The following is a 55,599-nucleotide window of genomic DNA, read 5'->3' as shown; positions in this document are numbered from 1 at the left end:
CCGTCCGCGCGGCGGCAAGCCGGGCGGCAAACCCGGCGGACGTCCCGGCGGCCCGCGCCCGTCTGGCCCGCGCTCTGGCGGCGACCGTCCGTCCGGCGGCGGCAAGCCCCGCGGCCCCGGCGGCCCGCGCGGACGCTCGTAAGTCTCCATGCGGATCGTCGCCGGACAGTTCAGGGGCCGGGCCATCGTGGCGCCGGAAGGGCAGGGCACCCGCCCCACCTCCGACCGCGCGCGACAGGCCGTGTTCAATGTGATCGAGCATGCCGCGTGGGGCCGTAATCTGGACGGTGGACGGGTCATCGACCTGTTCGCCGGCTCGGGCGCCCTGGGGTTCGAGGCCCTGTCGCGGGGCGCGGCCTTCGCCCTGTTCGTGGAGACCGACGACGGGGCGCGCGGCGCCATCCGCGACAACATGGAGGCGTTCGGCCTGTTCGGCGTCTGCCGGGTGCATCGGCGCAGCGCGACGGATCTGGGCGTGCGGCCGGGCTCGGCGGGCGAGGCGTTCGATGTGGCCTTCCTCGATCCGCCCTATGGCCAGGGTCTGGGCGAACAGGCGCTGGCCCGTCTGATCGAGGGAAGCTGGCTGGCCCCCGGCGCCCTGGTGATCCTCGAGCGCGGATCGGACGAGCCGGAGATCGACACGCCCGGCTATGAGCGCCTGGACGCCCGCGACTACGGCGCGGCGCGGGTGCTGTTTCTGAGAGTCGCGGGCGGCGCATAACCGGGCTAGGCTCGCCCCATGATCAACCGCCGCACCCTCATGACCGCCGCCGGGGCCGCAGCCCTCGCGCCCACCGCCGCTCACGCCCAGCGCGGGCCGTTCTGGGATGAACGTGCGCCCATGCCCTGGGCCATTCAGGAAATCTACGCCGCCGCCTGGGGCGAGCGGATAATCACGGCCGGCGGGCTGGCCATGACGCCCGAGGGTTTTCACGTCAGCGACCGCACCGCCATCTATGACACCCGCCAGGATGCGTGGGAGGAAGGCCCGCGCCTGCCCGAGGCCCGCCACCACCCGATGATCGTGGTGGCCGACGGCAAGCCGTATGCGCTGGGCGGCTATCGCCGCAGCGCGCAGGGCGACTGGACCTCCACCACCGACATCTGGGTGCTGGACGGGGACTGGGCGCCCGCCGGGGCCATGCCCGCGCCGCAGGCGGAGACGGTGGGCGTCGAGTACGCGGGCCGTATCCACCTGATCGGCGGCCGGGCGCCGCACGGCGCCGCCGACGGCGGCTGGAATGATCAGGGCGACATCGCCGCGCACCGAATTTTCGACCCGCGCGGCGGTCAGTGGGACGAGGCCGCGCCCCTGCCCATGGCGCGCAACAGCGCCGCCGCCTGCGTCATGGACGGCGCCATCTGGGTGGCGGGCGGGCGCACCGTGTCGGGCGGCGGCACGGGACGGCTGGACCGTTACGACGCCGTGCGGGATCGCTGGGACACGCTGGCGCCCATCCCGCCGTCGCCCGCCACGGGCCGTCAGGTGGGCGGCGGCCTGGCCGTGGGAACGCTGGGCGGGCGGTTGATCGCCTTCGGCGGCGAGTGGTTCGGGTCGGACAACACCGCGCGGCAGGGCGGGGTGTTCGCAGAGACCTGGATCTACGATCCCATTCGCGACGCCTGGAGCGAGGGGCCGCCCATGCCCACGCCCCGGCACGGTCTGGCGGCGGCGGTCGTGGGCTCGGCGCTCTACGCCATCGCCGGCGGGGCGGTGGTGGGCGGGGGGCGGGCCAGCCCGGCGCTGGAGGCGTTCACCCTCGCCTGAGCCAAACCTTTCCGAACTTTAATGTTCGGCGAATTGCACGCGCCCGACGCCCTGATAGGGTCTCTGCTTCCACAGGTTTGGGGGTAACGCGCATGCGTCGTGTTCTGGCTCTTCTATCCGCCGTGCTTCTGGTCGCGCCAGGCGCGGCCCTGGCGCAAACATCCACGGAGGCGGCGCCGGTCTCGGAACTGGTCGAACGGGTCGATATCCCGTACGAGCGCTTCACACTCGACAACGGCCTGACCGTCGTGGTCCACGAGGACCGCAAGGCGCCGGTGGTGGCGGTGTCCATCTGGTACAATGTGGGCTCCAAGGACGAGCCTCAGGGCCAGACCGGCTTCGCGCACCTGTTCGAGCACCTGATGTTCGCCGGATCCGAAAACGCGCCGGGCAGCTATTTCAACTATGTGCGCGGCATGGGCGCCACCGATCTGAACGGCACCACCTGGTTCGACCGCACCAACTATTTCCAGACGGTGCCGACCCCGGCGCTGGAGCAGGCCCTGTATCTGGAAAGCGACCGCATGGGGCACCTGCTGGGCGCCGTGAGCCAGGAGCGCCTGGATAACCAGCGCGGCGTGGTCCAGAACGAGAAGCGTCAGGGCGACAACCAGCCGTACGGCCTGGTCTATTACCAGATGCTGGAGGACCTGTTCCCCGAGGGTCACCCCTACCGCCACTCCACCATCGGCTCCATGGCCGATCTGGACGCCGCGTCCATGGACGACGTGCGCCAGTGGTTCACCGACAACTACGGCCCCAACAACGCGGTGCTGGTGCTGGCCGGCGACATCGACGTCGCCACCGCCCGCACGCTGGTCGAACGCTATTTCGGCGGCATCCCGGCCGGCCCCGTCAACACGCCGGCCGAGGCCGACGTCCCGACCCTGGACGCGCCCATCAGCCGTGTGATGCAGGATCGCGTCGCCAATGTGCGCCTGTACCGCACCTGGATCGTGCCCGGCATGCTGGACGAGGACGCCATCCCCCTGAGCGTCGCCGGTTCGGTCCTGGGCGGACTGGCCAGCTCGCGTCTGGACAATGAACTGGTGCGCGGCGACCAGACCGCCACCTCGGTCTCGGCCTCCATGCAGGCCTTCCAGCGGGTGGGCATGTTCAGCGTCGTCGTGAACGTCAAGCCGGGCGAGGACGCCGATGCGGTGTCCCAGCGTCTGGACGCCATCATGGCTGACTTCATCGCCAACGGCCCCTCGGCCGAAGAGGTGCAGCGCGTGGCCACCAATCAGGTTGCGAACCGCATCTACGGACTGGAGCAGGTCGGCGGCTTCGGCGGCAAGGCCGTCGCCCTGGCCGAGGGCCAGCTGTACGCAGGCGATCCCTCCTTCTACCGCCGACAGCTGGAATCCTATGCGGCGGTGACGCCCCAGGCGGTGACCGCGGCCATGCAGCGCTGGCTGACCCGTCCGGTCTGGTCCATGCGCGTGGAGCCCGGCGAGCGCGAGCCCTATGTGGAGGCCGCACGCGATCCGTCCGGCGCCGCGCCTTCGGCCGCGCCGCAGGACTATACGCCGACGCCGCGTGATCCGATGCCGCAGATCGCGGAGGTCCAGAATCTGGACTTCCCCGAGATCGAACGGGCCACCCTGTCGAACGGCGTCGAGGTGGTCTATTCCCGCGCCGAAACCGTCCCGGCCGTCCGGGTGGCGGTGGAATTCGACGCCGGTCTGGCCGCTGATCCGGCGGACGCCCTGGGCACCCAGCGCCTGATGCTGGACCTGCTGACCGAGGGCACCGAGAGCCTGAACTCCACCGAGCTGGCCGAGGCGCGCGAGCGTCTGGGCGCCTCGATCAACGCCGGCTCTTCGCTGGACCGCACCTTCGTCAGCCTGGGCGCGGTCACGCCGAACCTGGAGCCGTCGCTGGACCTGCTGGCCGATGTGGTCATGAACCCCGCCTTCGATCCGGCCGAGGTGGAGCGCCTGCGCGCCACCCAGCTGGCCGCCATCGCCAGCGAACTGACCCAGCCGGGCGGCCTCGGCGGCCGCGTCACGCCGGTGGTGCTGTTCGGCGAGGATCACCCCTATGGCCGTCCCTACAGCGGTCTGGGCGATCCCGACACGGTGCGCGCCATCACCCGCGATGATCTGGTCGATTTCCACCAGACCTGGATCCGTCCGGACAACGCGCGAATCTATGTGACCGGAGATGTGCCGCTGGCGACCCTGGTTCCGATGCTGGAGGCCCGCTTCGGGTCGTGGGCGACGCCGTCCACACCGCGCGGCGTCAAGAATTTCGACGTCGCCACCCCCGCTCCGCAGCCCCGCGTGGTGCTGGTCAACCGGCCCCAGTCGCCCCAGTCCATCATCTTCGGCGGCACGATCCTGCCGGTGACGGGCCAGGACGACACCCTGGTGCTGGAAACCGCCAACGAGGTGCTGGGCGCCAGCTTCCTGTCGCGCATCAACACCGAGCTGCGTGAAGTGAGGGGCTGGTCCTACGGAGCGTCCGCCTCGATCAGCAACCGGGAGCATCAGGTCCCCTACCTGTTCCAGGCGCCGGTTCAGGCGGACCGCACGGGCGATTCCATCGCCGCCATGATCGAGCAGTTCAACATCTTCCTGACCGAGAACGGCGTCACCGAAGAGGAGCTGACCCGCACGATCAACGGACGCACCCGCCAGCTGGCCGGTCAGTTCGAGACGTCCAGCGCCGTGCTGTCGGCCATGCGCTCCAACGCCCTGTACGGCCGTCCCGACAACTACTGGGAGACGGTGGCCGGTCGTTACAACGCCCTGACCGCCGAGGAACTGGACGCCGCCGCCCGCGCCGTCATCGACCCCTCGCGCTTCGTGTGGGTTGTGGTCGGCGACGCCGAGGTGGTGCGGCCCCAGCTGGAGCAGCTGGGCCTGCCCGTCGAGGAAGTGACCGTCGGCGAATAATCGTCGTCGTCACCTGAGAGAATGGCCCGGTCGCCTCGGCGGCCGGGCCTTTTTCTTGTCTGCGGCCACGCTTGGCGCCCGTCGACCATGACGCTTCAATGGCGGCTTCAGTGAAAGGCTCTCCCATGCGCACCCTCCTCGCCCTGCTTTTGACCGCCGCCGCCGCGCCTGTGATGGCCCAATGTCCCGCAGACGCCGATGTCCTGACCGTGAACCGACCGCTGGACGCGGCACGGGCCGCAGTCGCTGATGGACGCCTGACCGTTCTGGCCATGGGGTCGTCCAGCATCGAGGGCGTGGGCGCCTCCGCGCCCGAGCTGAGCTTCGTTCCCCTGCTGGAGCGCGGACTGGAGGCGCGCCTGCCCGGTGTCGAGGTCACCGTGGTCAATCGCGGCATCGGCGGCGAGAACGCGGGCCAGACCGCCGGACGCTTCCCCGCCGAGATCGAGGCGGCCGATCCCGACCTGATCCTGTGGCAACTGGGCGCCAACGACGTGCTGCAGAACCGGACCGAGGACGCCTTCCTGACCGACTTCCGGGCCGGCCAGGACCTGCTGGCGGAGCACGACGCGGACGTGATCGTGATCGATTCCCAGCGGGTGCCGGAGGACCGGGATCTGGACTTCATCCGGGGCCGCAATCCGGCGCTGGGCGCCTTCGCCGCCCTGACGGCGCTGGAGGCCGGGCGGGTGGGCTACGGGGTGTTTCACCGGTTCGAGACCATGGCCGGCTGGAGCGAGCTGGACGACGGCGGGGTGGGGCCGGACGGGCTGCATCTGAACGACGCGGGCTACGCCTGCTGGGCGGAGCTGACGGCCGAAAGCCTGGCCGGCGCCCTGCGTTGACCCCTCGATGTAAACGTTTACTTTGAGGCCCGGAAACGCACACGGACAAGAAAAACAATGGCGAACGTCACGCTCGAAGGGGTCAGGAAGAACTTCGGAACCACCGAGGTCATCCGGGGTGTGGACCTGACCATCGAGGACGGCGAGTTCGTGGTCTTCGTGGGGCCTTCGGGCTGCGGCAAGTCCACCCTGCTGCGCCTGATCGCGGGGCTGGAGGATCTGACCGGCGGCGACATCCTGATCGGCGACCGCAACGTCAGCGGCGCGGCCCCGGCGGACCGGGGCATCGCCATGGTGTTCCAGTCCTACGCCCTTTATCCGCACATGACCGTGCGCCAGAACATGGGTTTCGGCCTCAAACTGGCTAAGACCGACAAGGGCGAGATCGAGCGCCGTGTGAACGCGGCGGCCCAGGTGCTGAACATCACCGATTATCTGGACCGCAAGCCCAAGCAGCTTTCGGGCGGCCAGCGCCAGCGCGTCGCCATCGGCCGGGCCATTGTGCGCGAGCCCCAGGTCTTCCTGTTCGACGAGCCGCTGTCGAATCTGGACGCCGCCCTGCGCGTGCGCATGCGCTATGAGTTCGCGCGCCTGCACGGCGAGCTGAAGACCACCATGATCTACGTCACCCACGATCAGGTGGAGGCCATGACCCTGGCCGACCGCATCGTGGTGCTGTCGGCGGGGCGCATCGAGCAGGTGGGCGCGCCCATGGACCTGTACGAACACCCGGACAATCTGTTCGTGGCCGGCTTCATCGGCAGCCCGCGCATGAACTTCCTCAAGGCCGAGGTGGTGGAGGCGTCAGCCGGCGGGGCGGTTGTCCGCACGGCGGCGGGCGAGACCCTGACCGTGGCGGTGGACGCCGCGCGCGCGAAGCCGGGCGACTCCGTCACCCTGGGCGTGCGTCCCGAGCATCTGACCCTGACGGGCGAGGAGAACGCCCTGTCCGCCCAGGCGGATTTCGTGGAGACCCTGGGCCACGCCACCTATGCCTATCTGGCCCATGGCGCGGCCGAGGAAGGCCTGACCTGCCAGCTGCCGGGGGACGTGCGGCCCAGGGCGGGCGAGGCCCTGACGGTCCACGCGCCCCGCGGCCTGAGCCACCTGTTCGACGCGGACGGCAAGGCTTTCAGACGGCTAGCGTGAGATCCGCACGCGTTCGGCGCCTGAGGGCACGGACAGATTCAACCCGTCCCAAGCGGCGGCTTCGCCGTCGATGGTTGTAGGGCCCGGCGCGGGCGCATCCGGCGGCCACGACAGGATGAACCCGGCGGGCGGCGCCGCGTCGCCGTCCAGCGTCAGGGTCCAGCCGCCCTGCGACGGCGCCAGGGCCCAGGTCACGGACCCGTAGGGCGTGCGGACATCGGTGACGCCCACGCCCGCCGGGTCGTCCAGCCAGCGGCCCGGGACGCCCGCCGCCAGCACCAGCGCGCCCTCGCGGTCATGGACGAACAGATCCAGCGCCGAGCGGATGTAGTCCGAACTGATCCACGCATGGGGCATGTCGCCGATGAAGCGCGGCTCGCGCTTGTCGCGCACCACCACCTCGGCCCAGCCGTTCCAGGCGCGCGGGCGAACATCGGCGAAGAAGAAGTCCAGCGCCGCCAGCGCCCGCTCCCGCTGCCCCAGCCGCACGAAGGCGCCGACGTTGCGAAGCTCATAGGGGGTGTAGTCGTCCCAGTCGCGGCGGTTCTCGATCCGCTGTTCGAACTCGGTCCAGTAGCGCTCGAAGGTGTTGGCCAGAAGCACGGGATCCAGTCGGTCCTGCTCCCCGCCCGGCGACAGGCCGATGGTGGTGGAGGTGGGATCGAAGTCCCCCCGGTCCGCGGCCCCGGCGATGACGTCGATGCCGTGGTGCTCGGCCGTGGCGCGGATGGAGGCGTGGATGTCCGCCGCGAATTCATCCCGCGCCGCCGCGATGCGGGCCGCCGCCTCCGTCTCGCCCAGCGCCTCTGCGATGAACACGGCGTCCTTATAGCCCAGCAGACCCCAGAAATCGTCCCAGTAGGAATAGGCCGGCTGGTCCGAATAGCCCTCGTGGCTGATGGTGGGGGGCAGCAGGCCGTACAGATGCCGCCGCTCCGGCGTCTGGTTCTCGGCCGTGCGCTCCGAGGCGCGCAGTTGGTCCATATAGCCGATGGCGCCGCGCACCTGCGGCCACACCGAGCGCAGCAGCTCCAGGTCGCCGCCATATCGATACGTCTCTGCGGCCAGGAAGATGAACTCCCCGTGGCTGTCGTTCTCGGGCACCGGGTCGGCCCCGCGCGCGTCCACGCAGCACGGCACCTTGCCGTCGCTGAAGATGTAGGGCGTGAACCAGCGCAGATAGTCTTCGGATACATCGACCCAGCCCAGCCGGTTCAGCCCTTCGGCGATCATGGCGCCGTCGCGGATCCACGAGCGATTATAGGACCGGGTGCCCGGCTTCAGGTTCGGTCCGTCCCGCGACATCAGGATGTGCGCCAGCGACGACCGCATGACGTCGACGATGCGCTGACCCTCGTCTGGCACGGTGATGTGGAACCGGTCCAGCTTCTCGCGCCAGACGGCGGCGGTGCGCTGCTCCACGCCGCCCAGCACCGCCTCGGGCGCGCCGGTCAGGGCGGGCAGCTCACCCTCCAGCGGCGCGGCCCAGCCGACCACGCGGCTTTCGCCGGGCGCCAGGGTCACGCGCCAGGTCATGGCCGCGGCGGCCAGCCCCGTGTCGTCCTGAACCGAATGGGACGCCTGGCGACCCGAGGCGATCAGGCTCTGGGGATCGGCGCCCGCGTCGAAGATGGCGGCCGTCACTGCGTCCGGCGCCGACAGGGGCGTCACGGCGAAGGCCTCGCCCAGGCTCAGCCGCCGTCCATCCCAGTCGATGCGCTCGACCGGGCTGACCCCGCCCGGCGTGGACAGGAACTGCACCGGGCCGTTCACCTGCAATGGCCGGGCCGACAGCGCCAGGGTCAGGTCCAGCATCCGGTTGGAGGTGTTGGTCAGCACATAGCGGCCGTACAGGGCGGCCTGCTCCGGCGCGCCCTCGGCCATGGCGGTGACGTCCAGCGTCCAGTCCTCGGCCGTCCAGCGCACCGACGGGATGGGCAGATAATCGTCCATCAGGCTCTGGGTCACGCCCACGTCGGCCCAGGTGATCAGCCGGCCGTTCTCAACCACGAAGGGCTCCACCGACGGCCCGCCGCGACCCAGCTCGATGGCGCCGTCCTCGCCCATCAGGCCGCTGTCGCCGCCGCCGTCCACGCCCACCAGCGTCCAGTAGGGCTGCTCGCCGTGGAAGCCGCGCGGATAAAGGCCCCGCCGCGCCTCATGGGCCACCGCCGTGACGAAGCTGGTGGCGTCCTCGCCGAAGCTGAGGGGTTCGATCTGGATCTCGTTCAGGGCGTAGGCCTCGCCCGGCCCCTCCATCAGCTCCAGCCGCAGCCAGCGCGCGGCGGTCTCCGTCAGCAGGATGGGGTCGGCGCCGCCGTTCCCTTCGGTCACGTCACGGAGGCGGGTCCAGCGTTCGCCATCCGACGAGGTGGAAAGGGCGTACCGGCTCGCGTACTCGTCCCCGGCCCAGCGCAGGGTCACGCCGCCGAACTCGCGTTCGTAACCAAGGTCCAGCGTCAGGCTCTGGGCGCCGCCCGTCGACGTGCGCCACGGCGTCTCTGCATCGCCGTCCACCGCCTGACCGGCCGCGAACACCCCGTCCTCGGACGACGCCGAGGCGATGGGGCGGGGCGGCGACGACGGCTCGGGCGGCAGTTCGCGCAGGGTCAGCTGATCCACTTCGATGAAGCCCACGCCGCCCTCGCCCGCCGCGATGACGAACTCGATGCGCTCCGATCCGCGATAGACGGGATCCGGGTTCGGCCCCCACGCCTTGACGATGTGACGGCGACGGATGGTGACCAGGGTCCAGTCGTCCGGGGCCTCCCAGCGGGTGACCTGGCGCCAGTGCACATTGTCCACCGAGGCGTCGGTGAACTTCACCTCGAAGGTGTTGGCCGGCCCCGCGCCGCGCACCCAGAAGCTGATCTCGTAGTTGGCGGGCGGATCGATGACGAGCGGGCGCGCCGCGAAGGCGTAGCCCGATACGCCATTGAAGTCATAGTCCAGCCGCAGGGCCTGTCCCTCGACGCCCTCCACCTGGCTGACCCGGGCGCTGATGTCGGTGGAGGCGTCGGCGCTCCAGGCCGAGATGTCCTCGAAGTCGTCCAGCACGGTGGTCTGCGCCAGGGCGGCGCCGGGCAGGATCAGGGCGAACAGGGCGATCAGCAGGCGGGTCAGCATGGGTACGCACTCACAAGGGGATCAGCCCTTCACGCTGCCCGCGAGCATGCCGCGGATGTAGTAGCGTTGCAGGGCGAGGAAGAGGATCAGCACCGGCAGGACGGTGATGACCGACCCGGCCATCATCATCTCGATGTCCTGCACGTGCTCGCGCGACAGGGTCGCGAGGGCCACAGGCAGGGTGTAGTTCGACTGGTCGGTCAGGATGATCAGGGGCCACAGGAAGTCGTTCCACGACCCGACGAACACAAACAGGGCCAGGGTCACCAGAATGGGCTGCAGCGTCGGCAGCACCACGCGGGTGAAGATCTGGCGCTCCGAGGCGCCGTCCACCCGCGCGGCCTCCAGCATCTCGTCCGGAATCGACAAGGCGTACTGGCGCACCAGAAACAGGCCGAAGATGGAGGTCAGCCACGGCACCAGCGCCCCGGCGTAGGTGTTCACCAGACCCACCTGCTTCAGCATCAGGAACAGCGGCAGGGTGCCGATCTGGGCCGGGATCACCAAGGCCCCCACCAGCATCTGGAACAGCCGGTCGCGGCCGGTGAACCTCAGCTTGGCGAAGGCGTAGCCCGCGGGAACCGTGACCAGCAGGCACAGGCCCGTCGCCATGCCCGCCAGGGCGAAGCTGTTCCACAGATACCGGCCCATGCCCTGATTGGCGAACAGGTCGCGGTAGTGCTCCAGCGTCGGTTGCGACGGCAACAGCGGCGGCGGGAAGGTCGCCGCCTCGCCCGCGCTCATGAACGACACCGACACCATCCACGCCAGCGGGAACAGGACGATCAGCCCGATCAGGACCACGGCGATGTTCAGCAGAACCGTCGGCGGGGCGCGCTTCATGTCTCGCCCCCCAGACGGCGTGACACCCACAGCTGCACCAGGGTGATGGCGAAGATGCACAGGAACAGGATGAAGGCCACGGCGCTGGCGGAGCCCAGGTTCCACCATTTGAAGCCTTCCTCGTACATGAAATACAGCACCGTCACCGTGCTCTGGGCCGGTCCGCCCTGGGTCATCACATAGGGCTCGGCGAACAGCTGGAAGAAGGTGGCCACCGAGATGATGCTGACCAGCAGGACGGTCGGCGCGATGGCCGGCAGGGTCACATGGCGGAACTGCTTGACCGGTCCGGCGCCGTCGATGCGGGCGGCCTCGTACAGTTCCTCGGGCACGGTCTGCAGCACGGCCAGGAAGATCAGCATGGAATAGCCGAACAGCTTCCACACCGCGAAGATCAGGATGGCGGGGATGGCGGTCTCGGGCTGGCCCAGCCAGTCCACCGGCGGGATGCCGAATCCGTCCAGCACCCAGTTGATGACGCCGTAGCGGGTGTGCAGCAAATAGCGCCACACCACCGCCGTGGCCACCAGGGTGGTCACATAGGGGGCGAAGAACGCCACCCGCCAGATGGGCCGCCACTTCACCATCTTCGAATTCAGCAGCACCGCCGCCAGCAGCGAGGCGACGATGGTGGCCGGCACGCCCAGAACGGCGAACCAGGCGGTGTTGCGCATGGCCGTCCAGAACAGCGGATTGCCCAGCAGATTGACGTAGTTGTCCAGACCCACGAACCGCATGTTGCGGATGTCGGCCAGGGCGTAGATGTCGAAATCGGTCAGGCTCAGCAGCAGGGCGCCGAACACCGGAATGACCAGAAACAGGCCCACGGCGGCCAAGGCGGGCGACACGAAGCCCCAGGCCGCCCGTTCCGTCCGCGCCGCGCTCATACCGCCCGCCCCTGATCCAGCATCCAGCGGCGCTTTTCCAGCAGCCGGTCGGCGCGGCGGTCGATCTCGGCGCCGGCCGTCTCGGGGGTGTACTCGCCGCGCACCATGCGCTCGGCCACCACCTGCATCTCGGTGACGACGCGCTCCCATTCCGGAGCCTTGGGCACGGGCACGGCCCGCTCCAGCTGGGCCTCGAACGGCGCCAGCTTGGCGTCGCCGCGGATGCCCGCAGCGGCCCACGCCTCCACCTTGGCGGGCAGGTTGCCGGTCAGATCATTGAAGCGCGCCTGGGTGTCCACCTGCGACAGGTAGCGCACCAGCCGCCAGGCGGCGTCCTTGCGCGGCGAAGAGTCGAAAACCACCAGGCTGGACCCGCCCGGCGCCGAGGCGCCCGGCCCGTCCGGCCCCGGCACGCCGACTGTGGCCCAGTTCGCCTGCATTTCGTCGGACAGGCGGGCGCGGAAGTCGCCCACGCTCCACGGCCCGGAGAAATAGAAGCTGAAGAAGCCGCGGCTGAACTCGTCCCAGACGTTGGAGATCTGGGTCCCGGACACGGTGGGCGCCAGGTCCTCGTCGAACAGGCTCTTGTAGAAGGCCAGGGCCGAGACGAACGCCGGGCTGGAAAAATTGCCTCGGCTGTCGTTGTCGCGCAGCAGCGGCTCGCCGGTCTGCAGGCCGAAGGTCAGCAGCTGCTCGAACTCGTTCACCGGCATCAGGATGGCGTAGTTCCCGTCGCCCGCCACGCCCTTGACCGCATGCATGCAGGTTTTCCACTCGGCCCAGGTCTGGGGCACGGCGTCATAGCCGGCGCGGGCCAGCAGGTCGGTGCGGTGAAACACCAGCCGGGTGTCCACATACCAGGGCGCGCCCATCAGCCGCCCGCCGATGCGGTTGGTTTCCATGACGCTGTCGAAACCCCCGGCCACGATGTCGTCGGCGCCGGGGGGCACCGGCGTGGCCGCGCCGATGGCGGTCATCTCGGCGATCCAGGTGTTGCCCACCTGGCTGACGTCCGGCAGCGAGTCGCCCGCATAGGCGGTCAGCAGCTTCTCGTGGGCGGCGGTCCAGGGCAGGGCCTGCACCGAGACGCGCACGTCGGGGTTCAGGCGGTGGAATTCGTCCAGCAGGGCGGGGGTCGCCGCCCCCTCGTTGCCCATGGCCCACAGGGTCAGGCGCGTGACCCCGTCATCCGGGCGCGCGCAGGCCCCCACCGACGCGGCCAGACCCCCGGCCATCAGGCCGAGCGCCGCGCGTCGATGAAGGCCGGGTCCGCTCATGCGCTCAGCCAGCCTCCGGTGAAGCCGGCGCGCTCCAGCCCCCGGCGGATATGCGGATCAGTGCGCATCAGCCGCCAGACCAGGTCGGACCTGTGGTTCTCGATCATGATGACGATGGGGCCCTGATCGATGCCCAGATAATCGTCGGCCACCCAGCCCACATCCGGATGAATGTCGCCGTGCAGCAGGTCGTTGCCGCCGGTCTCGGTCAGGGTCGGATTGAACGAATCCAGGAAGCCGTAGCGGGTGTAGATGGCCGGATAGCGCGCCTTCACGGCCTTGACGCAGGGGATGACGATCTCCGGCGCGAAGGCGATGGAGGCCGCCGCCGCCGTGGGCGCGATGGTGCCGTCGTCCCGCTCCCCCGGCCCGCGCGCGGAATAGCTGAAGAACTCACGCTCGCGTCCGGCGATGTCCAGGGTGAAGTCGCCCGGTCCGTCACAGGCGGTCAGGCCCCAGACCTGATCCGAATAGCCGGTCCAGTTCCCCGCATTGGCCCGGGCATAGGCCTGTTGCGCATAGGCGGCGCGGCGGCTGTTCTCGAAATAGTCGAAGCCTTTCTCGCGCATGTAGGGATCCAGAATGCCCCGGAAATCCACCCACATGTGGCTGTACTGATGCCCGAACAGGGGCGCGAAATGCAGATAGGGCTGGCCCCATCGGTCCGTCCAGCTGAGGGTGTCATAGGTAGAGCACCACGCGGCCCACGCGGCGGGATCGACTGGATGGGTCGGGCTGGCCATGGCCAGCAGGATTACCAGCATGCCTTCGTTGTAGCCGTCCCAGTCGTGGGGGATGAAGCCGGTCTCGGGATGCCAGCCCATGCTGATCTTGTGGCCGCGCACCTGGGCCCAGGGCCATTCGACGCGGGCGTAGACCGCCTCGACCAGCCGCCGGATCTCCACCTCATCGGCGTGCTCGCCGTCGAAATAGCGCGCCGCGAACAGCATGCCGCCCAGCAAGAGGGCGGTGTCCACGGTGGACAGCTCGGTCGTGCCGAAACGGTGACCCGTCTGCATGTCCAGGAAGTGGTAAAAGAAGCCCTTGTGGCCCGTGACGCCTGTGGCCTGCGGTCCCTGCGGCGCGTCGTGGAAGAAGCGCACGGTGTTCAGGGTCCGCTCGCGCGCCTGATCCCGCGTGATCCAGCCGTTCTCCACGCCGATGGGATAGACGGTCAGGGCGCTGCCCACCGCCGCCACGGAACAGAAGGACGGCGTCGGCCAGCGGTCCGGCGTCAGGCCGGTCTCGTGCGGGGTGACGTCCCAGAACCAGCGGAAAGTCCGCTCCTGAAGCTCGGCGATCTCGGGATCCAGCCCGCCGGCCATGCCGGTGGTGGCGCAGGCGCCCAGGCCGGCGAGCGAGAGGCCGCCGGCGGCGGCGCATGAGGTCAACAGGAAACGACGGCGGTCCAAGGCGGAGCCTCCTTACGCGATACTATAGCAAAAAAATCGGCCGCTCCCGGGCAGAGGTGGGAGCGGCCGAGGCTCAGGAGAAAACCGTCACCAGCGGTAGCGCATGCCGATCTGGAAGCTGCGGGTGGGCAGCGACACGCTGTTCGGACGCCCGTATTCCGGCGAGTTGAAGTCCTGGTTGAAGCCCGAGTAGTTGCGGAAACCGAACACGTTGATGGCGTCCACGTAGATCTGGGCCTGATGACCGTCGAAGAGGTCGAAGTTCTTGGTCAGGCGCAGGTCCAGCTGGCGGTAGGCCCAGGCGTCCGGAATGAGGAAGCTGAACTTCTCCGGACGGCCCTCGTTCCAGCAGATGTTCGGGCCGCCGGCCGGGGCGTCGGGGCAGTTGAAGATGGTGTAGGGCCGGCCCGATCCGAGGGTCAGGAAGCCGGACAGCTGGAAGTTCCAGGGCAGATCCACCAGGCCGCTGGCCGTGATCCGGTGCCGCTCGTCCGTGGGCGAGTAGAAGGTCGGGGTGGTGTCGATCCAGTTGTAGTCGAAATCGAAATTGCCCAGGCCCTGATCGCGGCTGCCGTTCTGGGTGGCCTCGGAAAGGGTGTAGTTGATCTGGAAACCCCATCCGTCAGTCGCATTGTAGGGCTTCTCGGCCTGCAGATGCAGGGCCGCGTATTCCCGCTCGCGGTCGTGGTTGGAGATGAAGACCAGGTTGCGGAACTCGGGGAAGCCCACCGAGCTCGGCGTGGGCCCGCCGAAGCGGTTGCCGTCCGTGGCCGGATTGCCGATGTACCAGGCGAACTCGTTGTCCGTGAACGCATAGGCCAGGGTGGCGGACAGCTGCCAGTCGTTCCACATCTGGCGCACACCCAGGTTGAACTGGTCGGTGCGCGGCGGCGGGGCGTCGTTGCGGATCAGGAACACCTCGCCGGCGCCGGGGGTCGCCGCCAGCAGCGGATCGAGGCCTTCCGGCGTCAGATAGCTGGGATCCCACGCAACCGTGCCCGGGCGGGAGCCGTCAGGTGAGAAGCGGATCTCGGTGATGAACTGGGTCGGCTTGAACCGCTCATCGAAGGGGAAGTTGAAGCCGATACGGTCATAGTAGCGGCCCGCCCCGCCGAAGATCACCGTGCTCTGGTCCCCAAAGACGTCATAGGAGAAGCCGAGGCGCGGCTGGAAGGCTTCCGCGAAGGCGTCACGGCCATTGGTCGTGGTGTAGTCGTCCGGATTGAAATAATCGGGGAAGCTGTAGCCCGGCAGGGCCTCCATGGCCGCCAGCATGTCGCGGATGTTCTGGGGCGTGCTGTAGTCGTTGTTGACCGCGTTGTCCTCGTAATCCCAACGCAGGCCAAGGTTCAGCTCCAGCCGGTCGGTGATGCGCCAGTCGTCCTGGATGTACAGCCCGATGACGGTGTTCGACAGGTCCGCCGGCGGCACGTCAGAGCCGAAGGTGACTCGCACGGGAATCTCGTCTGAGCCGTTGATTTCCGGGCGACCCTCAATGTCGAACAGGAACTGCGGGTTGCGTCCGAATTCCTTGTTCACGAAATAGCTCTGGTCAGAGTATTTCAGGCCCAGCTTAATCGTGTGCTCGCCGTTCCACTCGATGTTAGTGAACGTCAGGTCGTTGCGGAACGTTATGCTTTCCTGTTCGGCGGTCTGGTCATCGCTGCGACCACCGGAGAAGAAGACCAGCCCTTCTCGTGAGAATTCGTTGAACTGAAATCCAGGCGTTGTCCCGTCCGCGTCGGCGAAGATGACATACTCCTGACCGAAGGTGTCGAAGTTCAGCGAGGTGGGATTGTAGGTGTAGCTGAAATAATCCAGCGCCATCTCATTCAGGAAATTGTCGCCCTGATACTGGTGGCGCAGCACCAGAGAGCGGGTGTCCGTGTTGATCTGGCGCGCGCGTTCCGGGCCATTCTGACCGCCCACATCCCGGATGTCGGCCTCCTCGCGCCAGGTGCCGGTCAGTTCCAGACGGTTCCGGTCATTGATCTGCCAGCTCAGCTTGCCGAAGAACAAGTCCTGCTCGAACGGCGTTGCGAAATTGCCAATCTGATCCGCGAACCGGTCGGCGTACTCCGGCCGGGTGATGAACGTCTGGGCCGAGCGGGTCTCGTCCTTGCGCTCGTAGGACGCCAGGAAGTGCAGGGTGTCCTCAATGATCGGGCCGGACAGGACGAAGCCGTACTGTTCGCGGGTCAGCTCCGGCTGCTCCGCGCCGCGCAGCTCCGAGAAGTAGTCCTGCTGGATCCATTCCTCGTTCTGATAGGTGGCGAACACCTCGCCCTCGAACTCGTTCGAGCCGGAGCGGGTCACGGCGGTGATGATGGCGGAGCCGGCCTGTTCGTACTCGGCCTTGAAGTTCTGCGAGACGACGCGGAACTCCTGCACGGCGCCCTGGGGGAAGGGGTTGCCGCGGCTGTCGTCCTGACCGGCGACGCCGCCGTCGATGATGGTGGACTTCTGGTTCTGGCCGTCGATGAAGACGTTGATGGCGGTGGCGGGCTGGCCGCCAGCGGTGATGGTCCGCTCGGTCTCGCCTTCGGTCACGCGCACGCCGGGCGCCAGGGCCGCGAAGTTCAGGAAGTTGCGGCTGATCTGCGGCAGGGTGTCGATCTGGGTGCGGCTGACGTTGGTGGCCACTTCCGAGGTGCGGGCGTCCGCCAGCTGACGGGCGGTGATGACCAGCTCCTCAACCTCGGTGGCGCCGGCGTCGGCGACGACGTCGCCTCCGACCAGCAGATCCAGGGTGCCGGTCTGACCCACGCCGATGCTGACGGTCTCGGTCGCGGTCTGGCCGTCCGACGTGGTGACGGTGACCTCGTAGGAGCCCGGACGCAGCCCCGACAGCACATAGTTGCCGGAAGCGTTGGCTGTGGAGCGGGAGACATAGCCGGTGGCGGTGTCGCGAGCCACGATCTGGGCCCCCGCCTCGGCCTGCCCCTGGTCGGTGACGTTGCCGCGGATGGTTGATGTGGCCGTCTGCGCCATGGCGCCGCCGGCGAGCATCAGGGAGGCCGCGATGGCGACCGCTGATGCGCCCATCAGGCCTCGGTGACGTTTGGTGTTCCGGATCATGGTCTTCATCCTCCCTGAGCGAGCGCGGACTTGGACCCGCTTTTCCCGCTGTTGCTGCTGCTGGATTGGCGCGCGACCAGTGTGGGCCGCACGATTTCGTGGTCGGGGACGCCGTCCCCCTGAGCGTCGATCAGGCCGGTCAGGCGCTCAAGCGCGCGGCGGCCGGTCTCGGCGATATTGATCTTCATGGTGGTCAGGGCGGGCCGGACCAGCGAGGCGATGGGCACGTCGTCGAACCCGCCGACGGCCACGTCCTCGGGACAGCGCAGACCCGCTTCCTGCAGCGCCGTCAGGACGCCGACCGCCATCATGTCGTTGCCCGCGAACACCGCGTCAGGGCGGATGTCCATGGCCGCGATGGCGGCCCCGGCGCGGTAGCCAGAGGCCTGATCGAAGTCGCCGTCCAGAACCACCGGCTCGATCCCTGCCTCGGCCATGGCGGCCAGGTAGCCGGCGCGCCGCGCCTCGGCTTCCAGGTTGCCGTCCGGCCCGGCCACGTGGGCCACGCGGCGGCGACCCTGCTCCAGCAGGTGACGGGTCATGGCCTCGGCGCCGCCATGATTGTCCACGGTGATGGAGGGGCGCTCCACATCCCGCGCGCCGCCGTTCATCAGCAGCACCGGCAGCGATTTCGGCAGGCTGGCGGCCAAGGCGGCGGCGTCCAGATGGGGCGACAGGATGATCAGCCCGTCCACCCGCCCGCGCATGGACTTGATGGCGAAGGACGCCTCCTCGGCGTCGTCGTGGGAGCTGGACACGATCAGATGCAGCCGCTTCTCGCGCGCCGCCAGATCCATGCCGCGGATCAGCTCCGAGAAGAACTCGCCGAACAGGTCCGGCAGGATCACGCCCACCGTGTCGGTACGCCGGGTGATCAGGCTGCGGGCGCCGGAGTGGGGCACATAGGACAGGGCCTCGACCGCCTCACGGACCCGGGCGCGGGTGTCCTCGCCCACCACGCCCTGGTCGTTCAGGACACGCGACACCGAGGCCACGGACACGCCCGCGCGGGCGGCCACGTCCTTGATGGTCGCGGGCCTCATGCCCGAGGCTCATGGGCGCTATGGGGGGCTTTCGCCGTCATCCTGATGCTGTCTCCCTGACCCCGCCTGAACTGTCCCGGCGGCCTTGACGGCGGTCCGGCGTTCAGCGTGTAATCGTTTACATGACACAGCCGTAATCGTTTACGCAAGCGTTTGTCGAACGCCCGAACATGAACGGACCGGCGACCACTCCAGGGCAGGAACACCTCTCATGAAACGAAGCTACGAATTTCCCGAGGGATTCCTGTGGGGCGCCGCCACCGCCGCCTATCAGATCGAGGGCTCGTCCATGGCCGACGGCGCGGGGGAGTCCATCTGGGACCGGTTCGTGCACACGCCCGGCATGATGAAGGACGGCGACACCGGCGAGGAGGCCTGCGACCACTACAACCGCTGGCGCGAGGACATTGAACTGATGAAGCGCCTGAATCTTCAGGCCTATCGCTTCAGCGTGTCCTGGAGCCGGGTGATGCCCGAGGGTCGCGGGCGCATCAACGCGGCGGGCCTGGACTTCTACGACCGGCTGGTGGACGGCCTGCTTGAGGCGGGCATCGAGCCGCTGTGCACCCTGTATCACTGGGACCTGCCCGCCGCCCTGGATGATCGCGGCGGCTGGCTGAACCCCGACATCGCCGACTGGTTCGCCGACTACGGCCAGGTTCTGTTCGAAAAGTTCAAGGGCCGCATCAAGACCTGGGGCACCATCAACGAGCCGTGGGTGATCGTGGACGGCGGCTATCTGCACGGGGCCCTGGCGCCCGGCCACCGCTCGGCTTTCGAGGCGGTGATCGCGGGCCACAACGTGCTGCGCGCCCACGGCGCCGCCGTGCGCCGCTTCCGCGACGTGGGCGAGGGCCGGATCGGCATCGTCCTGAACATCGAGCCCAAATACGCCGCCAGCGACAAGCCCGAGGACGAGGCCGCCCGCCGCCGGGCCGAGGCCCAGATGAACCGCTGGTTCCTCGATCCCCTGATGGGGCGCGGCTATCCAGAGGAGCTGAAGGACGTCTATGGGCGCGCCTGGCGCGAGTTCCCCAAGGAAGACTTCGACCTGATCGCCACGCCCACCGACTGGATGGGCCTGAACTGGTACACGCGGGCGGTGCCGGAAAACGACCCCTCCGCCTGGCCCGTGCGCGCACGCCCGGTGAAGCAGGTCCAGCACGCCCATACGGAGACGGGCTGGGAGGTCTACCCCCCTGCCCTGACCGACACCCTGGTCTGGCTGCATGAGCAGACGGGCGGCATGCCGCTGATGATCACCGAGAACGGCTCGGCCTGGTACGATCCGCCCCACGCCATCGATGGCCGCATCCACGACCCCATGCGGGTCGAGTACCTCAAGAACCACCTCAAGGCCGCCCACGACGCCATCGGCAAGGGCGTGAACCTGACCGGCTACATGGCCTGGTCCCTGCTGGACAATCTGGAGTGGTCGCTGGGCTTCTCCAAGCGGTTCGGCATCACCCACGTGAACTACCTGACCCAGGAGCGGACCATAAAGGACTCCGGCCTGCTCTACGCCCAGATCATCCAGACCAACGGCAAGGCGCTGGATACGCTCTAGGCCTGGGTCAGGTCGCCCGCGCCCATCGGTCCGCGCGCCACGGTGAAGCGCGCCGCGTCGCGCACCTCGAAGGGCTTGGCCAGGATGGTGGACACCGCCTTCAGCTCGGCGGTCGCCTGTTCCCGCGTCAGGGTCAGCAGCACGAAGCCCTTCGAGGACTGGTCGCAGAACACCACCTCCTCATTGGTCTGGGCCAGCGCCGGACCGAGCGGCAGGGCCGGAATGGCGTCGCCGGGCGAGGGGCTGGAGATGGCGCTGGCGCCGAACTCGACGGCGCGACGCTGGCCGGCCGCGTCCTTCAGCTCGTTGACCCAGAAGGCGTGGCTGTCGCCGGCCAGGACGATGGGCGAGACACCCGCCTCGGCGAAGGCGGCGTACAGGCGCTCGCGCTCGGCCGGATAGCCGTCCCAGCTGTCCAGATTGAACGGCAGGCCGAAGCGGAACAGCTGGATCGACTGCTGCACCTGCGCCCGCACGCCTTCGGGCAGCTGGGCCAGCAGGCCCTCGATCATGGCCGCCGGCACGGTGTCGGCCACATTGGGGCCGGCCACGCGGGCCATGACCACCTGATTGCCGATGATCTGCCACGGACGGCCCGCCAGACGCGACGCCTCCAGCTCGCCCTTCAGCCAGGTGATCTGATCGGCGCCCATCAGCTCGCGGGCCGGATCGTTGCGGATGGTTTCGAACCCGGCCACGTCGGGGATCGGATTGCCCGCCTCGTCCGTGGTCATGGGCAGGTGGGTGGCGTAGCCGATGGGCTCATCCCGCGCGGTCAGACGCGTCTCGACCATCACCAGGGTCGCCAGATCGCCGAAGTGGAAGGTGCGATTGATGGCCGCCATGGACAGGCCGTCCTGCGGTTCGCGGATGGGCATCCACTCGTAATAGGCGCGCAGGGCCGCGGCCTTGCGCGCGCCATAGTCGCCCTCATCGCGGGGCTGGTGGTTCTGGGCGCCCTCGGTCCAGCTGTCGTTGGTGACTTCGTGATCGTCCCACACGCAGATGAAGGGCGCGCGGGCATGGGCGGCCTGCAGGTCGGCGTCGGACTTGTACTGGGCGTGACGGCGGCGATAGTCGTCCAGGCTGACGATCTCGTGGGCCGGCTCGGGCACGCGGTTCAGGGCCGCCCCGGTGACCATGCCGTAGTCGTCCGCCTCGGCGCCGTATTCATAGATGTAGTCGCCCAGGTGCACGACCGCGTCCAGGCGCTCCAGTCCGGCCATGGCCTCATAGGCGTTGAACAGGCCGCCCGGGTGCAGCTGGCACGACGCCACCGCCAGCACCACGTCCTCGGTCCCGCCGGCGGGCAGGGTGCGGGTGCGGCCCTCGGGCGAGCGCACCTCGCCGACCACGAAATCGAAGCGGTAGTCGGCGCCGGGCTGAAGGCCGCCCACGTCCACCTTGACCGTTTGGTCCCGTTCGGGCCCGGTCTGGACCGTACCCGAGGCGACCACCGTGTCGCTGTCCAGCGGCCGGATGCGCCAGTCCACCGAGACCGCCGCGTCGGCGCGGTCCGGGCTGACCCGGGTCCACAGCATGACCCGGTCGGCGAGCGGATCGCCCGAGGCGACGCCGTGGCGGAATTCGACCGCCGCAGCGGACTGGCGGGCGTGGGCGGAAGCGGCGGGGGCGGCGGCCCCCGCGCCGATCAGGCCCAGAAGGCGGCGACGGTCGATGGGCATGACGGCGGCTCCTAGTAACGCAGGCTCAGATTGACGCCCCAGGTGCGCGAGCGCCCGGCGATGAAGGTGGGCATGCCCAGACCGTCGCCGGTATTGCCCGCGTCCTTGATGAACTCTTCGTCCAGCAGGTTGTCGCCGAACACCTCCACGCCCCAGTCCGCGCTGTCGGGCGCATAGCGAAGGCGCAGGTTGAACAGGCCGTAGGCGTCCTGCACCTCGTCCTGCTCGGTGTCGGGCACCAGATTGTTCACCTGCAACGCGGCGATGTCGTTGTCGTCGCTGAAGAAGACTTCCGACTGCCAGGTGTAGCTGGGCTGGATCTCGAAGGCGCCGGCGCCGGCCCGCACCCGCCACACCGCGCCCACCGACGCCATATGGTCTGGCGACAGGCGGAAGCTGTTGCCCTCATAGATGCCGTTGCCGAAGCGCGAGTGGTTGAAGCCGTAGGTGGCGAACAGGTCCAGAGCGTCCGAGGCGGCGTAGAACACCTGCCCCTCGAAGCCGTAGGATTCCGCCTCGCCGGCGTTGGTGGTGATGAACTGGACGCCGTCCTGAACCGTGGTCTGGAAGTTCTGGTAGTCATACAGATAGACCGCGCCGTCCAGTCGCAGCGCCCCGTCCATCAGCACCGATTTGGCGCCGATCTCGAAGCTGTCCACCGTTTCGGCCTCCACGGTGTTGAAGCTCACCGCGCCGCCCGGCTGGGACGGGCCGGCGGGGGCCAGAACCTCGGGACGACGGCCGCGCGCATAGTTGGCGTACAGGCTCAGGTCGTCCGACACCGCGTAGCGGGCGGTCAGACGCCAGGTGAAGCCGTCGTCCTCGCTGTCCTGATAGACGAAATCGCCGTTGTTGGCCGTGGGCTGGGCCGTCAGGGCGAACAGGGGCAGGCCGGGCAGGGTGGCGAAGCCCGGCGTGGACAGGGCGCCGACCAGACCGTTCAGCTGAGCGTTGAGGGCGGCGGCCTGGGCCAGGGCCTCGGGCGTCCCGACAGCGATCAGCTGCTGGATCTGTCCTGCGATGGCCTGGGCGCCCAGGATGCCGCCGAGGGTCGAGCGGCCGTTGTCCACCTGGGCCGCGTAGCCGGTGGTCTTCTCGTCGGTGGTGTAGCGAACGCCGGCCGACAGCTCGAGGCGGTCGGTGGCCTGGAAGGTCATGTCGCCGAACACGTCCCAAGAGGTCAGCTCGGACACATTGGTGGGCGTCTCGATATGGGCGGGCTTCAGGTTGCCGGCGATGGCCGGGGCCAGCGGGCCGGCGCCCAGCGGCGCCAGCAACTGGCCCAGGATCAGCTGGGACAGGCCCGGATAGGCCGCGGCGGGCAGCGTGCCGCCGCCCATGCCGCCGTCCAGCAAGCCCGACAGCTGGGCCAGGGCGACGCGCTCGTCGAACTGGGTCGGGGTGCGCTGATAGCCTTCCTCATGGAAATAGCCGGCGCCCACGAAGCCGGTCACGCGCGGGCCGGCCTCGAAGTTCAGGCGCAGCTCCTGGCTGAACTGCTCGCCGTAGGCGTCCTCGGCGGCGGTCAGGATCGGCAGGGACACGCCGTCGGCGTCGAAGGTCTCGTAGGAGTCGAACTCGCGATAGGCGGTGATGCTGTTCAGGGTCAGGGTGGGCGACAGGTCCCAGGCCACCAGGCCGGTGACGCCCCACACATCCCGGTCCAGACCCAGGGACTGGCCGCCGTCGAAATCGCCGCCCGGAGTCAGGGCCGCGCCTTCCCAGGGCGCCGTCCCGCCCAGCACCGCGCCGGTGTTCGGATCGGCGGGGGCGTAGGCGATGGACTTGAACGATGTCGCCGTGCCGTCGTCATGCTGATAGTTGGCGATGATGTCGATGCTGAGGTCCGGCGTCGGCTCGAAGGCGAGGGCCAGGCGATAGGCCTCGGTGTCCACGCCGTTGTAGTCCTCGCCGCCCAGCAGGTTCTCCACATAGCCGTCGCGGCTCTTCAGGCGCGTGGCGAAGCGGATGGCGGAGGTCTCGCCCAGCGGCATGTTGATCATGCCCTCGGCCAGCCGATAGCCCAGGTCGCCGAAGCCGACGCGGGCGTCAGCCTGGAATTCGCCCGGCTCGGCCCGGCGCTGGACGATGTTCACCGCCCCGATCAGGGCGCCCCGACCGTACAGGGTCGACTGCGGCCCCTTGGCGATCTCCATGCGCTCGATGTCGAACAGCTCCACATAGGAGCCCCGCGACTTCGAGATGGACACGCCGTCCTGATAGACCGACACGCGCGGCTCGCTGGTGGCGGCGCCGGAGTCCGAGGTGATGCCCCGCATCACGAAGCCGGGGTTGTTGGGCGACTGGTTCTGCACCAGGAAGCCGGGGACGTAGGCCGACAGTTCCTCGAACTCCTGCACACCCAGATCGCGCAGGAAGTCGCCGTTGTAGGCGGTCAGGGCGAAGGGCACCTCGATGGGGTCCTGGGCGCGCAGCTGGGCGGTGACGACGATTTCGTCGACCTGGGTGGCCTCCTGGGCCTGAGCCGTTCCGGCGAACAGGGCGCAGGCGGCAGCCGCGCTCATGAGGCCGATGCGACGAGATGTGATGCGAGCCATGATGTAGTCCCCCGATTGGATGGACTCGCACTAATCGCCGTTCATGTAGGACGCGCGACAGCTTCGCCACGGTCCGGTGACGCTTGATCCGGGACGCTGGAATTCCGCGTCCGAGGGCAAGGGCGCCACAGGCCGACAGGCCGGCCTCACTTAAGTCCGACAAAAGCGGTTGCGCGTCGCGGCCGCATCGTTCCACTGTGCCGGGTCGCAGGGAGGCGATGCATGACAGACACCAGCCGCGAAGACGTCCGCCGGGCCGAACACAAGGCCTACTGGAAAAAGAACCTGACCCTGATGGGCGCGCTGCTGGCGATCTGGTTCCTGGTGTCGTTCGGGGCGGGCATCCTGTTTCGCGACTGGCTGGACCAGTTCAGCATCGGCGGGGCGCCGCTGGGCTTCTGGTTCGCCCAGCAGGGATCGATCTACGTCTTTGTGGTTCTGATCTTCGTCTATGCGGTGGTGATGGACCGCATCGAGCGCCGTCACGGCGCGGACGATCAGGTCTGAAGGGGGCGGACATGGACACCATCTTCGGCCTGTCGCCGACCCTGTTCTGGACCTGCTTCTTCGTCATCACCAGCTTCGGCCTTTACATCGGCATCGCCGTGTGGGCCCGGGCCTCCAGCACCAACGACTTCTATGTGGCCGGGCACGACGTGCATCCGGTGTTCAACGGCATGGCCACCGCCGCCGACTGGATGAGCGCGGCCAGCTTCATGTCCATGGCCGGGATCATCGCCTTCTCCGGCTATGACGGCTCGGTCTATCTGATGGGCTGGACCGGCGGCTATGTGCTGCTGGCGCTGCTCTTGGCGCCGTACCTCAGGAAGTTCGGCAAGTTCACCGTGCCGGACTTCATCGGCGACCGGTACTATTCCCAGACCGCCCGGATCGTGGCGGTGATCTGCGCCCTGTTCGTGTCGTTCACCTACATCGCCGGCCAGATGCGCGGGGTGGGCATCGCCTTCTCAAACTTCCTGGACGTGCCCATCGAGATCGGGGTCGTGGTGGGCTCCATCGTGGTGCTGTTCTATGCGGTGCTCGGCGGAATGAAGGGGGTCACCTACACCCAGGTGGCGCAGTACTGCGTGCTGATCTTCGCCTTCATGGTGCCGGCCATCTTCCTGTCGCTGCAGATCACCGGCTCGCCGATTCCGCAGCTGGGCTTCGTGGGCAACGCCCAGAACGGAACGCCCTTGTTGCAGAACCTGGACCAGACCCTGACCGAGCTTGGCTTCTCGGCCTACACCGAGGGGACCAAGGCGCGCATCGACGTGTTCGCCATCACCCTGGCCCTGATGGTGGGCACGGCCGGCCTGCCCCACGTGATCATCCGCTTCTTCACCGTGCCCAAGGCGTCGGACGCGCGGCGGTCGGCAGGCTACGCCCTGGCCTTCATCGCCATTCTCTACACCACCGCCCCGGCGGTGGCCGTGTTCGCCCGTTCCAACTTCATCGATACGGTGCACCAGTCGGAATATTCGCAGGACGTGCGCCAGGGCGAGGCCGAGGCGGCCGATCAGGGCGCGGGCGCCACGCCCCAGTGGTTCTACAACTGGGAGCGCACCGGCCTGCTTGAGTTCACCGACAAGGACGGAGACGGGCGCATCCGCTACGCCGCCGACGCCGAGGTCAATGAGGTGACCAAACTGGATCAGGACATCTTCGTCCTGGCCAATCCCGAGATCGGCGGCCTGCCGGCCTGGGTCATCGGTCTGGTTGTGGCGGGCGGTCTGGCGGCGGCCCTGTCCACGGCGGCGGGCCTGCTGATGGTCATCTCCTCGGCCGTGTCCCACGACCTGTGCAAGAAGGTGCTTTTCAAGGACATGAGCGACAAGCGCGAGCTGCTGGTGGCGCGGCTGGCGGCGGTGGTCGCGGTGCTGATCGCCATTCTGGCGGGTATCTATCCGCCGGGCTTCGTGGCGGCGGTGGTGGCCTTCGCCTTCGGTCTGGCGGCGGCCAGCTTCTTTCCGGCCATCTTCCTCGGCATCTTCTGGAAGCGCATGAACAAGCACGGCGCCATCTGGGGCATGATCTCGGGCCTGACCGTCACGGGCGCCTATCTGATCCACTTCAAGGTCGGCTTCTCGCCCATGGTGATCGGGGTCACGGTGCTGGTTCTGGCCCTGGCGGTGTTCGTGCTGCATCTGGGCGCGTCCCAGGACAGCGGCCGGCGCTTCACGCCCTTCGCGGCGGTTTCGGGCCTGTTGGTCCTGACCGGGCTGGCGGCCTTCCTCGGCCTGATCCCCGGCGCGGCCGCAGGCACGCCCGAGGCCTGGTTCCTGGGCATTTCGCCCGAGGGCTTCGGCGCCGTGGGCATGGTCATCAGCTTCATCGTGTCCATCGTCGTCACCCTGGCCACGCCCGCCCCGCCGGCCGAGGTTCAGGCCATGGTCGAGGAGATCCGACTGCCGTCGGCCGGCTGAAGGCCCGCCGATTTAATCCCCGGCCGTTGAGCCGACGGTAACCGGGACCGTGGCAGAGAGGGCGTTCAACTGTCGGGGAACGCCCATGTCCATCGCGCCAGCACGCACTGAACGCCGGGGAGACATCCAGGGCCTGCGGGCCGTGGGCGCCCTGCTGGTGGCCGTGTTTCACATCTGGTTCGCCCGGGTGTCCGGCGGAGTGGACGTGTTCTTCGTGGTGTCCGGGTTCCTGCTGATCGGCTCGCTGGGCCGCGAAGCTGTGGCGAAGGGTTCCGTGGACGTGATCCGCTATGCGGCGAAGTTGGCCAAGCGCCTCTTGCCTGCGTCCCTGTTCGTGCTGGTGGTCATCGTCCTGACCGCGCCCCTGTGGGCGCCCGGCGTGCGGTGGGAGCCCTACGCCAAGCACGTGATCGCCGCGGCCGCCTATCTGGAGAACTGGTATCTGATCAAATTCTCCACCGACTATCTGACCCGCGACGCGGCCACCGCGCCGGTGCAGCACTACTGGGCCATGGCGGTTCAGGTGCAGGCGCTGGCCTTCTTCGGCGTGGCCATGTGGGGGCTGGCGTGGGCGGTGGGCCGCACGAGCATAGACCGCACCAAGGCGGTGACCGGATTCCTGATCCTGATGTTCGTGGGCTCTCTGGCCTGGTCGGTGGTCCATACGGCGCGCGATCAGCCCGCCGCCTATTTCGACACCTTCGCCCGTTTGTGGGAGTTCGCCCTGGGCGGCCTCGTCGCCCTGATCCTGCCGCGCCTGAAGCTGGGCGAGGGTCTGAGGCTGGCGCTGGGCTGGCTGGGTCTGGCCTTGATCGTGTCGTGCGGCTTCCTGCTGCAGGTCTCCACGGTGTTTCCCGGCTATGCGGCCCTGTGGCCGACGCTGGGCGCCGCCATGGTGCTGATCGGCGGTCTGGGCGTCAGCCGGTTCGGCGTGGCGCGGCTGCTGGGCAGCCGTCCGTTCACCTGGCTGGGGGACCGGTCCTACGGCCTGTACCTGTGGCACTGGCCGATCCTGCTGGCCTATCTGGCGATCAGCGAGCGCACCGTCGCCACGCCGCTGGCGGGTCTGGTCATTCTGGGCGCGGCCCTTCTGGCCGCCGACCTGACCCTGCGCTTCATCGAGGGGCCGACGCGCTACCTCAGCGACGCGAAACCCTGGCGCATCCTGATCGCCGGGGCCGCCGCCGTGGCGGTGGCCGGCGGGGTCGCCGTGGGCTGGATCGGCTATACGAAGTTTCAGGCCCGCGCCGAGTGGGCGCGGCTGGCGGATACAGAGGCTTACCCCGGCGCCGCCGCCTTCGGACGCGACATCCCCCAGGCACCGGTGACGCCCGGTCCGTTCACCGTGCGCGCCGACCGGCCCGAGCTCTACGACAACGGCTGCCATCAGTCCGAGACCGGGACCGCCACGCCGAACTGCGTCTATGGCGACCCGGACGCGCCCTACACCCTGGCGGTGGTGGGCGGCTCGCACGTGACCCAGTGGTTCCCGGCCTTGCTGGGCGCGGTGGAGGCCAGCGACTGGAAGCTGATGATCTTCACCAAGAGCGCCTGTCTGTTCCGCGAAACGCCGGAGCCCCACGAGCCGCCTTCCTGCGCCGTGTGGAACCGCAATGTGATGGCCGAGCTGGAGCGCATCCGCCCGGACGCGGTGTTCACCACCACCACGCGCGGCGAGTATTCGGCCGACGAGATCGCGCCGGGTTACGTCGAACGCTGGCGCGAGCTGGAGGCCTTGGGCATCCCCATCGTGGGCATGCGCGACACGCCGTGGTTCCAGTTCGACGTGGCCGAGTGCGTGGAGCGGTTCGGCCGCGACGCCGCGCGGTGCTCACGGGCGCGGGCGGACCTGCTGTCGCCGGAAAATCCGACGCTTGAGGTGACGGAGATCGAGGGTCTGTATCCGCTCGATTTCTCGCGCTTCTTCTGTGACGAGGCCACCTGCCCGGCTGTGGTGGGCAATGTCATGGTCTATCACGACACCCACCACTTCGGGACGACCTACGCCCGCTCGCTGGCGCCGATGCTGAGGGAAGAGCTGACGCCCGTGCTGGACGGGATCGCGGCGGCCGGACGCTAGTCATATCCGCTCACCCCAGCGAAGGCTGGGGTCCAGGGTCCTAGGCTCGGCGTTGGATATGCGCGCGCATCACCACCGGACAGAACTGGCCCGCCATCTGGACCCCAGCCTTCGCTGGGGTGAGCGGGGCGGGGGCGTCCTTAGACCGCCACCGCCGTCGTGCCCGCGATGAAACCGCCGCCCAGCAGGCGGTCGGGGTCGGCGGGGTCATAGAGGACGCAGGCCTGACCCGGCGCCACGCCTTCCTCGCCCTCGTCGAACACCACGGCCACGCCGCCGTCCTGCATCGTCAGACGGGCCGGCGAGGGATCGCGGGTTGAGCGCACGCGGGCGAGCACGGCCGCGCCGTCCTTGGCCGCTTCCTCGATGGACGCCTGATCGCCCAGCCAGTTGGTTTCCTCAAGCGTCAGGGACGCGGTCAGCAGCGCCTCGCGCGGACCGACGATGACCCGGCGGGTTTCCGGCTCCAGCCGCACCACGAACAGGGGCTCGCCCACCGCCACGTTCAGACCCCGGCGCTGGCCGATGGTGTAGTCGGTGATGCCGGAATGGGTCCCCAGCACGCGGCCGTCCATGTGCACGATCTCGCCGGCCTCGCGCCCTTGCGGTCGCAGCCGGTCGATCAAGGTGCGGTAATCGCCGGTGGGCACGAAGCAGATGTCCTGGCTGTCCGGCTTGGCCGCGATCTTCAGGCCCAGTTCGGCCGCCACGCCGCGCACCTGGGGCTTGTCCAGATCGGCCAGCGGAAAGCGCAGATAGTCCAGCTGATCGGCCGTGGTGGCGAACAGGAAATAGGACTGGTCGCGAGAGTGATCGACGGCCTTGCGCATCTGCGCCCGATTGCCGACAGCGGCGCGGCGCACATAGTGGCCGGTGGCCATGGCCTCGGCGCCCAGGTCGCGGGCGACGTCCAGCAGGTCGCGGAACTTCACCGTCTGATTGCAGCGGATGCAGGGCACCGGCGTCTGGCCGCGCAGATAGCTGTCGGCGAATTGATCGATCACTGCGTCCCGGAAGCGGCTTTCATAATCCAGCACATAGTGGGGAATGCCGATCATCTCGGCCGCCAGCCGGGCGTCGTGGATGTCCTGGCCCGCGCAGCAGGCGCCCTTCTTCTTCAGGGCCGCGCCGTGGTCGTAGAGCTGAAGCGTCACGCCCACCACGTCATAGCCGGCCTTGGCCAGCAGCGCCCCCACCACGGTGGAGTCCACCCCGCCGGACATGGCCGCCACCACCCGCGCGCCCACAGGCAGACCCACCGCCGCGCGCGCGGCCTCCACCGCCGCGTCCATGTCGGCGCGGGCGATGTCGGGCACAGGGCAGATGGGCTCCATCAGGGTCATGGGCGCCATTTAGTCTTCAATGATGCGGAATTCGAGGCTTTGCGCGAATCTCCTCCCCATCGCTTGGGATGGGGAGGTGGCGCGAGCGCGATTCAGCGCTCGTGACGGAGGGGGCGACGCCAGCGTTTGATCGCCTTCACCAGAACGACCTGAGCCGCTGAAACAACCCCTCCACCACGCCCTGCGGGCGCGGTCCCCCTCCCCGCTCGGGCGGGGAGGAAAAGGAAAGGGCCGCGCCCTTGCGGACGCGGCCCTGAAACCTTCGGAGAAACCCGCGACTACTGGCGATAATGCTGGATGCGCGTGGTGCGCAGGCCCTGCATGCCCCATTTGTCGATGGCCTTCTGCCAGGCGCCGAATTCCTCGGCGGTCAGGCGATAGCGCTCCAGCGCCTCCTCGATCGTCAGCAGCCCGCCGCGCACGGCGGCCACCACCTCGGCCTTGCGCCGGATAACCCAGCGGTCGGTGTTCGGGGGCGGCAGGTCGGAGAGAGTCAGAGGCGTGCCCGTGGGGCCCACCACATACCGCTCTCCGCGGCTGTTAAGACGCTGTTCCTTCAACATGGGCTTATGCCTCGTACGTCACCATCACGATCATGAGCATACGCGGCAGCCCTGAAAGGCCGCTTAAGCGCCTTGGTGAACGGAAGGATAAAATCCGCCGTTTCCGGGTGGATTCCACCCCAAATGCTTAGGCTATGATTCATTGACTCTAACGATTACTTGCCCGCGTATCAGCGTTTGATCATCAGCAGCTCTTCCAGCATCTGGTCTGCGGTGGTGATGATCTTCGACGAGGCGGAGTAGGCGCGCTGGGTCGTGATCAGGCCGGTGAACTCGGTGGACAGGTCCACGGTGGAGGCTTCCAGCTGCGATGCGCCGATGAAGCCCGCCCCGCCCGAGCCGGGGGTCTTGAGGTTGTAGGTGCCGCTGGCCTGGCTGACGGAATAGGCGTTTCCGTTCACCGCCTGCAGACTGTCGGGGCTTGGGAAGGTGGCGAGGGCCACCTGGGCGATGCGGCGCATGACCCCGTTGTCGAAGATGGCGGTGACCGAGCCTTCGTCGTCGATCTGGATATCGGTCAGGTTGCCGAACGCCGTGCCGTTGGTCAGGGTCGCCTGCACCACCGAGGCGCTGTCGTACTGGGTCAGCCCGCCCGCCGAGGCGTTCAGGTCGAAGGTGACAGTCTGGTCGTCGATGCCCAGGCCGTCGGCCCAGCGGAACTCGCCGGCGGCGGGCGCGCCGCCGTCGGAGGCGCCGAACTCCAGGCTGGCGTTCTCGGGATCGTCGAACAGGGCGGCGGCGCCCAGGGCCTGCATGGCCGGGACGTCGAGACGGCCGTCCTGGGTGAAGGCGACGATGCCGGAGCGCAGCTGGCCGTTGTTCAAGCCGGCGCCGGTGACCACGTCACCCTCGGGGATGGCGCGGATTTCCGCGTACCACTGGTTGGGGGTGTCGCTCTTGAGGAAGGACACCGCCAGGGTGCGCTGACCGCCCTTGGAATCCGACACCGGAATGGTCAGCTCGAAGTCCGGCTTCACGCCGGTTCCCGCTTCCGGATCCCACATGGCCATGGAATTGGTGGCCGGATCATAGGCGTTTGCGCCCACCGGCACCGCGACCGCCGCCAGCGCCTCGGCCGACACATCCTGGCTGGAGCGCAGGTTGGCGTTCAGCTGCACCCGCGTGGTGGCCTCGGCGGTGCCGCCGACGGTGCCCACATTGATGGAGCGCAGACGGTTCAGATCCGACGGATCCGTATTGACGTTGCCTTCGGTGTCCACCGGCCAGCCCTGCAGATAAAGCCCGGCCGTGTTCTTCAGATAGCCCATCTCGTCCACGCGGAACGCGCCGGCGCGGGTGAACAGTCGGGTGTCGGCGGGCGTCAGGCCCTCGGCCTGCTCGGTCACCACGAAAAAGCCCGACCCTGAAATGCCCAGGTCGGTGGAGGAGCTGGTGCGCTGCAGCTGGCCCGCCTGGCTGATGAAGTTGCGGGTATTGGCCATGACGCCGCCCGCGGAATAGCCGGCGCCCTGGTTCTGGGCGTTGACCATGGTCTGGAACTCGCCCTGGGTCCGCTTGTAGCCAATGGTGTTCACATTGGCGATGTTCTGGGAGATGGCGGACAGGGCGGCCGAGTTGGCGGCGAGGCCCGAAACGCCGGCGAGAAGCGCGCTGTTGATGCTCATGGTGAAACTCCTGGAAGGAAAACTTTGAACGGGGTCAGTTGAAAGGGTTCAGGGCCGAGGCGATGGAGGCCATGACGCTCTCCTCGTCCTCGGGTGGAAGCTGCGCCTGGGCCTGTTCCTCCAGGGCGATGACATGGGTCAGGGGCACGACCGAGCGGCCGATGGTCAGGTAGGGCTGGCCGTCGTACATCTCGACGCCGCTGACCCGGCCGCGGATCAGGACCTGGGAGTCCACCGCCGTGCCGCCCGCCGAGGCGGCGGTCACGCGCAGGGTGTAGACGCCGCCGTCCTGGACCTGGCCGCCGCCGGCGGTCTGGCCGTTCCAGGTGAAGTCGTGGACGCCTTCGGCGGTCTGGTCGGCCTGGCCGGTCCAGACCACGTCGCCGTTGCCATTCAGCACCTCCATGGTGACCTCGGCGGCGTTCGAAGCCAGCTCGTAGCTCCAGGTGGCCTCGCCGTCCTGATACTTCACCGCCTCCCAGGCGGCGGTGGCTTCGCGGCCGATATAGTTGGCCGCGCCCGCCATGCCCGACCCGCCGCTCTGTTCCAGCAGGGCGGTGAGCAGATCGTTGGTCAGCAGTTGCTGCTCCACCCCCGCCATCTGGGTCAGCTGCCCGGTGAACTCGTTGGAGTCCAGCGGCGACAGGGGGTCCTGATTCTTCAGCTGGGCGGTCAGAAGCTGCAGGAAGGTCTCGAAGTTCGAGGCCAGCATCTGGCTGCCGGCGTTCATCCGGTTGCCGGCCTGGGTTGTGGAAATGGCGTCAACCATGGGTCAGACTTTCATGTCGACGCCCTCGGGCGTCAGGCTGAGGGCGGTCCAGCGCGGGGGCGCGGAAAGGGTGTCGGCCGCGTCGACGAGCTGTCCGGCGCCGTTGAAGGCGCGGCCACGCTGGTCAAAGGGCTGGTCGCGGCGGCCGCCGTCACGCTCGGCGAACTCCAGCGATCCCTCGGCCATCTGGAATCCGGCGGCCTCCAGCTGGCGACGCAGCTCGTCGGCCCGGCCGCGCAGCTCGGCGGCGGCGGCGGGATTGTCGAAGGCCAGGCGCGCGGTCAGCTGACCGTCAGAGTCCACCTCCATGCGCACGTCGACCCGGCCCAGATCCTCGGGCGTCAGCACCATATCGAAGCGGGTGGATCGGGCTTCCAGCCGCCGCACGATCTGGGCGGACAGCATGGCGGTGGTCTCGGCGCTCGCCCGGGACAGGGTGCTGGGCAGATGCTCGCGGACGGAGGCCGCGCTCTGCGCATCGACGGTGCGGGTCGGCTCGGGAGCGGCTTCCCCGTCAGGCGTCGCCGGCTCAACGGTGATGGGCGCGATCTCCGCTCGGGCCTCCACAGGCGCGGTCCCCGGACCCGGCGCAGGAGTCGTCGTGACGGCGGTATTGGTCGGGGCCGGCGCGGCGACGGAAGGCCGGGGCGCGTCTGCGGACTCCGCCGCAGAGAACAGGTTGATGCGGCTGTCGCCCTCACGGCGCTCGCCGCGTCGTTCGGCCTGGACCGGGTCGGGGCGCGGCGGCTGGGCCAATCGTCCCGCTTCGGGCGCGACGGCGACCGTCGCCGCCTGCTGGCCGGCGGTGCGCGCGGCTTCGGTTGCGGCGCGGGCGTCGGTGACAACGGTGGCCCGAGCCGCTTCCGCCGTCCCTTCAGGCGCCCCATCGGGCGTCGGTGGGGCGGCGCCGCTGGCGGACTGAGGTGCGGGCGACGCTTGTGTGGGCTGGACGGTTTGGGCGCCCTGTGGGGCGGAGATCTGGAAACCGGATCCGGTTTCGGCGCGCGCCGAAGCGGCGGCTGGGGGCTGGTCGCTCACCGATTGGGGGTCGCCTTCGGCGGAGAGCGCCGGAGACGCGGTCGGTTCGGCCTCGGGCGAGACCGGAGGAGAAGCGGGCGCCGGAGCCGAAGCCGCGCCGGCAGGTTGTGCAGCGAGGGTCTGCGGGGGCGGCGGAGGCGTAGGGATCCCAGTGATCAGCCCGGCCGGCGCCGGCCCGCCGTCATCACCCGCGCCGGCTTCGGAGCCTTCACCGCTCTGTTCGCCCTCGTCGCTGTTCGCAGCAGCCTCGTCCGAGGCGACAAACGTGTTGGCCCCATTGAAGCGGAATGGCGTCAGGGACATGCCCGCGCTGGCCGCCGTCGAAGCCGCCGCCGCCTCGCCCGTCGCCTCACCCTTCGGCGCCATGATGGCCAGCAGGCCCGCGAAGGCGCCGTCCGCCTGACCGCCAGACTGACCGGACCCGGACGCACCGGCGCCGCTGCCCGGAACAGGGGCGTTCAGCATGGCGAACAGATCGAGTGCGGACATGGACCGGGCGGGCCTTGAGGCTTGGGGATGAGGCGGCGCGTGCTGCGCCCGGAATTTCACGTCGAGGTCACAAGCAACGGCCGCGCCACAAGGCTTGATCGACATCAAGGCTCTGAAATTAAAACAGAAAGCTGGCGTTCATCGCAGGCGACCGGGCGGCACCCGAGGCGCTTTTTGCCGTGCCGGGCGACCTTTCTTGCCCGGCGCCCCCGACGCTCTGCGGACTGGCCCGTCCCTTGCGCCGTGGTCAGCGCGGCCGACCGTCGCGAATTGAGAATGTCATGACGATCAATGACTTGAGCAAATTCGAACTGGACAACGCCGGGCAAAAAGCGCCCGGGCGCCAGCAGGCTTTGCCGGGTCACGGTGCTGAAAGCGTGCGCGCATGTCCCTGAACCTGATCATGAACACCGCCACCTCGGGCCTGATGACGGCCCAGGGTCAGCTGCGGGTGGTCTCGGACAACGTCGCCAACGTCAACACGCCCGGCTATGTGCGCAAGGTGGCCGAACAGCGGGCCATGACCACCCAGGGCATGGGCGCCGGGGTCGAGATCGCGCGGGTGCGCCTGGCCACCGACCGCTTCCTTCAGGCCGCCAGCTTCAACGCGGGCGCCGAGGCCGCACGCCAGGGCGTGCGCTATGAATTGTTCGACCGCATCCAGAATCTGTTCGGCGATCCCAGCGGCGGGACCGACTTCTTCAGCCAGGTCGACGAAATGTTCTCGGCCTTCGCCGTGGCGGCGGAGGATCCGATCTCCTCGCCTCGCAGGCAGGAGGCCCTGTTCCGCGCCCAGTCCCTGTTCGACGAAGCGTCGCGGATCCAGACCCAGATCCAGGCGGTGCGCGAGGACGCGGACGGCCGCATCCAGAGCGCGGTGGACGGCGCCAATCTGCTGGTGGAGCAGATCGAGGCCCTGAACGTCGAAATCTCGCGAGCCTCGGTCAGCGGGGCCGACGCCTCGGGCGCGGAAAGCGCCCAGGCCAAGCTGATTGGCGAGCTGTCCGAACTGATGGACGTGCGCGTCAGCGTCCGCACCCAGGGGGGCGTCAGCGTGCGCACCTCCGCCGGCGTGCTGCTGGCCGGCGATGGGTACGCCACCCTGGAGTACCAGCGGGCGGGCGCGGTCAACAGCGAGAGCGCCTTTTCCGAGATCTGGATCACCGAGCCGCGCGGAACCAAGCGGTCCCTGGCCGAGAACATCACCTCAGGCGAGATCAAGGGGCTGCTGGAGCTGCGCAATGTGGACGCCCCGGCCGCCGCCGACCGCCTGGCCGAACTGGTCACGCGGGTGGCCGACGAACTGAACCGCGCGCACAACGCCAACAGCGCCGTGCCGGCCCCCGCGACCCTGACCGGCCGCAACGTGGGCCAGTCGTTCGAGAACGCCATCGCGGGCTTCACCGGAACCACCAACATCGCCGTGGTGGATGCGGGCGGCGTCATCCAGAACCAGGTCGAGATCGTCTTCTCGGGCGGGACCATGACGGTGAACGGCGCCGCGGCGACCCCGGCCACCTTCCTGACCGTGCTGAACGCCGAACTGGGCGGCGCAGCCACGGCCAGTTTCTCGGGCGGCGTCCTGAGCCTTGCGGCGGGGGGCGCCAACGGCGTGGTTGTGGCGGACGACCCGGCCAGTCCGTCCAGCAAGACCGGACGCGGCTTCTCGCACTTCTTCGGGCTGAACGATCTGGTCTCCACTGATCGCCCCGCGCTGTATGACACGGGGCTGACGGGCACGTCGGCGCACGGTTTCACGGCGGGCGAAACCCTGAAGTTCCGCTTCACCGGCGATACAGGCGCGAAGCTGCGCGACATCGAGGTGGCGATCCCGGCGGGCGGGACGGTGGACGACTTGCTGGCGGCGCTGAACGATCCCAACACGGGCGTGGGCTATTTCGGGGGCTTCTCTCTGGATGCGTCAGGCGCCCTGACCTTCAACGCCACGCGCACGCCGGCGCCGCAGCTGTCGGTGCTGGAGGACCGCACAACCCAGGTTCCTTCGGGCGTTTCCCTGACCGAACTGTTCGGCATCGGCGGGGCGCGGGCGTCGCGGGCGGATGGATTCTCGATCCGCGCCGACGTCCGCCAAAGTCCGGCGCGACTGGCCCTGGCGCAGCTGGACCTGAACGCCGCGCCGGGTTCCAAGGCCCTGTCCTCCGGCGACGGGCGCGGCGCCCTGTTGCTCGCGGACGCCGGACAGAAGGCGGCGGCCTTCCAGGCGGCCGGCGGCGCTTCCGGCGGTCCCATCTCCATCGCGCGTTACGCGTCGGAAATGGCGGGCGACATCGGGGCCAAGGCCTCCATCGCCAAGAACCGGCAGGAGGCCGCCGAAGGTCTCTTCAACGAAGCCAAGGCCCGCCAGGTGGCGCAGGAAGGCGTGAACCTCGACGAGGAGCTGGTGCTGCTCACCACCTACCAGCAGGCCTTCAACGCTTCGGCCCGCCTGATCCAGGCCGCCGGCGACATGTATGACACCCTGATAGGGATGATCTGATGACCCGCGTCTCGACCTTTGGAAACTACCAGAGCGCCTTGCTCAACCTGATGTCGGCCCAGTCTCGCGGGCTCGAGGCCCAGAAGCGCCTGTCCACCGAAAAGGTCGCCCACGACTTGACGGGCTATGGGCGGGGCGCCGAGACCCTGACCGCGCTGAAGTCGGCCCAGAGCCGCATCACCGGCTTCATCCAGACGGGCGAGGCCGTGGCCGCCCGCATGACCACCCAGGCCCTCGCCTTCGACCGGGTCGCCGCCGGCGCGGACGGCGCGCGCCAGGCCATCGCCGAGGCTATCGCGGCCGGACGGGCGGACGGGCTGATGCTGGAGATGCAATCCTATTTCCAGACCGCGCAGGACGGTCTCAACGCCAAGCATCAGGGTCGCCACCTGTTCTCTGGCGGCGACACCGAGAACCAGCCGGTGACGGTGGACACACTGGCCGATCTGGCGGCAGCGCCCGATGTGGCTTCTGTCTTCGTCAACGATGATCTGGCCACCGTCTCGCGTCTCGACGAGAACGCCACAATGCAGACCGGCTTTCTGGCCGATGACGTTGGGTCGGAGCTGTTCCAGATCTTCCGCGACATTCAGGAGTACCACACCGGCCCCAACGGCCCCATCGACGGCCAGATCGATGACGGCATGCGCGACTTCCTGACCACGCAGCTTGGACGGTTCCGCGACGCCCACAGCAACATCACCGACGTGGCGGCGCGCTCGGGCGCCATTCAGGCGCGGGTGGATTCCATCCTGACGTCTCACGAGAATCAGCAGGTTTCGCTGCAGGGACTGATCGGCGACCGCACCGACGCGGACATGGCCCAGGCGGTGACCGATCTTCAGCTGTCGCAGTTCTCGATCCAGGCTTCGGCCCAGGTCATCAGCCAGCTGCAATCCACGTCCCTGCTGAACCTGCTGCGCTTCTAGGGTCTGATCGGATCGGACACGGTCCCCGCCCCCGGCACAGGGCCCGAATCTAGCCCCGCGCCAGACGCATGAACTCCTCGCGGGTGCGCGGGTCGTCGCGGACCACGCCGATCAGGTGGCTGGTGATCAGGCTGGCGCCCGGCACATCGACGCCGCGCATGGTCATGCAGCTGTGCTCGGCCTCAATGATCACGCCGACGCCCTGGGGCCGCAGCACCTCGTGGATGGTGCGGGCGATGTCGGCGGTCATTTTCTCCTGGATCTGAAGGCGCCGCGCGAAGCCGCGCACGACCCGCGCCAGCTTGGAGATGCCCACCACCCGGTCGGTGGGCAGATAGGCCACGTGCGCCTTGCCCACCACCGGCAGCATATGGTGCTCGCAAAAGCTGACGAAGCGGATGTCCTTCAGCACGATCAGCTCGTCATAGCCGCCCACTTCCTGAAAGGTGCGCTCCATGTATTCGCGCGGATCGACCTCATAACCGGCGAACAGCTCGCGATAGCTGCGCGCCACCCGAGCGGGCGTGTCGACCAGACCCTCGCGGGCGGGATCGTCGCCGGCCCAGCGGATCAGGGTGCGAACGGCGGCTTCGGCTTCGGTCTGGGAGACGGGGGTGCTGTCGTCGGTCATGGGGCGTCCTTAGCGGATCGGAGCGTCGGGGGTCCAATGGAGGGGACCCTTTCGATACGATTTCCCCCGGCGAACGGATGCGAGCGACTGATCCTAACGCGCTGTTAACCATGCACCCGGCAAATTCAGCCCAGTGATTTGCGACTGGCGGGGCGTTCGGCGTGACCGGAACCGAGGTGATGGATGTGGGCCGCGACGCCCTGTGGCTGACCATTCAGCTGGCGTCGCCCGTGCTGATCGTGGGCCTGATCGTGGGCGTGGTGATCGGCCTGTTCCAGGCCCTGACCCAGATTCAGGAAGCGACCCTGATCTTTGCGCCGAAGATCATCGCCATCTTCGTCTCCCTGTTGCTGTTGTTGCCGCTGATGGGCGCCCTGATGGGCGGGTTCTTCCAGCAGATCACCGAACGCATAGCGGGCATGTAGGGCGGGCATGGAGCCTTACGCCGCCGCCGATCAGGTCTGGGCCGGCGGGCTGATCTTCGCCCGCGTGGGCGCCCTGCTGATGACCATCCCGGGCATCGGCGAATCCTATGTGCCGCCGCGCATTCGCCTGTCCCTGGCCCTGGTCATCTCCATCGCCCTGGCGCCCGTGGTGGTCGGCTATCTGCCCCCCCTGCCCGCCACCATGGGCGGGGTGGCGGGCTGGGTGATCCGCGAGGTCGCCACCGGCCTGATGATCGGCGCCCTCTTGCGCATGATGCTGTCGGCGCTGGCGACCGCGGGCGAGGTGGTTTCGCTGCAGACCACCCTGGCCTTCGCCCAGACCGCCAATCCGCTGCAGGCCCAGCCGGGATCAACCCTGGCGGCCTTCCTGACCCTGCTGGGCGTGACCCTGATCTTCGCCACCGACACCCACCACCTGTTCATCGCCGGGCTGGCGGGCAGCTATGAGGTGATCCCCCCGGTCAGCCCCCTGCTGCTGAACGACTTCGCCGCCATGGCCGTGCGGACCGTGGGCGACAGTTTCCTGCTGGGGGTTCAGCTGGCGGCGCCGGTGCTGGTGTTTTCCATGATCTTCAACCTGGCCTCGGGACTGGTGGGGCGGGTCATGCCCCAGTTCCAGATCTTCTTCGTCACCGCCCCGCTCAGCATCATCCTGGGCCTGTCCATCTTCGCCCTGAGCCTGGGCGTGATCGGAACCATCTTCATCGAGCGGTTCCGCACCCTGGCCATGGGTTTCACCGGAGGCGCCGGTGGCTGAGGAAAAGGACCAGGACTCCAAGACAGAAGAAGCCACCCCGCGAAAACTAGACGAGGCGCGAAAAAAGGGCGACGTCGCCAAGACCCCCGACCTGGCCAGTTGGCTGTCGCTGATGGGCGCCTCGGCGGTGCTGCTGATCGGCGGCGGCTGGTTCAGCACCCGCATGGCGGCCGAACTGGTTCCCTTCCTCGCCCAGCCCCACGCCATGGTGGACGCCCTTCACGCCGGCGCCGGGGTTGAGATCGGCACGCGGGCCATCTGGTCCACAGTCCCATTGCTGGGCGCCATCGCCCTGGCCACCATCGTGGGCGGCGCGGGCGGCAATCTGATCCAGTCCGGCTTTCTGTTCACCGGCGAGAAGATCAAGCCGAAGCTGGAGAAGATTTCTCCACTGAAGGGCGCCAAACGCATCTTCGGCCCCGACGGCCTGGTGCAGTTCATCAAGACCCTGCTGAAGGTGATCGCCATCAGCGCCATCGCCTGGGTGGTGCTGAAACCCCACACGCGGGAGATGGAAGCCATGGCGGCCATGACCCCGGCGGCCATCCTGCCCATGGCGCGCGATCTGGCCGTGGCCATCATCGGGGCGACCCTCGCCTTTCTGGGGGTCACCGCCTTCGCCGACTTCCTGTGGCAGCGGCACCGCTTCGCCAAGCGAATGCGCATGACCCGCGAGGAACTGAAGGACGACTACAAGCAGTCCGAGGGCGACCCCCACGTGAAGGCCAAGCTGAAGCAGATCCGGGCCCAGAAGGGCCGCCAGCGGATGATGCAGAACGTGCCCAACGCCACGGTGATCGTCACCAACCCCACCCACTATTCCGTGGCCCTGAAGTACGAGCCGGGCAAGGACGCGGCGCCCCTGTGCGTGGCCAAGGGCGTCGACGCCCTGGCGCTGAAGATTCGGGAGGTGGCCCGCGAGCACGAGGTCCCGATCATCGAGGACGTGCCTCTGGCCCGCGCCCTCTACGCCACGGTGGATGTGGACGAGGTGATCCCGCGCGAACACTTCGAGGCCGCCGCCAGGGTCATCGGATTCGTGCTGAACGGCCGCAAGCGCCGATAGGACGCAAACAGAGTATGCTGAAGCCCAGCGAATCGGCGGCGAGGCCCCCATGGACGCCCTGAACAGGGACATCCCCACCCGGATGCGTATCGACCCCTGGCTGGTGACGGCGGCGGTCTGTTTCGTCATCGCCGTGGCGGCGGCCGCCTATCCGGCCTTTCGACATGATCCCTGGAGCGCGCCGGGGCTGATCCTGATCGTGACCCTGGCGGCCGTGGCCCTGATGGGCGTCATGGCGTTCGGCCGCGCCGACGCGGGGGAGCGGCGGCGGGCGGCGGGCGACGCGGCGGTGGACCTGCTGGACGCCATGGCGGAGCCTGCGGCGCTGGTGTGGAGCGGGGGCCGGGTTCTGGCCTTCAACGCCGCATGGGCCGATGCGGGCGGGTCGACCACCGCCCTGCCCGCCGGCCGTTCCGCCAGTTCGCTCTACATGGCCTTCGCCCAGGCGCGCGGGGGGGAACCGGGCCGCGCCATGCTGAAACTCGGCGAGCGGGATGTGGAGGTGCTGATCGGGGCGGCGGGCGACGGCCGGTTCCTGGTGCGGCAGGCGCCCGAAAGCGTTCTGGCGCCGCGCGATCCGGCCCAGCCGGCCCGGGCGCCCGCCATGGATACAGGCGACGGCCGGGCCATGGCGGCGGGGGCCCCCTTCGGTTCGGCGGTGCTGGCGGGCGAGGATCTGTTCGCGGGCAAGGTGGAGGAGGCCAACCCGGCCCTGGCCGTTCTGACCGGCCCCGCGGCCGCGCGGGACGCCGCCTTCGGCAATCTGTTCCTGCCCCAGGGCGTGGCCGACGCCCGTGATCGCATCGCCCAGGGGTCGTCCGGTCCCATCGAGCTGATCGCCAAGGCGTTTCCCGACCGCAGCCTGCACCTGTATGTGGCGCCCGAGGGCGACCGGCGGCGCATCTGGCTGTTCGACGTCACGGCCCAGAAGTCCACCGAGATGCAGCTGGCCCAGGCCCAGAAGATGCAGGCGGTGGGCCAGCTGGCCGGCGGGGTGGCGCACGATTTCAACAACATCCTGACGGCCATGCGGCTTCAGACCGACGCCCTGCTGGAACGGCATCCGGTGGGCGATCCGTCCTATGACGGGTTGAACGCCATCCGCCAGACCGTGTCGCGCGCCGCCAGCCTGGTGTCCAAGCTGCTGGCCTTTTCGCGCAAGGAGACGGTCAAGCGCGAGCGGCTGGATCTGGGCGAACTGGTGGCCGATTTCGCCGTGCTGTTGCGCCGCCTCCTGCATGAGGACGTGCGGCTGGAGACCGACTACGGCCGCGACCTGCCGACGGTGACCGCCGACCGGGGGCAGCTGGAGCGCGCCGTCATGAATCTGGCGGTCAACGCCCGCGACGCCATGCGCGGGGTGGTGGAGCCGGGGGCCGGGGTGGTCACCATCCGCACCCAGCGCCTGACCGCCGATCAGGCCCGCGACCTGGGCTGGCCCGGCGCGCCGGATGGCGACGTGGCGCTGATCGAGGTGGCGGACACCGGCCCCGGCGTGCCGCCCCAGCTGCTGGACAAGATCTTCGAACCGTTCTTCACAACCAAGCCGGTGGGCGAGGGCACGGGCATGGGCCTGGCCACCATCTACGGCATCATGCAGCAGGCGGGCGGCCATGTGGCGGTCCAAAATCTGGAAGGCCCCACAGGCGTCGAGGGCGCGGCCTTCCGCATGTTCCTGCCCGCCGCCGGGGAGCAGGCGCTGGCCGAGGCGGCGCCCGAGCCCAAGCCCAAGAAGTCGGCCCCGCGCGATCTGTCCGGCGCCGGCCGCATCCTGTTCGTGGAGGACGAGTCCGCCGTGCGCCTGATCGCCGCCAAGCTGCTGCGCCAGCGCGGCTATGAGGTGATCGAGGCGGCCGACGGGGAAGAAGCCCTGCTGTTGGCCGAGGAGCACGCCGGTCAGATCGACATGCTGATCTCCGACGTGGTCATGCCGGGCATGGACGGTCCGACCCTTTTGAAGAAAGCCCGAGGCTATCTGGGCGACGCGCCGGTGATGTTCATTTCGGGCTACGCCGAGAGCGATTTCTCGGACCTGCTGACCGACGAGGCCAATGTCTCGTTCCTGCCCAAGCCGCTGGACATCAAGACCCTGGCCGAGCGGGTCAAGCAGGAACTCTACGCCACCTGATCAGTCCTTGCGCCCGCGCCGGTCGCGCCGCCCGTCCCGATCCCGGCGGCGGTCATCGCGCCACTCGCGGCGAGGATGGCGGTCCCGGCGGTCGTAGCGATCATGACGAGGCGGCGTATAGACCGGCGGCCCGTAGGCGTAGGTGGGCGGGCAATAGTATTCGCTGACCCCATAACCGTTATAGCGGTAATGGCAGCTGGCCGTGCTGGCGGCGATGGAGTCGGCCGCGAGGGCCAGACCCTCGAGAAAAGCCGGATCGGTGACGCACCCGGACACCCCGGCTCCGGCGACGCAGGCGACGGCGAGATTGCGCATCCGGCGAATGATCGGTCGGGACATCGAACAACCTCTTTCAGCGGCGGCCTCCCGCCGTCCACCGGACCCTGCGGCCGAACGCTGGTCGCTGACAAGCCAGGACGCCCTGACCATCCCTGACGGCAGGGTGTGAGCCGCCACCCAGGATGAAAGCATTGTAAGGCAGGACTGACTTGTTCTCCCGACGGGGGGTGATACCCCTTGCAGTCTGGGTTTTTCGGGAGCTTCGCCATGATTGATCGTCGCCGCCTTCTGTTCACCGCCGCCGCGGGGGCCGGTCTGGCCGCCGCCGGGCAGACCGTCGCCTTCGCCGCGCAGGACGCCGCCGCCACCGGCGCCGAGGCCCAGTTGGCGGACTGGATGCAGCGGGTCTTCAACGAAATGCTGCTGACCTCGCCGGAAACCCTGACCAGCCTGGGCATGGACAAGGGTCCCATGGCGGCGATGAAGTCTCGTCTGGACGACCGCTCCATCGAGAAGATCGAGCAGGACAAGGCCGAGTTCCGCGTGTTCGGCCAGGAGCTGAACGCCATCGACCGCGACGCCCTGTCCCCCCGCAGCCAGGTCCACTACGACGCCGTGAAATATTTCGGCGACACGGTGATCAGCGGCTATGCCTTCCCCTACGGCGGCGGCTTTTTCCCGTCGCCCTACACGGTCCACCAGATGGGCGGCGCCTACAACGGCATCCCCGACTTCCTGGACAGCCAGCACGCCATCGACACGGCCGAGGACGCCGAGGCCTATATCTCGCGGCTGGAGGCCTTCCCCACCGCGCTCGATCAGGAAACCGAGCGCATGCATCTGGACTTCGCCGCCGGCGCGGTGCCGCCCGATTTCATCATCGACAAGACGCTGCAGCTGATCGCCAACGTCTATGAGACCCCGGCCGCCGAAAGCACCCTCGCCGCCTCCGTCGCTCGCCGCACAGCTGAAAAGGGCATCGCCGGCGACTGGGGCGCCCGGGCCGAGCGGATCGTCACGGAGTCCATCTATCCGGCCCTACAACGTCAGGCCGAGGCCCTGCGGGCCCAGCGCCCGAACGCGGTGCATGACGCCGGCGTATGGCGCCTGCCGAACGGCGAGGCCTTCTACGACTTCGGCATCCGCACCTTCACCACCACAAGCATGACCGGCGCCGAGATCCACCAGATGGGTCTGGAGCAGGTGGCCGAGCTGTCGGCCCGCGCCGATCAGCTGCTGCGCGCCCAGGGCATGACCCAGGGCACGGTGGGCGAGCGCATCAACGCCATCTCCGACCGGCCCGGCCAGGTCTATCCCAACACCGACGCGGGGCGCGAAGAGCTGCTGGGCTGGCTGAACGAGCAGATGGCGGACATGCAGGCGCGCCTGCCCGACTATTTCGGCCGCATCCCCACAAGCCCCGTCGAGGTGCGGCGCGTGCCGCCGGCCACCGAGGCGGGCGCGCCGGGCGGCTACTACCAGTCGCCGGCGCTGGATGGCTCCCGTCCGGGCGCCTATTACATCAACCTGCGCGACACGGCCGAGTGGCCGCGCTTCACCCTGCCGACCCTGACCTACCACGAGGCGTCGCCGGGCCATCACCACCAGATCGCCCTGCAGCAGGAGAATGACGACGCGCCCATGCTGATGAAGGTGCTGGGCTTCTCGGCCTATTCCGAGGGCTGGGGCCTGTACGCCGAGCAGCTGGCGGACGAGATGGGCGTGTACGAGAACGATCCCTTCGGCCAGATCGGCTATCTGCAGTCCTTCATGTTCCGGGCCGTACGCCTGGTGGTGGATTCCGGCCTGCACCACGAGCGCTGGAGCCGCGAACAGGCCATCCGCTATATGGTCGAAACCCTGGGCGATCAGGAATCCGCGGTCACCACCGAGGTGGAGCGTTACTGCGTCTGGCCGGGCCAGGCCGCCAGCTACAAGGTGGGCCAGACGGTGTGGGATCGCGTCCGCACTGAGTCCATGGCCGCGTTGGGCGACCGGTTCGATATCAAGGGCTTCCACGACACGGCCCTGGCCGTCGGCGGCGTGCCGCTGACGGTGCTGGAGCGGGTCGTGCGCGACTGGACCGCCGCGCAGCAGACCGCCTGACAAGAGCCTGGTCGGTTGAGGTGGGATAGCCTTGCGATTCCACCGATGCCGTGAATCAGGCTCTCAAATGACGATCAGTCCGCCGTCATCCCTTCCGCCTGTCTGAAGCGGTTGTGGATGGCGGTGGCGGCCACCGCCGCCTCGGCCGAGGCGACGGTCAGTTGATTGAGGCCGCGGACGACGTCGCCCGCCGCATAGAGGCCGGGCACGGTGGTTTCCTGATGGTCGTCCACCACCATTCGGCCGTCTTCGCCCAGCGCCGCGCCCAGATCCACGGCAAGGCCGCAATGGGGCGTCGTGCCCAGGGCGGAATAGACCGCGTCGAAACTGGTCTGCTTTCCGCCCCACGACAGGGCCGTCAGCCGGTCGCCCTCGATATGCACCTTCTCGATGGTGGTCTCGATCACCGGCACGCCCAGACGCTTCAGGTCGTCATGGCGCGTGAGGGCCTCGGGCCGGCCCACATGGATCAGGCAGACCTTCTCCGAATAGGTGCGCACAAACGCCGCCTCCCGCGCGCCCAGGTCACTGTCGCCGATCACCGCGATGGATTTGCCGATGGCTTCGAAGCCGTCGCAGATGGGGCAGATGCGCACCAGACTGCGCGCGATGGCGTTCTCTATGCCGGGCAGGTCCGGGTGATGATCCACAACGCCCGTGGCCAGCAGCACGGCGCGGGCGGATATCCGGTCTTCGCCCAACTGCGCAGTGAAGCCGTCGCCGTCACGCTCCAGCGACTGCACGAACACGGACTGAATCTCGGCGCCGTATTCCTCGGCCTGAAGCCGCATGCGCTTCAGGATGGCGTCGCCGCCGATGCCTTCGGGAAAGCCCGGCATGTTGTGGCTAACCGGAATCCATGCCGCGCGCGGCTCGCCCCCGTCGGCGACCAGAACCGAGCGCCGGAAGCGCGCCAGATAGGTGGCCGCCGTCAGCCCCGCGGGGCCCGCGCCGATGACGAGAACATCCACAGCCCTCACTGGCCGGCCGCCCGGTAAAGCACGGGCCAGTCGTCCGGGCTCATTCCGGCGCAGACCTCCATGACCGAATGATGGATCAGGACGAAGGCCTCGCCGGTCCAGCGCCAGCGCGCGTGCGTGCCGCAGTCTCCGATGCCCCTGCCCAGCGACACGGACTCCATCTCGCGCGTTTCAGGATCATAGACGCCGCCGGTCAGCTGATTGCCGGGCTCCCCCTCCGCGAACGGGAAGAGCATGGGCCGGGCGTCAGCGCCGTCCTCGCCCGTAATCCAGTAGCTGCGGCCCAGATTGTAGGCGCCGCGATAGCATTCCACGCCCCACAGATAACGCCCCTCCGCCAGCCGGTTGACCGTGTGCAGGGGGTCGGCGGCGGGCCAGGAGTCCGCGCGGCAAGCCTGCACGTCGTCGCGTGCTTCCAGAACCGCCGGCAGTTCGATCCCTTCTGTCGGCAGGCCTGACTGACTGACGGCGGGTGCTGCGACCACTTCGGGGGGATCGGCGGGTCCCGGCACAGCGGAATCCGGTCCGTCGCCCGGCCTCATCACAGCCCCGACGGTCCCGATGCGGCCCTGACGTTCGTCCATCCACAACAGGGCGGCGGCGGCGCCGTCCAGCGAAATGTCCACCGCCCGCTCGCCCCGGCCCAGTGTCAGCGCCTGACCCTGCGCGAGGTCGCGGGCCAGCGGCAGGCCGTCGTCACCGACGTCCACCGGGCGGCCGTCGAGGACCATCGCCGCCTGATCGGCGCGAGCGCCCCGTTCCGGCAGCCCGGCCGTGATGCGAACGGCCGCCGCCGCCCCGGCGTCGCGCCGGATCATCACCCAGCCGCTGGGCACGCCGCTGGCGCCGTAGGCCGTGCAGCTTCCAAGATTGTCGCAAAGCACACGCCAGTCATCGAACGCGCGGCTGGCCGGGGTGAAGACGCCCGCCTCCGCGCTCGCCTCCGGCTCCGGGCCGGTCTGGTCCGGCGACGGCCCGTCTGCGGACGGGGCGTCCGGTCCGCAAGCCGCGAGTCCCAGCGCAAGGGCGGATGAAGTGATCAGGCGGCGCATCGGGCGATCTCCTTGCGGTTCGGGCCCGGAACGCCCTGTCAGCCGTTCCGGTTCGCCTCACGGGAGGCGGCGACAGCCTCGGTCGGACCTGCCGCCGGGGCGTGATCCTGCTCCACATAGGCGCGCATGACCTTCAGGTCGGCGGCGATCTGGAACAGGGCCACATAGAGCTCACAGAAGGATCGCCACAGAAGCGAGACAATGGCCAGAGCCAACAGGCCGATGATCAGGGTTGGAAAGGCCAGAACCCAGGACAGCCAGCCGGGCTCGTTCAGGGCCAGGCCCACCGCCCCACCGACCACCGCGAACCCGCCCAGCACGATCAGGCCGAGGCCTGCCCAGTAGATGATGTGGATCACCGGTCCGGTCAGCAGCCGGTCAAAGGTCAGCAGATCCATCATGACCTCGCCGGGCGAGGTCTTGCCGAAAGACCTGATGGAAGGGCGGACGACGGGCGCCCGGGTGGGCGAAAAAGGGCGGCGCGGCATGGCCGGTTGCTCCGGAGGAAGACCACAAAGCGCTATCAGCGCCCCCGGGTTCGCGCAACGGACGAATGGCCCGGCGCGGCGGCGGGCTTTGCACCGGCGGCCTCGCTCGCTATACCCCGGCCAACACTTTTCTCCCCGAACTGGAAGGCAAAGAAGCATGGCCAAGATCAAGGTCGACAACCCCATCGTGGACATCGACGGCGACGAGATGACCCGGATCATCTGGCAGATGATCAAGGACAAGCTGGTCTTTCCGCATCTGGACCTTGAGCTGGACTACTACGACCTGGGCATGGAGCACCGGGACGCCACCGACGATCAGGTGACCGTCGATGCGGCCGAGGCCATCAAGAAGCACGGCGTGGGCGTCAAATGCGCCACCATCACCCCGGACGAGGCGCGGGTCGAGGAATTCGGCCTGAAGAAGATGTGGCGCTCGCCCAACGGCACCATCCGCAACATCCTCGGCGGCGTGGTCTTCCGCGAGCCGATCATCTGCTCGAACGTGCCCCGTCTGGTGCCCGGCTGGACCCAGCCCATCATCGTCGGCCGCCACGCCTTCGGCGACCAGTACAAGGCCACCGACTTCCTGTTCCCCGGCAAGGGCACCCTGTCCATCAAGTTCGTCGGCGACGACGGCGCGGTCATCGAACACGAGGTGTTCAAGGCCCCCTCGGCCGGCGTGGCCATGGGCATGTACAACCTGGACGACTCCATCACCGAGTTCGCCCGGGCCAGCCTGGCCTACGGCCTGGCGCGCAACTACCCGGTCTATCTGTCCACCAAGAACACCATCCTCAAGGCCTATGACGGCCGCTTCAAGGACATCTTCCAGAAGGTCTTCGAAGAGGAGTTCAAGGCCGAGTTCGACGCCCGCGGCCTGACCTATGAGCACCGCCTGATCGACGACATGGTGGCCGCGGCCATCAAGTGGTCCGGCGGCTTCGTCTGGGCCTGCAAGAACTATGACGGCGACGTGCAGTCCGACGTGGTGGCGCAGGGCTTCGGCTCGCTGGGCCTGATGACCTCGGTGCTGATGACCCCGGACGGCAAGACCCTGGAGGCCGAGGCCGCCCACGGCACCGTCACCCGCCACTACCGCCAGCATCAGAAGGGCGAGGCCACCTCCACCAACTCCATCGCCTCGATCTTCGCCTGGACCCGCGGCTTCAAGCACCGCGGCAAGCTGGACGGCAACCAGGCCCTGATCGACTTCGCCGAGACGCTGGAGAAGGTGGTCGTGGACACGGTGGAAAGCGGCTCCATGACCAAGGATCTGGCCCTGTTGGTCGGCGACCATCAGAGCTGGCTGACCACCGAGGGCTTCCTCGACAAGGTGGCCGAGAACCTGAACAAGGCCCTGGCGGCCTGAGGCATCGATTCCAGACCCTGGCGCGCGCCAGGGTCTGGGTCATTTGAAGCGGCGTCCGCAGGGGTGGGGGCGCCAACCGGGGGGAATCCATGACGGCGCAGCCCAGTTCCATCGTCGAGGCGCGATTCAGTCCGAAGCTGAAGGCGTATTTCTGGATCAACGGCGCGCTGATCCTGATCGCGACGGTGGCGGGCATCGTGCTGCTGCCGGTGTGGCTTTTCGTCGGAAGCTGGTGGGCCTCGCGGTATCACGCCTCCCTGTCGTGCCGGCTGACCGAGCGCAGCGTGGTGATCGGCAAGGGGGTGTTCTTTCGCCAGGAGCTGACCATCCCGCTGGACAAGATCCAGGACGTGTCGATCCACGAAGGGCCTCTGTTGAGCGCGCTGGGGCTGTTGAGCCTGCGGCTGGAGACGGCAGGCCAGCGGAGCGCCGCCACGGGCAAGTCCGAGGCGGACCTGACCGGGGTGATGGACGCGCGGCAGATGCGGGACCAGATCCTGGCGCAGCGGGACCGGCTGGCGGAGCGCGGCTTTGCCGGCGCGGGCGTGACCAATGCGCCGGTCGAGGCCGGCGCCGGAGACGGGGCGGTGCTGGGGGAAATCCGGGACGCCCTGCTGCGGATCGAGGCGCGGTTAGGGGAGCGGGGGTGATTGTGGGTCCCCGGGAAAAGCCCGGGGATGACGGGCTTTTCTGATCGCGCTCAAAAAGAAAAAGGCCCCGGTGATCGCTCACCGGGGCCTTTCTCATTCAACGATCAGAGCGATCAGTCGCGGCGGCGACGGCCGCGATCGCCGCCCCGGTCGCCGTCACGCTTGGGACGGCCGCCGGTGTCGTCGGACAGGGGCGGTTCGCCCCGTTCGGCGCGCTCGGCGTTGATCTTGTCGGTGATGTCCTCACCGGTTTCCTGATCGACGACCTTCATGGACAGCTTGGTCTTGCCGCGATCATCCATGCCCAGGAACTTGACCTTGACCTCTTGCCCCTCGGTGAGGACGTCGGCCGGGTTGGCGACGCGCTCCAGAGCGATCTGGCTGACGTGGACCAGGCCGTCCTTGGCGCCGAAGAAGTTCACGAAGGCGCCGAAGTCCACCAGCTTGACCACCTTGCCGGTGTAGATGGCGCCGGGCTCGGGCTCGGAGGTGATGGACTGGATCCAGGCCTTGGCGGCGTCGATCTTTTCCTGTTCCGAAGCGGCGATCTTGACCGTGCCGTCGTCCTCGATGTTGATCTTGGCGCCGGTCTTTTCGACGATCTCGCGGATCACCTTGCCGCCCGTGCCGATCACTTCGCGGATCTTGTCGACCGGGACCTTGATGGCCTCGATCTTGGGCGCGTAGGCGCCCAGTTCGCCGCGCGGGGCGTCCATGGCCTTGGCCATTTCACCCAGGATGTGCAGACGACCGGCCGAAGCCTGGGTCAGGGCCTGCTTCATGATCTCCTCGGTGATGCCGGCGACCTTGATGTCCATCTGCAGGCTGGTGATGCCCACTTCGGTGCCCGCGACCTTGAAGTCCATGTCGCCCAGGTGGTCTTCGTCACCCAGGATGTCGGACAGGATGGCGAACTCGCCGGACGGCTCCAGGATCAGGCCCATGGCGATGCCCGAGACCGGACGGATCAGGGGCACGCCCGCGTCCATCAGCGCCAGGGAGCCGCCGCAGACGGTGGCCATGGAGGACGAGCCGTTGGACTCGGTGATCTCCGACACCAGACGGATGGTGTAGGGGAAGTCCTCGGCGCTGGGCAGCATGGGACGCAGGGCGCGCCAGGCCAGCTTGCCGTGGCCGATCTCGCGACGGCCCGCGCCGCCCATGCGGCCGGTTTCACCCACCGAATAGGGGGGGAAGTTGTAGTGCAGGAGGAACTTCTCCTTGTAGGTGCCGGCCAGGGCGTCGACGTACTGCTCGTCCTCGCCGGTGCCCAGGGTGGCCACGACCATGGCCTGGGTCTCGCCGCGGGTGAACAGGGCCGAACCGTGGGTGCGCGGCAGGACGCCGACTTCCGAGACGATGGCGCGGACCTTGTCCAGAGCGCGGCCGTCGACGCGGTGGGCGTTTTCGATGATGTCGCGGCGCAGGACCTCGGCTTCACACTCCTTGAAGGCGGTGGAGAACTTGCCGGGCTCGACGCCGTCGGGGTTCTCGTCCGAGATCAGCAGGGCCTCGGCGGCCTTCTTCTTGGCCGCATCGACGCCCGAGCGGCGGTCGTACTTGCCGGTGTGGGTGTAGGCGGTCTTGATGTCGTCGCCGACCAGCTTCTTGATGGAGGCCACCACGTCCGAGACGTCGTCCGCCTGGAAGTCGAAGGGCTCCTTGGCCGAGTGCTCGGCCAGTTCGATGATCGCGTCGATCACCGGCTGCATGCCGCGGTGGGCGAACATCAGGGCGCCCAGCATGGTTTCTTCCGACAGCTCCTTGGCCTCGGACTCCACCATCATCAGGGCGTCCTGGGTGCCGGCGACCACCAGATCCAGGTCGGAGTCCGGCAGTTGCTCCAGGGTTGGATTCAGGACGTACTCGCCCTCGACGTAACCCACGCGCGCGGCGCCGATGGGGCCCATGAAGGGCACGCCCGAGATGGTCAGGGCGGCGGAGGCGGCGACCATGCCGACGATGTCGGGGTCGTTCTCCATGTCGTGCTGCAGAACGGTGATGACCACTTGGGTCTCGTTCTTGAAGCCCTTGACGAACAGGGGGCGGATCGGACGGTCGATGAGGCGCGAGACCAGGGTCTCCTTCTCGGTCGGCCGGCCTTCACGCTTGAAATAGCCGCCCGGGATCTTGCCGGCGGCGAAGGTCTTTTCCTGGTAGTTCACGGTCAGGGGGAAGAAATCCAGGCCCGGCTTGGGGGCGCGGCCGTAGACCACGGTGGCCAGCACCACGGTCTCGCCGTAGGTGGCCAGAACGGCGCCGTCGGCCTGGCGGGCGATGCGGCCCGTTTCCAGGGTCAGCGGGCGACCGGCCCAGTCGATGGTCTTGCGTTTGATATCGAACATTTTTTCTCTTTCGTGTCCCGCAGGCGAATTCCGGCGGGGGCGGAGCGTCAGGCTTTGTTTCAGTCCTTCGGTCCCGAAAACCCGGCCGGCGACGTCGCCGATCGGGCGGGTTGAGTGAGGACCGGCTTGGCCCTCGCGTCATGGAGGCGTTCAGCCCCCGTCCGCCGTGCGGCGGATAAGAGAAAGGGCCCGCGAGCGGGCCCCTCCCGTCACCTGGCCCTAGCGGCGCAGGCCCAGCTTTTCGATGAGGGCGGCGTAGCGGCCTTCATCGGTCTTCTTGAGGTGGTCCAGAAGGCCACGACGTTGCGACACCAGCTTGAGCAGGCCGCGACGGGAGTGGTTGTCCTTCTTGTGGGTCTTGAAGTGGTCGGTCAGGTTGGCGATGCGTTCCGTCAGGATCGCGACCTGGACCTCGGCCGAACCGGTATCGCCCGCGCCGCGAGCGTTCTCGGAAATGACCTCGGCCTTGCGTTCAGCCGTAATCGACATCGTAAGTCCCTTTCTTTGCCCTATCGCTCGGCCTGCGAGGCCTCGCTGCTTGAGGGCGTGGGGTGTCCAATCGGCGGGGGTTGAGCCGCGTCAGGACAGATTGAAAACGCGGTCGGGTTCGAGTCGACCGGCCCGCATCTGACAGAGGGCGACCAGGGTTCCGTCCTCGAACGCCGAAACAGTTCGCGAACCGGATTTGAGCCGGTCCTTGAGCGTTTCGACCTGTCGGGGAAGCAGAACGATCGGCCGTCCCTGCCGAAGCGAGAAGGCGTCCGATCCAGTCACGGCCAGGTCCGGGATGTCGTCCAGAGCGGTCGCGACCGGAAGAAGACCTTCCAGGGCGGCGCCCCTATACGCCAAATCCTCCAGCATTTCCAGCGTTACGGCGTTTTCCGCGGCGAAGGGCCCCACTCTTTCGCGACGCAGGGCCGAGACATGGCCCTCCGCGCCCAGCATGACCGCCAGATCCCGCGCCAGAGAGCGCACATAGACGCCCTTGCCCGTGCGGGCGGTGATTTCGACGTGGTCGGGGTCGGGGGCGTCCGAGACGGCGATCTCGTGGATGGTGACGGGACGGGCCTGCAGCTCCACCTCGAAGCCCTCGCGGGCCAGATCATAGGCGCGCTGGCCGTCGACGCGGATCGCCGAAAAGATGGGCGGCACCTGCTGGATTTCACCGCAGAAGGCCGGAAGGGCGGCCTTTACGGCCTCCACCGACGGGCGCACGTCCGAGCGCGCCGTGACCTCGCCCTCGCGGTCCACCGAGGCGGTGGAGACGCCCCAGCGGATGGTGAAGCGATAGACCTTCTCCGCATCCATCAGGAACGGCACGGTCTTGGTGGCTTCGCCCAGCGCAATGGGCAGGACGCCGGAGGCCAGCGGATCCAGGGTGCCCGCATGGCCCGCCTTCTGGGCGTTGAACAGGCGGCGGATGCGGCTGACCGCCTCGGTGGAGCCCAGCTCGACCGGCTTGTCCAGATTGACCCAGCCGTGGACCGGGTCGCCTCTCTTTTTCCGGGCCATCAGTCTTCGTCGGACGCTTCGATGTCCGCGCGCACCTTCGGGTCGGCGAACAGTTGCTCCATGTGGCTGGCGGCGTCGAAGCTCTCGTCGTGGCGGAAGCGCAGGTCGGGGGTGAACTTCATGTCGATACGGCGGCCCAGCACCCCGCGCAGGAATTTGGCGTGGGCGTTCAGGGCGTCGATGATCTCCTCGACGTGGCCCGCCGTGGGGGCGGCGTCCACCCCGGCGCCGAGGGGTTCGACGAAGCATGTCGCGTGCTTCAGATCAGGCGACATGCGCACCTCGGTCACGGTGACCGAGACGCCGCGCAGGGCTTCGTCGTGGATGTCTTCTTCGCGCAGCACGTCCACCAGGGCGTGGCGGATCAGTTCGCCGGCGCGCAGCTGGCGCTGGCTGGGACCCTGGGGGGTGGCGTTGCGGGTATGTTGCTTGCGGCCCATGAGCGCCTCCTTGACGCGCTTGCCGGGGATCGAACCCGGCGGGGGATACGGGAGGGGGCGCGGTCTAGTCCCCTGAGGCCGTCCTGTCCAGTTCCGCAGCCCGGCGCGCGGCGCCCATGACCTCGGCGGAGAAGAACGCGTGGGCCGGGCGGACAGCGACGCCGCCCGCGTTCAGCACCTCGGCGGACCAGTGATTGCACAAACGCAGCACCGAGAAGCGCTCGTGGCTGGCCAGGAAGACCGCGTCGTCGCCGGGACGCCGGGCGGCGATGCGGGCCCGGCCGTTCTCCAGCGCCAGGGACGCCTCGATGCGGGCGGCTATGGCGTCGAAGGCGCGCGGCGACAGGGCCAGGCTCTGGCGGCGCGCATCGCCCCAGGCGACGGCGGGATCGCGACCATAGGGGTCCAGCATGACCACGGACGGGTTGCCGGGCCGCAGGAAGGCGCGGGCGCCGTCAGGCAGGCGGTGGTGGATGGGGCGCTGGTCCACATAGAAGCGGGCGTCGCCCCAGCCCGCCAGCACCCAGTCGCCGGGCGGCAGCTCGCGCACGGCCTCGGCCAGCGGGCCGCCGCGCGCCTCCAGCCGCGCGCGGGGCAAGGCGATGTCGGTGTGAAAGCCGTTGTCCAGAATGTGGATGGCGACGCCCTGCCCCGGCGCGGCGGGAGGAAAGACCGGGTCACCGGAACGGACCCAGGTGAGGAGCGCGGCGATCAGGCCGATCAGGGCGGCGAAGGCGACGCCGCGCATGGTCTATTGCGGCCGAGGCGCGCTGGAGTTCTCGGTTCCCTCGGGCGGGGCGTCGGTCCCGGCCCACTCGCCGCGGAAGTCGTAACGCAGGGGCGCACAGTGACGAAACTGCCCGTCGGCCCAGCGCCCCACGGCGTGCAGGGTCAGGGCCCGCGGGCCGCGAATACGGTTGGAGACGAACCATGCCTCTTCGGAAGCCGGGCACAGGGCGTTGGCCAGGGCGCGACCGTCGCCTTCGGGCACGATGCGATAGACGGTGCGCTCACCGGCGCCTTCGGGCAGGGCGTCGATGACGCCGTTCGGGCCGCCTCGCTCTAGGGCCGCCGAGCCGCGTCCGCCGGTTGAGAACAGCCGGCGAATGCTGGTCCCGCCGAGGAAGCCGCGCTCGATCTCCAGGGTGATTCCCCGGGTCAGGCTGAGGGTCAGGGTGTCGGCGGGATCATAGGCGTAGAACAGGATCTCGGCCCGCGCCGGAGCGGCGACGGCGACGAGGGCCAGGGCGGCGAAGGCGGCGGCGCGTTTCATGGACGGCATTCTATACCGGGTTGTGGCGGAAGGGTGACGCCATAGTTCTCCCTCCCCTTCAGGGGAGGGAGCTGAGCCGCAGGCGAAGCGGGTGGGGGCGCCCAAGCGAGACAGCGAGGATGCGTCGCCTCGCCCTCCCCACCCCGGCGGCGCGGGGCGCCCCCGGCCCACCCCCGG

General features: G+C 68.5%; 43 protein-coding genes. 18 read left to right on the top strand and 25 right to left on the bottom strand.

All coding sequences use genetic code 11. The features are described 5' to 3' along the window. Window positions 1-148 precede the first annotated feature (148 nt). The 5 genes from rsmD (at window position 149) to ACI8U3_RS13780 (ending at window position 6,662) form a co-directional block, all read left to right on the top strand. Window positions 149-721 (top strand): 16S rRNA (guanine(966)-N(2))-methyltransferase RsmD, encoded by a 573-nt coding sequence (gene rsmD, locus ACI8U3_RS13800; protein WP_415015444.1) that lies wholly within the window; start codon window positions 149-151, stop codon window positions 719-721. Window positions 722-739: 18 nt separating this feature from the next. After that, on the top strand, window positions 740-1,768 hold the full coding sequence (locus ACI8U3_RS13795) for a Kelch repeat-containing protein (protein ID WP_415015443.1): 1,029 nt from the start codon (window positions 740-742) through the stop codon (window positions 1,766-1,768). Window positions 1,769-1,860: 92 nt separating this feature from the next. Further along, on the top strand, window positions 1,861-4,668 hold the full coding sequence (locus tag ACI8U3_RS13790) for a M16 family metallopeptidase (RefSeq protein WP_415015442.1): 2,808 nt from the start codon (window positions 1,861-1,863) through the stop codon (window positions 4,666-4,668). Window positions 4,669-4,793: 125 nt separating this feature from the next. After that, window positions 4,794-5,513 carry an SGNH/GDSL hydrolase family protein gene (locus tag ACI8U3_RS13785; protein WP_415015441.1) on the top strand — a complete coding sequence of 240 codons (720 nt, stop codon included), beginning with the start codon at window positions 4,794-4,796 and terminating at the stop codon, window positions 5,511-5,513. A gap of 57 nt (window positions 5,514-5,570) precedes the next feature. Next, on the top strand, window positions 5,571-6,662 hold the full coding sequence (locus ACI8U3_RS13780) for an ABC transporter ATP-binding protein (RefSeq protein WP_415015440.1): 1,092 nt from the start codon (window positions 5,571-5,573) through the stop codon (window positions 6,660-6,662). Here ACI8U3_RS13780 and ACI8U3_RS13775 read toward each other — a convergent pair. The 7 genes from ACI8U3_RS13775 to ACI8U3_RS13745 all read right to left on the bottom strand — a co-directional run bounded on the left by ACI8U3_RS13775 (window position 6,654) and on the right by ACI8U3_RS13745 (window position 18,328). Further along, window positions 6,654-9,788 (bottom strand): discoidin domain-containing protein, encoded by a 3,135-nt coding sequence (locus ACI8U3_RS13775; RefSeq protein WP_415015439.1) that lies wholly within the window; start codon window positions 9,786-9,788, stop codon window positions 6,654-6,656. The two genes, ACI8U3_RS13780 and ACI8U3_RS13775, sit on opposite strands and share 9 nt — an antisense overlap. 21 nt (window positions 9,789-9,809) lie before the next feature. Next, on the bottom strand, window positions 9,810-10,631 hold the full coding sequence (locus ACI8U3_RS13770) for a carbohydrate ABC transporter permease (RefSeq protein WP_415015438.1): 822 nt from the start codon (window positions 10,629-10,631) through the stop codon (window positions 9,810-9,812). Next, window positions 10,628-11,518: a carbohydrate ABC transporter permease gene (locus ACI8U3_RS13765; RefSeq protein WP_415015437.1), complete on the bottom strand. Its 891-nt coding sequence runs from the start codon at window positions 11,516-11,518 to the stop codon at window positions 10,628-10,630. Before ACI8U3_RS13765 ends, ACI8U3_RS13770 begins: the two co-directional genes overlap by 4 nt. Next, on the bottom strand, window positions 11,515-12,795 hold the full coding sequence (locus ACI8U3_RS13760) for an extracellular solute-binding protein (protein WP_415015436.1): 1,281 nt from the start codon (window positions 12,793-12,795) through the stop codon (window positions 11,515-11,517). The genes ACI8U3_RS13765 and ACI8U3_RS13760 overlap by 4 nt, the downstream gene beginning before the upstream one ends. Further along, complete coding sequence (locus ACI8U3_RS13755) at window positions 12,792-14,207, bottom strand: glucoamylase family protein (RefSeq protein ID WP_415015435.1); 1,416 nt, start codon at window positions 14,205-14,207, stop codon at window positions 12,792-12,794. The genes ACI8U3_RS13760 and ACI8U3_RS13755 overlap by 4 nt, the downstream gene beginning before the upstream one ends. Window positions 14,208-14,294: 87 nt before the next feature. Next, window positions 14,295-17,285 (bottom strand): TonB-dependent receptor, encoded by a 2,991-nt coding sequence (locus ACI8U3_RS13750; protein ID WP_415015434.1) that lies wholly within the window; start codon window positions 17,283-17,285, stop codon window positions 14,295-14,297. A 5-nt stretch (window positions 17,286-17,290) separates the two neighbouring features. Then, complete coding sequence (locus tag ACI8U3_RS13745) at window positions 17,291-18,328, bottom strand: LacI family DNA-binding transcriptional regulator (RefSeq protein ID WP_415015433.1); 1,038 nt, start codon at window positions 18,326-18,328, stop codon at window positions 17,291-17,293. Between the two features lie 211 nt (window positions 18,329-18,539). Here ACI8U3_RS13745 and ACI8U3_RS13740 point away from each other — a divergent pair, with 211 nt between their 5' ends. Beyond that, window positions 18,540-19,895: a GH1 family beta-glucosidase gene (locus ACI8U3_RS13740; RefSeq protein ID WP_415015432.1), complete on the top strand. Its 1,356-nt coding sequence runs from the start codon at window positions 18,540-18,542 to the stop codon at window positions 19,893-19,895. Here the strand turns inward: ACI8U3_RS13740 and ACI8U3_RS13735 are convergent. Together ACI8U3_RS13735 and ACI8U3_RS13730 are read right to left on the bottom strand one after the other, a co-directional pair. Beyond that, window positions 19,892-21,580 (bottom strand): alkaline phosphatase D family protein, encoded by a 1,689-nt coding sequence (locus ACI8U3_RS13735; RefSeq protein ID WP_415015431.1) that lies wholly within the window; start codon window positions 21,578-21,580, stop codon window positions 19,892-19,894. The genes ACI8U3_RS13740 and ACI8U3_RS13735 overlap by 4 nt on opposite strands. Window positions 21,581-21,591: 11 nt before the next feature. After that, a complete protein-coding gene (locus ACI8U3_RS13730) occupies window positions 21,592-24,138 on the bottom strand; it encodes a TonB-dependent receptor (RefSeq protein ID WP_415015430.1) in 2,547 nt (848 codons plus the stop codon). A 222-nt stretch (window positions 24,139-24,360) separates the two neighbouring features. Between ACI8U3_RS13730 and ACI8U3_RS13725 the strand changes: the two genes are divergently transcribed. The 3 genes from ACI8U3_RS13725 to ACI8U3_RS13715 all read left to right on the top strand — a co-directional run bounded on the left by ACI8U3_RS13725 (window position 24,361) and on the right by ACI8U3_RS13715 (window position 28,644). After that, a complete protein-coding gene (locus ACI8U3_RS13725) occupies window positions 24,361-24,645 on the top strand; it encodes a DUF4212 domain-containing protein (RefSeq protein ID WP_415015429.1) in 285 nt (94 codons plus the stop codon). Between the two features lie 11 nt (window positions 24,646-24,656). Then, window positions 24,657-26,564: a sodium:solute symporter family protein gene (locus tag ACI8U3_RS13720; RefSeq protein ID WP_415015428.1), complete on the top strand. Its 1,908-nt coding sequence runs from the start codon at window positions 24,657-24,659 to the stop codon at window positions 26,562-26,564. An 85-nt stretch (window positions 26,565-26,649) separates the two neighbouring features. Then, window positions 26,650-28,644, top strand: coding sequence for an acyltransferase family protein (locus ACI8U3_RS13715; RefSeq protein WP_415015427.1), 1,995 nt, complete (start codon window positions 26,650-26,652; stop codon window positions 28,642-28,644). Window positions 28,645-28,784: 140 nt separating this feature from the next. On the opposite strand, the gene mnmA is transcribed toward ACI8U3_RS13715, so the two are convergent. The 5 genes from mnmA to ACI8U3_RS13690 form a co-directional block, all read right to left on the bottom strand. Further along, window positions 28,785-29,987, bottom strand: coding sequence for a tRNA 2-thiouridine(34) synthase MnmA (gene mnmA / locus ACI8U3_RS13710; RefSeq protein WP_415015445.1), 1,203 nt, complete (start codon window positions 29,985-29,987; stop codon window positions 28,785-28,787). A gap of 278 nt (window positions 29,988-30,265) precedes the next feature. Next, on the bottom strand, window positions 30,266-30,550 hold the full coding sequence (locus ACI8U3_RS13705; protein ID WP_415015426.1) for a DUF1153 domain-containing protein: 285 nt from the start codon (window positions 30,548-30,550) through the stop codon (window positions 30,266-30,268). Window positions 30,551-30,720: 170 nt separating this feature from the next. Beyond that, window positions 30,721-32,175 (bottom strand): flagellar hook protein FlgE, encoded by a 1,455-nt coding sequence (gene flgE / locus ACI8U3_RS13700; protein WP_415015425.1) that lies wholly within the window; start codon window positions 32,173-32,175, stop codon window positions 30,721-30,723. A gap of 34 nt (window positions 32,176-32,209) precedes the next feature. Continuing rightward, window positions 32,210-32,944 carry a flagellar hook assembly protein FlgD gene (locus ACI8U3_RS13695; RefSeq protein ID WP_415015424.1) on the bottom strand — a complete coding sequence of 245 codons (735 nt, stop codon included), beginning with the start codon at window positions 32,942-32,944 and terminating at the stop codon, window positions 32,210-32,212. 3 nt (window positions 32,945-32,947) lie between these two features. Next, entirely contained in the window at window positions 32,948-34,471 is a 1,524-nt protein-coding gene (locus tag ACI8U3_RS13690; RefSeq protein ID WP_415015423.1) for a flagellar hook-length control protein FliK, read from the bottom strand. 385 nt (window positions 34,472-34,856) lie between these two features. On the opposite strand from ACI8U3_RS13690, the gene flgK reads away from it, so the two are divergent. Next, window positions 34,857-36,968 (top strand): flagellar hook-associated protein FlgK, encoded by a 2,112-nt coding sequence (gene flgK / locus ACI8U3_RS13685; protein WP_415015422.1) that lies wholly within the window; start codon window positions 34,857-34,859, stop codon window positions 36,966-36,968. Continuing rightward, complete coding sequence (locus tag ACI8U3_RS13680) at window positions 36,968-37,897, top strand: flagellin (protein ID WP_415015421.1); 930 nt, start codon at window positions 36,968-36,970, stop codon at window positions 37,895-37,897. The genes flgK and ACI8U3_RS13680 overlap by 1 nt, the downstream gene beginning before the upstream one ends. A 49-nt stretch (window positions 37,898-37,946) precedes the next feature. Here the strand turns inward: ACI8U3_RS13680 and folE are convergent, their stop codons facing one another. Next, the gene (gene folE / locus ACI8U3_RS13675) at window positions 37,947-38,528 is read right to left on the bottom strand and encodes a GTP cyclohydrolase I FolE (protein WP_415015420.1); all 582 of its coding nucleotides are present in this window, start codon (window positions 38,526-38,528) and stop codon (window positions 37,947-37,949) included. Between the two features lie 161 nt (window positions 38,529-38,689). Between folE and fliQ the strand changes: the two genes are divergently transcribed. From fliQ to cckA, 4 genes are read left to right on the top strand one after another with little or no spacing between them, the layout of a single operon-like run. After that, entirely contained in the window at window positions 38,690-38,953 is a 264-nt protein-coding gene (gene fliQ, locus ACI8U3_RS13670; protein WP_415015419.1) for a flagellar biosynthesis protein FliQ, read from the top strand. A gap of 7 nt (window positions 38,954-38,960) precedes the next feature. Then, window positions 38,961-39,731, top strand: coding sequence for a flagellar biosynthetic protein FliR (gene fliR / locus ACI8U3_RS13665; RefSeq protein WP_415015418.1), 771 nt, complete (start codon window positions 38,961-38,963; stop codon window positions 39,729-39,731). Then, window positions 39,724-40,797, top strand: coding sequence for a flagellar biosynthesis protein FlhB (flhB, locus tag ACI8U3_RS13660; RefSeq protein WP_415015417.1), 1,074 nt, complete (start codon window positions 39,724-39,726; stop codon window positions 40,795-40,797). Before fliR ends, flhB begins: the two co-directional genes overlap by 8 nt. Window positions 40,798-40,846: 49 nt before the next feature. After that, window positions 40,847-42,925 carry a cell cycle histidine kinase CckA gene (gene cckA, locus ACI8U3_RS13655; RefSeq protein ID WP_415015416.1) on the top strand — a complete coding sequence of 693 codons (2,079 nt, stop codon included), beginning with the start codon at window positions 40,847-40,849 and terminating at the stop codon, window positions 42,923-42,925. On the opposite strand, the gene ACI8U3_RS13650 is transcribed toward cckA, so the two are convergent. Then, window positions 42,926-43,264 carry a hypothetical protein gene (locus tag ACI8U3_RS13650; RefSeq protein WP_415015415.1) on the bottom strand — a complete coding sequence of 113 codons (339 nt, stop codon included), beginning with the start codon at window positions 43,262-43,264 and terminating at the stop codon, window positions 42,926-42,928. A gap of 207 nt (window positions 43,265-43,471) precedes the next feature. Between ACI8U3_RS13650 and ACI8U3_RS13645 the strand changes: the two genes are divergently transcribed. After that, window positions 43,472-45,310: a DUF885 domain-containing protein gene (locus ACI8U3_RS13645; RefSeq protein ID WP_415015414.1), complete on the top strand. Its 1,839-nt coding sequence runs from the start codon at window positions 43,472-43,474 to the stop codon at window positions 45,308-45,310. A gap of 74 nt (window positions 45,311-45,384) precedes the next feature. Here the strand turns inward: ACI8U3_RS13645 and ACI8U3_RS13640 are convergent, their stop codons facing one another. Genes ACI8U3_RS13640 through ACI8U3_RS13630 form a run of 3 tightly spaced genes read right to left on the bottom strand, consistent with a single transcriptional unit; the run spans window position 45,385 to window position 47,830 of the window. Continuing rightward, entirely contained in the window at window positions 45,385-46,281 is an 897-nt protein-coding gene (locus ACI8U3_RS13640; RefSeq protein WP_415015413.1) for an NAD(P)/FAD-dependent oxidoreductase, read from the bottom strand. 5 nt (window positions 46,282-46,286) lie between these two features. Further along, complete coding sequence (locus ACI8U3_RS13635; RefSeq protein ID WP_415015412.1) at window positions 46,287-47,342, bottom strand: DUF1176 domain-containing protein; 1,056 nt, start codon at window positions 47,340-47,342, stop codon at window positions 46,287-46,289. A 38-nt stretch (window positions 47,343-47,380) separates the two neighbouring features. Then, entirely contained in the window at window positions 47,381-47,830 is a 450-nt protein-coding gene (locus ACI8U3_RS13630) for a DUF4282 domain-containing protein (protein WP_415015411.1), read from the bottom strand. 157 nt (window positions 47,831-47,987) lie between these two features. On the opposite strand from ACI8U3_RS13630, the gene ACI8U3_RS13625 reads away from it, so the two are divergent. Further along, on the top strand, window positions 47,988-49,202 hold the full coding sequence (locus ACI8U3_RS13625; protein ID WP_415015410.1) for an NADP-dependent isocitrate dehydrogenase: 1,215 nt from the start codon (window positions 47,988-47,990) through the stop codon (window positions 49,200-49,202). A gap of 89 nt (window positions 49,203-49,291) precedes the next feature. After that, window positions 49,292-49,852 carry a PH domain-containing protein gene (locus ACI8U3_RS13620; RefSeq protein ID WP_415015409.1) on the top strand — a complete coding sequence of 187 codons (561 nt, stop codon included), beginning with the start codon at window positions 49,292-49,294 and terminating at the stop codon, window positions 49,850-49,852. Window positions 49,853-49,965: 113 nt separating this feature from the next. Here ACI8U3_RS13620 and pnp read toward each other — a convergent pair whose 3' ends face one another. From pnp to ACI8U3_RS13590, 6 genes are all read right to left on the bottom strand, one after another. Continuing rightward, the gene (gene pnp / locus ACI8U3_RS13615; RefSeq protein WP_415015408.1) at window positions 49,966-52,197 is read right to left on the bottom strand and encodes a polyribonucleotide nucleotidyltransferase; all 2,232 of its coding nucleotides are present in this window, start codon (window positions 52,195-52,197) and stop codon (window positions 49,966-49,968) included. Window positions 52,198-52,416: 219 nt separating this feature from the next. Beyond that, window positions 52,417-52,686: a 30S ribosomal protein S15 gene (gene rpsO / locus ACI8U3_RS13610; protein WP_415015407.1), complete on the bottom strand. Its 270-nt coding sequence runs from the start codon at window positions 52,684-52,686 to the stop codon at window positions 52,417-52,419. Window positions 52,687-52,776: 90 nt separating this feature from the next. Next, window positions 52,777-53,709 (bottom strand): tRNA pseudouridine(55) synthase TruB, encoded by a 933-nt coding sequence (gene truB, locus ACI8U3_RS13605; RefSeq protein WP_415015406.1) that lies wholly within the window; start codon window positions 53,707-53,709, stop codon window positions 52,777-52,779. After that, on the bottom strand, window positions 53,709-54,149 hold the full coding sequence (rbfA, locus tag ACI8U3_RS13600; RefSeq protein WP_415015405.1) for a 30S ribosome-binding factor RbfA: 441 nt from the start codon (window positions 54,147-54,149) through the stop codon (window positions 53,709-53,711). Before rbfA ends, truB begins: the two co-directional genes overlap by 1 nt. 64 nt (window positions 54,150-54,213) lie before the next feature. Continuing rightward, on the bottom strand, window positions 54,214-54,897 hold the full coding sequence (locus ACI8U3_RS13595; RefSeq protein ID WP_415015404.1) for a DUF2459 domain-containing protein: 684 nt from the start codon (window positions 54,895-54,897) through the stop codon (window positions 54,214-54,216). A 3-nt stretch (window positions 54,898-54,900) separates the two neighbouring features. After that, window positions 54,901-55,422: a hypothetical protein gene (locus tag ACI8U3_RS13590; protein WP_415015403.1), complete on the bottom strand. Its 522-nt coding sequence runs from the start codon at window positions 55,420-55,422 to the stop codon at window positions 54,901-54,903. Window positions 55,423-55,599: the final 177 nt, after the last annotated feature.

Source organism: Brevundimonas sp. (assembly GCF_047617075.1).
GTDB lineage: Bacteria > Pseudomonadota > Alphaproteobacteria > Caulobacterales > Caulobacteraceae > Brevundimonas.
The sequence above is the reverse complement of the archived record's forward strand: the minus strand, read 5'-3'. Positions and strand labels throughout refer to the sequence as shown.

Coding starts and splice junctions, on each gene's coding strand:
- ACI8U3_RS13770 (WP_415015438.1), bottom strand. CDS start 10,631: ATGAAGCGCGCCCCGCCGACGGTTCTGCTGAACATCGCCGTGGTCCTG.
- ACI8U3_RS13630 (WP_415015411.1), bottom strand. CDS start 47,830: ATGCCGCGCCGCCCTTTTTCGCCCACCCGGGCGCCCGTCGTCCGCCCT.
- ACI8U3_RS13715 (WP_415015427.1), top strand. CDS start 26,650: ATGTCCATCGCGCCAGCACGCACTGAACGCCGGGGAGACATCCAGGGC.
- ACI8U3_RS13645 (WP_415015414.1), top strand. CDS start 43,472: ATGATTGATCGTCGCCGCCTTCTGTTCACCGCCGCCGCGGGGGCCGGT.
- flgE (WP_415015425.1), bottom strand. CDS start 32,175: ATGAGCATCAACAGCGCGCTTCTCGCCGGCGTTTCGGGCCTCGCCGCC.
- ACI8U3_RS13720 (WP_415015428.1), top strand. CDS start 24,657: ATGGACACCATCTTCGGCCTGTCGCCGACCCTGTTCTGGACCTGCTTC.
- ACI8U3_RS13760 (WP_415015436.1), bottom strand. CDS start 12,795: ATGAGCGGACCCGGCCTTCATCGACGCGCGGCGCTCGGCCTGATGGCC.
- ACI8U3_RS13790 (WP_415015442.1), top strand. CDS start 1,861: ATGCGTCGTGTTCTGGCTCTTCTATCCGCCGTGCTTCTGGTCGCGCCA.
- cckA (WP_415015416.1), top strand. CDS start 40,847: ATGGACGCCCTGAACAGGGACATCCCCACCCGGATGCGTATCGACCCC.
- ACI8U3_RS13625 (WP_415015410.1), top strand. CDS start 47,988: ATGGCCAAGATCAAGGTCGACAACCCCATCGTGGACATCGACGGCGAC.
- fliR (WP_415015418.1), top strand. CDS start 38,961: ATGGAGCCTTACGCCGCCGCCGATCAGGTCTGGGCCGGCGGGCTGATC.
- ACI8U3_RS13750 (WP_415015434.1), bottom strand. CDS start 17,285: ATGATCCGGAACACCAAACGTCACCGAGGCCTGATGGGCGCATCAGCG.
- ACI8U3_RS13785 (WP_415015441.1), top strand. CDS start 4,794: ATGCGCACCCTCCTCGCCCTGCTTTTGACCGCCGCCGCCGCGCCTGTG.
- ACI8U3_RS13745 (WP_415015433.1), bottom strand. CDS start 18,328: ATGAGGCCCGCGACCATCAAGGACGTGGCCGCCCGCGCGGGCGTGTCC.
- ACI8U3_RS13635 (WP_415015412.1), bottom strand. CDS start 47,342: ATGCGCCGCCTGATCACTTCATCCGCCCTTGCGCTGGGACTCGCGGCT.
- ACI8U3_RS13775 (WP_415015439.1), bottom strand. CDS start 9,788: ATGCTGACCCGCCTGCTGATCGCCCTGTTCGCCCTGATCCTGCCCGGC.
- ACI8U3_RS13650 (WP_415015415.1), bottom strand. CDS start 43,264: ATGTCCCGACCGATCATTCGCCGGATGCGCAATCTCGCCGTCGCCTGC.
- ACI8U3_RS13705 (WP_415015426.1), bottom strand. CDS start 30,550: ATGTTGAAGGAACAGCGTCTTAACAGCCGCGGAGAGCGGTATGTGGTG.
- mnmA (WP_415015445.1), bottom strand. CDS start 29,987: ATGACCCTGATGGAGCCCATCTGCCCTGTGCCCGACATCGCCCGCGCC.
- ACI8U3_RS13690 (WP_415015423.1), bottom strand. CDS start 34,471: ATGTCCGCACTCGATCTGTTCGCCATGCTGAACGCCCCTGTTCCGGGC.
- ACI8U3_RS13765 (WP_415015437.1), bottom strand. CDS start 11,518: ATGAGCGCGGCGCGGACGGAACGGGCGGCCTGGGGCTTCGTGTCGCCC.
- folE (WP_415015420.1), bottom strand. CDS start 38,528: ATGACCGACGACAGCACCCCCGTCTCCCAGACCGAAGCCGAAGCCGCC.
- ACI8U3_RS13780 (WP_415015440.1), top strand. CDS start 5,571: ATGGCGAACGTCACGCTCGAAGGGGTCAGGAAGAACTTCGGAACCACC.
- ACI8U3_RS13725 (WP_415015429.1), top strand. CDS start 24,361: ATGACAGACACCAGCCGCGAAGACGTCCGCCGGGCCGAACACAAGGCC.
- ACI8U3_RS13695 (WP_415015424.1), bottom strand. CDS start 32,944: ATGGTTGACGCCATTTCCACAACCCAGGCCGGCAACCGGATGAACGCC.
- ACI8U3_RS13740 (WP_415015432.1), top strand. CDS start 18,540: ATGAAACGAAGCTACGAATTTCCCGAGGGATTCCTGTGGGGCGCCGCC.
- rbfA (WP_415015405.1), bottom strand. CDS start 54,149: ATGGGCCGCAAGCAACATACCCGCAACGCCACCCCCCAGGGTCCCAGC.
- rpsO (WP_415015407.1), bottom strand. CDS start 52,686: ATGTCGATTACGGCTGAACGCAAGGCCGAGGTCATTTCCGAGAACGCT.
- pnp (WP_415015408.1), bottom strand. CDS start 52,197: ATGTTCGATATCAAACGCAAGACCATCGACTGGGCCGGTCGCCCGCTG.
- ACI8U3_RS13590 (WP_415015403.1), bottom strand. CDS start 55,422: ATGAAACGCGCCGCCGCCTTCGCCGCCCTGGCCCTCGTCGCCGTCGCC.
- flgK (WP_415015422.1), top strand. CDS start 34,857: ATGTCCCTGAACCTGATCATGAACACCGCCACCTCGGGCCTGATGACG.
- ACI8U3_RS13680 (WP_415015421.1), top strand. CDS start 36,968: ATGACCCGCGTCTCGACCTTTGGAAACTACCAGAGCGCCTTGCTCAAC.
- rsmD (WP_415015444.1), top strand. CDS start 149: ATGCGGATCGTCGCCGGACAGTTCAGGGGCCGGGCCATCGTGGCGCCG.
- ACI8U3_RS13620 (WP_415015409.1), top strand. CDS start 49,292: ATGACGGCGCAGCCCAGTTCCATCGTCGAGGCGCGATTCAGTCCGAAG.
- ACI8U3_RS13730 (WP_415015430.1), bottom strand. CDS start 24,138: ATGGCTCGCATCACATCTCGTCGCATCGGCCTCATGAGCGCGGCTGCC.
- ACI8U3_RS13795 (WP_415015443.1), top strand. CDS start 740: ATGATCAACCGCCGCACCCTCATGACCGCCGCCGGGGCCGCAGCCCTC.
- ACI8U3_RS13735 (WP_415015431.1), bottom strand. CDS start 21,580: ATGCCCATCGACCGTCGCCGCCTTCTGGGCCTGATCGGCGCGGGGGCC.
- ACI8U3_RS13595 (WP_415015404.1), bottom strand. CDS start 54,897: ATGCGCGGCGTCGCCTTCGCCGCCCTGATCGGCCTGATCGCCGCGCTC.
- truB (WP_415015406.1), bottom strand. CDS start 53,709: ATGGCCCGGAAAAAGAGAGGCGACCCGGTCCACGGCTGGGTCAATCTG.